This is a genomic window from Cupriavidus sp. (genome assembly GCF_057315035.1).
In genome coordinates, this window is record NZ_DBHKYV010000034.1 from 45721 (window position 1) to 96873 (window position 51153).

The window sequence follows — 51153 nt, forward strand, 5'->3', positions numbered from 1 at the left end:
GGCATGAATGGATACGATTCATGCGTCACATCGATTAGCGATAGTCAGCCGTGCGCCGGTGTCGTTTTTGTGCCGCACTCTTTCCTTGAAAGCTCGTATCGCGCTTGGAAATGCCTCATCCGTCAGTGGGGCAGGCTAGGCGTCGCAGGCACCAGTCGCTACACTTGCAGCACGAAAATCTGAATCCCCCAATATCTTGTCTGTCGTCATGAACCAGGAGATCGCGTACCTCCACCCCGTCAAGACCGCCCGCGCGCTGGTGCTGGTTTATCTCTGCTTTTCCGTGCCGATCGTTGCCATGGGCCTGTTCGTGGCCTTCGTGCGCTACGGCGACCTGCCGGGAATTGCGGTCTTCACGGCCCTGATCCTCAATGCGTTGATCGGCTTCGGCCTGCTCTGGCTGGGCTGCAAGGCATACAACTGGGTGGCGGCACGCTTTGGCGGCATCGAAGTCCACGTGCGTGAACTGACTCCCGAAGACCGCCACTAGGCATCAAGCAGGCCGGCAGCACTAAGCAAGCCGGCCCTCGTGCTGCCCCGCCGCGTCAGTTGGCGATGCCGGGGCGACCCCGGTTGTGTCATCGCCAGCATCGGCAGCATCGCCAGTTCCAGCAGTTTCGGCAACCGGCCCCGCCGACGTTCCCAATAGCTGCTCCGCCAATTCCCCCGGCAGCGCTTCCACGGTGCGCAATTTGCGCTCCATCTGCCGCGTCCGCACTTCCGCCTGCTCGATATTGCGAGCGGCACGCACCAGCGTATCGCGTGTTTTGGCGAGTACCTCACCGAACTTGCCGAACTCGGTCTTTACCGCACCGAGCACCTCCCACACTTCGCTCGAACGTTTCTCCAGCGCCAGCGTGCGGAAGCCCATCTGCAGACTGTTGAGCAATGCCGTCAAGGTAGTCGGCCCCGCCACCGTGACACGGAAATCGCGTTGCAGCAGATCCGTGAGCCCTGGCCGGCGCAGTACTTCAGCGTAGAGTCCTTCGGTCGGCAGGAACAGGATCGCGAAGTCGGTGGTGGCAGGCGGCGCCACGTACTTCTGTGCAATCGTCTGCGCCTCGCGGCGCACGGCCATCTCCAGTTCACGGCTGGCCGTATGCACGCCGTCGACATCGCCACGCTCCTGCGCGTCGATCAAGCGTTCGTACTGTTCCTTCGGAAACTTGGCATCGATCGGCAGCCAGACCGGACCACCGCCGGTATCGCGCCCGGGCAGGCGAATCGCGAATTCCACGCGCGCACCCGAGCTGCGCACGGTCTCGACGTTCTTGCCGTATTGCTCTGGCGTCAGGATCTGTTCGAGCAACATTTCCAGCTGCACTTCACCCCATGTGCCGCGCGACTTCACATTGGTCAGCACGCGCTTGAGATCGCCCACCCCCTGCGCCAGCATCTGCATTTCGCCGAGACCACGATGCACCTGCTCCAGCCGGTCGGACACCAGCTTGAACGACTCACCAAGCCGCTGTTCGAGCGTGGCGTGCAGCTTCTCGTCCACCGTGCGGCGCATCTCTTCGAGCTTGGCCGCATTGTTGGCCTCGATGTCGCGCAGCTTCTGCTCGAGCGTCACCCGGACATCGGCCAGCCGTCGTTCGTTGGCTTCCGACATCTGGGCCAGTTGCTGCTGCTGCACCGTGGCGATGCTTGTCAGTTGCGTCGACAGTTGCTGCTGGAAACGCAGCATGTGTTGTCCGGCTTCCCCGCGATTGGCACGGGAGGTCTCGGCCAGTTCGGTGCGTAGCTCACGCTCGAGCCGTTCCAGGCCACGCGCGGTGTCCTCGCGCACATCGTCACGCAGGTCACCGAGCATCGGCTGCAAATCCGCCGCTGGCTGACGCGGCATGCGCACGATCAGCACCAGCAGCAATATCACCGCCACCACGGCGGCGGCAAGTGTCAGCAAGGGTATCAACGTCATGAGAACTTCAAGGGAACTTCACGGGGACTGAGAGCCCGGAATGGTCAGCGGCGACGCGTCATCACTTCGGGGTTGATCACGGTCGGCGGCTTGCCGGCTTGTGGACCGGCATCGAGTGCGGCGATCAGGTTGTCCGCGGCCAGGTTGGCCATTGCGCGTCGCGTCTTTTCTGATGCACTGGCGATATGCGGGGTCAGCACGACATTGGACACGGTCAGCAGATCGGGATGCACGGCAGGCTCGCCTTCAAAGACATCGAGTCCAGCGGCAAAGATCTTGCGATCGCGTAGTGCTTCCGCCAGCGCTGCATCGTCGACGATGCCGCCGCGCGCCAGGTTGATCAGCGTCGCGGTCGGCTTCATCTGCGCCAGCTCTGCCGCGCCGATCGAGTGGTGGCTTGCCGCGCTGTAGGGCAGCACCAGGATCAGATGGTCCGACTGCTGCAGCAATTCCGCCTTGCTGACATAGCGCGCATTGAGCGACTGCTCGACATCGGCCGGCAACTGGCTGCGGTTGTGATAGAGCACCTGCATGCCGAAGCCTCCCGCACGCCGTGCCAGCGCCTGGCCAATGCGGCCCATGCCCAGGATACCAAGCGTGCTGCCATGGATGTCCATGCCGACCAGCATGTCGTAGCTCCAACGCTCCCACTTGCCCGCGCGCAGGTAGTGCTCGCTCTCCGTCACGCGGCGCGCGGTAGCCATCAGCAATGCCCAGCCAAAATCCGCCGTGGTCTCGGTCAGCACATCGGGCGTATTGGTCGCCACCACGCCGGCCGCGGTCAGCGCAGGCACATCGAGGTTGTTGTAGCCCACGGCCATATTGCAGACCGCGCGCAACTGGGGCAATGCGCCCACCAGTTCGCCATCGATCCGGTCGGCTGCGTTGGCCAGCACGCCGGCCTTGCCCGCCAGGCGCGCGCGCAATGCGGCGGCGCCGAGCACCAGGTCTTCCTGGTTGGCGTCGACGTCGAAATACTGTGCAAGGCGATCGATCACATCGGGGTAGATCGCTCGGGTAACCAGGACGGAAGGCTTCATCATGCAGTCACACGTGGAAGAAAAGGAACGTCATCACCAGGAACAGCGGCACCAGCACGGCGCAGGACCACGCCATGTAGCCAAAGAAACTTGGCATGCGCACGCCACGGCTTTCGGCAATCGCCTTGACCATCAGGTTCGGGGCGTTGCCGATGTAGGTGTTGGCACCCATGAACACGGCCCCGGCGGAGATCGCCGCCAGCGTCGAGGCATCGCGTGTCATGAGCGTGGCCGCGTCGCCGCCGGCCGTATTGAAGAACACAAGGTAGGTAGGCGCATTGTCGAGGAATGACGACAGGATGCCCGTGGCCCAGAAGTACATGCTGTCGATCGGCTGGCCGTTGCCGTCGCTGACCGTGCGGATCACGGCCGCGAACGCCCCGTCCGTGCCAGCCTTGAGCATGGCGATGACCGGGATGATCGTCAGGAAGATGCCGGCGAACAGCTTGCCTACCTCAAGGATCGGCTCCCAGTTGAACTCGTTGCCGCTGCGTGCCGCATGCGGCGTCGCGAACAGCGACACCACGGTGACCACCACCAGCAGCACGTCGCGCACCAGCGCGGGCAGCGGTACCTCGGTGCCCATCACATCGAACGCGATGCCTGGCTTCCACAGCCCGCTCATCAGCACCAGTGCGATCACGGCCAGCAGCAGTACGAAATTGATCCGGCCCTCGATGCGGATTCCCGCCGAATCGGGCGTCGGATCATGCGCCGGCGGCAAGGCCTCCTCGCGATGCAGGAAGTAGTGCCGGTCAATGACATAGAACAGCGCCAGCAGCACCACCCAGATAAACAACGTCTCAGGCAGGATGTTCAACAGCGTCCAGGAAAACTCCACGCCCTTGAGGAAGCCAAGGAACAGTGGCGGATCGCCAAGCGGCGTCAGCGCGCCGCCCGCATTGGCAACCAGGAAGATGAAGAACACCACGACGTGCGCCACATGGCGACGGTTGTCGTTGGCGCGCAGCAATGGGCGAATCAGCAGCATCGCCGCACCGGTGGTGCCCATCAGGCTGGCCAGCACGGTACCCAGCGCAAGGATGCCCGTATTCAGGCGCGGCGAACCATGCAGGTTGCCACGCACACAGATGCCCCCCGCCACGACATAGAGCGCGGTCAGCAGGACGATGAAGGGGATGTACTCGGCCAGCAGCGCATGCACGGTATTGGCGGCTGCCGCGTGCAGGCCGAACTGCAGGCCGAACGGCACCAGGAACAGCGCAGCCCACGCCGCGGCGATCTTGCCGTAGTGGTGATGCCAGAACTTCGGCGCGAACAACGGGAACAAGGCAATCGACAGCAGGATGCCGGCAAACGGCACGCCCCAGGCAGGCGACAGCGTGGCGCCGTCGAGATCGGCCGCCCGCGTCCAGGCAGGCGACATCAGCATCGCGGCAAACAGAAACTGGAAAGGCAGCGTAACGACACGACGCATCGAGCGGGATTCTCCTTTATCGCAACACACGCCACGCGGTGTAAGGCAGGCGGTGAAACAGACAAAAAGGCGCACGCGTCCGGGGTTACCAGGGCGTCGGGACGTCAGCACGCAGCGAAGGGCCAAGTGTAAAGCAAAGCCCTCTGAGAAAGGTCTCAAAATGCGCGGAGGACTGCACCGGATGTGCCTCGGAATGCGGTACGCGGTGCCGCTCGCCGCGTCACCCCTGGTCGACCAGGATCACATGCACGCGATACGGACCATGCGCGCCCAGCACAATGGTCTGCTCGATATCGCCGGTGCGCGATGGACCGCTGATGATGTTGGTGGCGCGCGGCAACTGCCCATGTTCGGCGCGCATGCGTGCGAACGCGGCCTCCAGATTGGCGACGATGCGCGAAACAGGTACCACCGCGATATGGGTTTCAGGTAGCAGCGCGGCCGAGGCAAAGGTATCCGGCCCCGACAGCAGCATCAGCGAGCCCGTCTCGGCAATCGCCACGAAGCAGCCCGTAATGCCAACCAGGTCGCCATGATCGTGATCGCCCTGCGGATCGCGCACCGGAGGGCGGCATTCCACATCGAGCCCTTGCTCGGCCCATGGCAGTTCACCGAGGCTGGTCCAGGCCACCGCGCGACGCGCGAGCTTCAGGGCGTCGACATAACGCGCCACGGCACCGGGCACGTCGGCGAGCGTGGCCACGCGATCCACCGTCGATGCCATCTTCTGCGCCTGCACGGTGAAAGCTTCGACGCTATCCTCCGCAATGGCCGGCTGCGGACCTTGCGGATGGCGGGCCAGGTAGTCGGCGACCGCCTCGCGCTCACCGTCGGTGACCTTCGCTCCCCTGCCCTGCGCGGCGCGAATGCGGGCGAAGATGCGGTCACGGGCGGCGTTGGTTTCCATGGCGTTGTCCTGAGGGGCTGAGCTGCCCGATTATAAGAAGGCCGCGCCTGCGCGCGTGAATCCGGTGCATCCGGTCAAGCAGGCACCTGAACATCAAACACCTGCCGCAGATAGGCAAGATAGCCCGGATCGTCGCACATGGTCTTTTCGGGGGTATCCGACAGCTTTGCCACCGGCTGGCCATTGCAGCGCACCATCTTGATCACGATTTGCAATGGCGTGTAGCCGAGATCGTTCGTCAGGTTGGTGCCCACGCCGAAGGCCAGCTTGCAGCGGCCGCGAAAGCGCTCGTAGAGTTCGATCACTTTCGGGATGTTGAGCGCATCGCTGAAAATCAGCGTCTTGCCACGCGGGTCCACGCGATTGGCGGCATAGTGCGCAATCATCCGTTCACCCCATTCGAACGGATCACCGGAGTCATGGCGCACGCCGTCGAACAGCTTGCAGAAATACAGGTCGAAATCGCGCAGGAAGGCATCGAATCCATAGGTATCGGACAACGCGATGCCCAGGTCTCCGCGATATTCGCGCGCCCAGTTGTCGAGTGCATAGACCTGCGAATCGCGCAGGCGCGGCCCTAGCGCCTGGCATGCCTGCAGATACTCGTGGGCCATCGTGCCAAGCGGGGTCATGTCGTGCAGCCGCGCGAAATGGACATTGCTGGTACCCGCCAGTTGCGGCCCAAGAATATCGCGCATCGACAGCAGGACTTCTTCCTGCCAGTCGCACGAGAAACGCCTGCGCGTACCGTAGTCGGCGATCACACAATCGGTGTATTGCGGATTCTTCAACAGCGCCAGCTTGGCCTTGAGCCGGCGGCGACCTTCGTCCAGATCCGGTTGCGGCTGCGTGCGGCGGAAATACACCTCGTTGACGATTGCCAGCAGCGGAATCTCGAACAGGATCGTATGGAGCCACGGACCACGGATCGTGATCTCGATCTCGCCATTGCCCTGGGCCGACGGCTGTACCACGACATACTTCTCGTTGAGGTGGAACAGCGCGAGGAATTCGACGAAATCGCTCTTGATAAAGCGCATGTCGCGCAGATAGTCGAGTTCTTCCGTGCTGAAGCGCAACTGGCATAGCTGCGTGATCTCTGCGCGGATCTCGTCGATGTAAGGCGTCAGGTCCACGCCGGCATTGCGGCATTTGAAACGGTATTCGACATGGGCCTGCGGAAAATGGTGCAGCACCACCTGCATCATCGTGAACTTGTACAGGTCGGTGTCGAGCAGGGAGCGAATGATCATAACGAAGCCAGGCGCGGGGCGTGCCGATGTCAGGCCACCATGCTAACCGAAAGTCACGCCGGTGTTGGCGCTCATGTCGGCGTACATGGCGGCGTACATAGCGGGGCCATTTCCTTCACCCGCCGTCGAGGTTGCGCAACGCGGGCGACTCCAGCGCCCGTGCCCGCCGCGACTGCAGGCACCAGAATCGCTGGCCCTGACCGTCATGGCAGGTCACCAGCGTGGCCTGTGCGCGCGGCACGGATGCCGGCAGCGGTTCGGCGAAGTTGGCGGATGCCACCATGATGCGCTCCTGATAAACGGCCTGCCCGGCCCGATCGAAGCGCAAGACCTGGATCAGCGCATCGGGCGGCGGTTGCAAGTCCTTGTCGCAAGGCAGGAAACCTTCGCGATTGCAATTCGCCATGGCCATGCCCGCGGGTGTGCGTATGACGCTGAAGCTGTCCCATTCGAACGCGGTCAATGCGGATAGCGTCACGGGCTGGTCCGTGCGCGCGCGCCACGCCACCAGGCGCGACACCACGCTGTCAGCCATCTCGCCCTGTTGCGGCAGCGATGGCTGGGCCCACGCACCCGGTGCCGTTACCCCCAGGCAGGCGCCGAACGCGATGGCGCAGCAGATCAGACGGACACTTGGACGAGCTGGCATGGCGGCATCTCTCGTACGAAACAGTTGGAATAGTAGTTCGTTGACCTGCGGCAAGATACCGGCCGTCGCTCCGAAAGCGGCCTTGCAGGCCGATTCTTACGCCGAACGAAGCAAAAAGTACATAAAGAAATAAGAAAACTATCTGACCCGGCTATATAGACTGGCTATCCTTGCGGAATGGCTCGGCTACAATATCGATCTCTGAAAGGCCTCGGCCCCCGCTCGCCCCAAGTTACCCCGATTGCGGTCGCTGACGGTAATACCCGTTGACGCGCAATCCGTAACCAGCAAGAGCGGCCGGTAAGAAACAGGCCTTGGACAATATCCCCATCGAAGACCGATCCGTTTTTCTGGAACCGAAATGACTCACGTTGTCACCGAATCCTGCATCCGTTGCCGCTACACCGACTGCGTTGATGTGTGTCCGGTCGATTGTTTCCGCGAAGGCCCGAACTTCCTGGCCATCGATCCCGACGAATGCATCGACTGCGCCGTGTGCGTGGCCGAGTGCCCGGTGAATGCGATCTACGCCGAGGAAGATGTGCCGGGCGACCAGCAACAGTTCATCGAACTGAACGCCGACCTGGCCCGTAGCTGGCCGTCCATCACCAAGACCAAGGCCCCGCTGGCCGAGGCCGAGGAATGGAAGGACGCCACCGACAAGCTGCAGTACCTGCAACGATAAGAAAGACCGGCGCTCTCGGAGAAACGGTCCGGTAGCCGCGCCAGCGGCACCGGAACCGGCCTGCGGGCGCCACAGAAAGCCGTCCCCGCGCTTTCCCGCAATACCGGGCCCCCGCGTGCCCGTAACGTATCAGGACGAATATGGACTTGAGCATCCCAAACACCGTGGCCGACACGACCCTGCAGGTCAGCGGCAGCAACGGCGGCCAGCCGCTGGAAATCGACGCGCTGATCGTGGGCGCGGGCCCGGTTGGCCTGTTTCAGGTGTTCGAACTCGGTCTGCTTGAAATCAAGGCGCACGTGATCGACTCGCTCAAGGTGGTGGGCGGCCAGTGCGTGGAACTGTATCCGGACAAGCCGATCTACGACATCCCGGCCGTGCCGATCTGCACGGGCCAGGAACTGACCGACAACCTGCTCAAGCAGATCGAGCCGTTCTCGCCCACATTCCACCTGGGCCAGGAAGTCAGTGTCGTGGAACGCCGCGAAGACGGACGTTTCTTCGTAGAAACCTCGCTCGGCACCCGCTTCATCACCAAGACCATCTTCATTGCCGCCGGCGTGGGCTCGTTCCAGCCGCGCCTGGTCAAGGTGGAAGGCATCGACAAGTTCGACGGCAAGCAACTGTTCTATCGCGTCAAGGATCCGAGCCGCTTCCACGGCCGTAACCTCGTGATCGTGGGCGGCGGCGACTCGGCGCTGGACTGGACGCTCGACCTCGTCGGCAAGGCCGAGTCGGTCGTGCTGATTCACCGTCGCGACGGCTTCCGGGCCGCGCCGGCCTCGGTGGCCAAGATGCGCGAGTTGTGCGAGCAGATGGAGATGCAGTTCATGGTCGGCCAGATTGGCGGCTATGAAGAGAAGGACGGCGTGCTTACCGATATCAAGGTAACCGGCGGCGACGGCGTAACCCGCCGCATGCCGGTGGATGACCTGCTGGTGTTCTTTGGCCTGTCGCCGAAGCTCGGGCCGATTGCCGAGTGGGGCCTCGACCTGGAGCGCAAGCAGATCAAGGTGGATACCGAGAAGTTCGAGACGAACGTTCCCGGCATCTTCGCGGTGGGTGACATCAATACCTACCCGGGCAAGAAGAAGCTGATCCTGTCGGGCTTCCACGAAGCCGCGCTGGCAGCGTTTGGCGCCGCGCCATATATCTTCCCGGACAAGAAGATCCACATGCAATACACCACGACTTCGCCGAAGCTGCACAAGGTTCTGGGCGTCGAATCGCCGGTGTTCGACTGACGAAATCGGACCCAATGCAAAAAAACCGCCGCATGGCGGTTTTTTTGTTTGCACAAATCAAAAAGCTGGCTATAATGCGGCCTCGCTGTTGAACACGGCAACGCAGCAAAAGGCGGAAACGCCCGCTGCAAGCCAGTTCCAAGGCGAACCAGAGTTATGGCAACAACTTCTGACGAAAACAAAACGTTAAAAAGTTGTTGACGAAACGAAGAGAGGCTGGTTATAATTTCTTTCTCAGTTGTTCCCCGATAGCTCAGTTGGTAGAGCGCCGGACTGTTAATCCGTAGGTCCCTGGTTCGAGCCCAGGTCGGGGAGCCAAAAAATTCAAGGAAAGGCCGATGCGAAAGCATCGGCTTTTTTCTTTTCCGCAGCCGATTCGCACTACCCCCGGAAGAACGCCGGTTGAAGCTCGATCGTTGCCGGACATCCCAACTACCACCCTTCTTCTGGCTCACGCTGTTGCAGTGGCCCCACGACACCGATTGCCAACTTCCGGGCACATTTTTCGGTGTATGATCTTGGATTGCCCTGACTTACTTGACTCTCGTTCGGTATACCTGTAAAAGCTTACCGGCGTATTTCTTGCGCAAGATCCACGGAAACAGGTAGTAGTCGCCAAGTTTTTACCTACGTAGGAAAATTTGGCCTGTCACCCCTGACACAGGCAGTACGGATTTCGGTCCATGCAGGTTTGAGGGGGCGCACCGCGGCGTTCGCCACCAGGTGCAATACCACCGTCACTGAAGGCTCCGGAGCCCCACCGTGACGACGTTTCCCCCCTATGAACCCACCGCCTCCCGGCGGTTATTCCTGAAGGACTGAATTGACTAAGATCGTTCTGAAACCGGGCGAGCCCGTTGAAGTTGCAATGCGTCGTTTCCGTCGCGCCATTCTGCAGACTGGCCTGATCGTGGAACTGAAGAGCCGCACCTCGTATGAAAAGCCGACGACCGAGCGCAAGCGCAAGAAGAAGGCTGCCGAGGCTCGCCTGCGCAAGCGTCTGCGCATGCAAATGCTGCCGAAGAAGCTCTACTGATTCGCGCATTGCCATAAAAAACCGCCAGCTAGCTGGCGGTTTTTTTTCGTCCTGCCATCGGGCTCGGCGCGCCCTGCGCCGCTCAACTGCGCGAGGCGATCAGTGCCCCTGCCCCGATCAGCGTAATGCCGCCAGCGCGCTGCACATTCGTCTGCGCACGCTGCGAAGTCAGCCGGGTAGCCAGCGAGCGCGCCAGCATGGCGTAGAGCATTGCGTTGGCACTGGCAAGCACCACGAACGTCGGGATCAACACCACGGCCTGCGGCCAGAACGCGAGCTTGGCATCAATGAACTGCGGCACAAAGGCCACGAAGAACACGATGCTCTTCGGATTCAGCGCCGTCACGAGCCACGCCTTGGCGAAACGCTGGCGGCCGCCTCCCGCTTGCGACGACATATCGAGCGGTTTGGCCCGCTTGGCCGTGCGTAGCGCCTGCACCCCCAGGTACACCAGATAAGCGGCTCCTGCCCACTTCAGGCCCGTAAAGAGCGTGGCAGAGGCTGCCAGCACCGCCCCCAGGCCCACCATCGACAGCGTGAAGGCCGTCAGGTCTCCGGCCGCGACGCCCGCCACCGTGGCATACGCGCTGCGCCCGCGATGCGCCAGTGCATCGCCAATCACCAGCAGGATCGTCGGCCCCGGAATGATCAGCAGAACCACGCTGGTCAGTACGAACGTGATCCAGTGTTCCAAAGACATGCTCGCCCCTCCCTTGCTTTCGGATTGTTATTGGATGGCTTTCGCCCTGAATCGCCAAGATTACGCCTGACGCGCGTGCCTCGCCAGCCCGGCGATATCCCTGCCGGTGGAATTGTCTTGCTGCGATGCGCCAACAATGCGCCACGCGATGGCCGGCATAATGCGGGATATCGCTTCATGGGGCCCATGCCTTGACTGCCATCCTCCAGATGCGCAATGTGCGCAAACTCTATGGCGACCAGGTCGTCGTCGACAACCTTGACCTGGAAGTCCAGCCCGGCCAATGTTTTGGCCTGCTCGGCCCGAACGGGGCGGGCAAGACCACCACGCTACGCATGCTGCTGGGCTTGACCACGCCCGCATCGGGCACGTTGACGTTGTGCGGTGAACCGATCCCGCAGCGCGCCCCCCAGGCGCGCATGCGCGTGGGCGTGGTGCCGCAGTTCGACAACCTTGACCCCGATTTCTCGGTGATCCAGAACCTGCGGATCTTCGGCCGCTACTTTGGCCTGTCGTCGGCGCAGATCGCTGAGCGGGTGCCGAAGCTGCTCGAATTCGCGCGGCTGGAGAACCGGGCCGAGGCACAGGTGCGCGACCTCTCGGGCGGCATGCGCCGGCGCCTGACCGTGGCACGCGCGCTGATCAACGATCCCGACCTGCTGGTCATGGACGAGCCCACTACAGGGCTGGACCCGCAGGCACGCCACCTGATCTGGGAGCGGCTCAAGTCGCTGCTGGCCGCCGGCAAGACCATCCTGCTGACGACCCATTTCATGGAGGAAGCGGAACGGCTTTGCAACCACCTGTGCGTGATCGACGCCGGCCGCAAGATCGCCGAGGGCAAGCCGCATGAACTGATCGACCGCGAGATTGGCTGCGACGTAGTGGAAGTCTACGGCGATGAACTCGAACCGTTGCGTGCCACGCTGACACCGCTGGCCGAGCGCTGCGAGATGCGCGGCGAGACGCTGTTCTGCTATGTGCGGCAGCCCGATGCGCTGCTGGCCGCGCTGCATGGCAGGGGCGGCATCCGTTACCTGCACCGGCCCGCCAATCTCGAGGACGTATTCCTCAAGCTGACCGGCCGCGAGATGAGAGACTGAGATGAGCGAACAGGACCCACGCAACCCCGACGTCGCCATGCCCGCCACCCGAGCCGCGGCGCCCCCGCACCAGCACTATCCCCAGCCGCTGTTGCCGCGCAACGCGCGGAACTGGATGATGGTCTGGTACCGCAACTTCATGGTCTGGAAGAAACTGGCGATCCCGTCGATGATCGGCAATCTGGCCGACCCGATGATCTACCTGTTCGGCCTGGGCCTCGGCCTGGGCCTGCTGGTGGGCCAGGTGCATGGCGTGTCGTATATCGCCTTCCTGGCGGCCGGCACCACCGCATCGAGCGTGATGATGTCGGCCAGCTTCGAATCGATGTATTCGGCGTTCTCGCGCATGCATGTGCAACGCACCTGGGAAGCCATCATGCACGCGCCCCTGACGCTCGGCGACGTGGTGCTGGGTGAGGTGCTGTGGGCCGCCAGCAAGGCGGTATTGTCAGGCTCGGCGATCATGCTGGTAGCGGGCCTGCTCGGCTACGCACAGTTCCCTGGCGCGCTGGCCGCACTACCGGTGATCGTGCTGGCCGGCATCGCGTTTGCAAGCCTGGCCATGATCGTCACGGCCCTGGCGCCGAACTACGACTTCTTCATGTTCTACCAGACCCTGGTGATCACACCGATGCTGCTGCTGTCGGGCGTGTTCTTTCCGCTGGAACAGTTGCCGGAAGGCGCGCAAAAAGCCACGCAGGTGCTCCCGCTGGCGCACGCAGTGGCATTGATTCGTCCGTTGATGCTGGGCAGGCCGGTAGAGAACGTTACGCTGCATGTGGCCGTGCTGGCCGGTTATGCGGCGGTGGCTTTGGTGGCGGCGCTGGTGTTGCTGCGCAGGCGGTTGCTGCGCTGAGGGAAGGACTTGGAGGAAGTTGGCCCCCCTCTCCCATGGAATGGGAGAGGGGTTGGGGGAGAGGGCAACGCGGTTCAAACAGCGATATCGCGTATTGAAAGCCCCGCCCTCTCCCCCACCCCTCTCCCGCGCGCGGGAGAGGGGAGAAAAACGTCGCTACTGACCTAGACCCCGCAGCAAATCGGTCTTCAAATCTTCCACCGACTCCAGGCCCACGGCCAGGCGGATCAGGCCTTCGGTGATGCCGGCGGCAGCCTTTACGTCCGGCGCTACACGACCATGGGTGGTCGTGTACGGATGGGTGATCGTGGTGCGCGTGTCACCGAGATTGCCGGTGATCGAGCACAGCTTGGTACTGTCGATCACGCGCCAGGCATTGGCACGCATCTGCTCCGGTGTTGCGCCCTTCAGTTCGAACGACACGATCGCACCGCCGCCGCTTTGCTGGCGCTGCGCAATCTCGTACTGCGGATGCGATGTCAGCGCCGGATGGAACACGCGGTTCGCGGCCGGATGCGATTCCAGGAACCCGGCAAGCGCCAGCGCGCTTTGCGAATGGCGCTCCATGCGAATCGCCAGCGTCTCCATGCCCTTGAGCAATACCCACGCATTGAACGCCGACAGCGTCGGGCCCGCGGTGCGCACGAATGGAAACACCTTGCCCATGATGTAGTCGTGCTTGCCCAGCACGGCGCCGCCAAGGACGCGACCTTGCCCGTCGATATGCTTGGTGGCCGAATGCACCACCACATCGGCGCCAAACCTGATTGGTTGTTGGAGCGCCGGCGAGCAGAAGCAGTTGTCGACCACGAACAGCGCGCCCGCGTTGTGCGCAATGTCGGCAACCGCCGCGATGTCCGATACCTCGGTCAGCGGGTTCGACGGCGTTTCCAGGAAAAACAGCTTGGTATTCGGCTTCACCGCGGCACGCCACGCCGACAGGTCGCCGCTGTCGACATAGGTAGTCTCGACGCCGAACTTGGCCAGGATCGTATTGAACAGCGTCATCGTCGACCCGAAGATCGAGCGAGAACTGACCAGGTGATCGCCAGCCTGCAGCGATGCCAGTGCCACCGACAGGATCGCGCTCATGCCCGACGCCGTGGCCATGCAGGCCTCGGCGCCCTCCAGCGCGGCCAGGCGCGACTGGAACATCGATACGGTTGGATTGGTAAAACGCGAGTACGTGTAACCCTCTTCCGAGTTGGCAAAGCGCTCGGCAGCTTCGGCGGCGCTGTTGAAGCAGAAGCTCGAGGTCAGGTACATGGCCTCGGAATGCTCCATGAACTCGCCGGAACGCAGCGTTCCGGCGCGTACGCCAAGGGTATCGATACCGTAGGAATCAGGGTTGAACGGTTCGCTCATGCTGCTCCCTACCCAATGATGGTCGTCGGTCGTTACTCGTTACCGCCCGAGCGCTGCAGGTGCAGCTGCGAACGTTCGGTTTCGCCAGCGTTGCCGCCCTCACGGTCCGCCTGGCTGCGCGCAGCCTCCAGACGATCCAGGTAAGCGTCGTCGATATCGCCGGTGATGTACTTGCCGTCGAAGCAGGACGCATCAAAGTCGCGCAGGTTCGGGTTGATGTCGCGCACCGCCTGCTTCATCGCTTCCACGTCCTGGTACACGAGCTGGTCCGCACCGATCATGCGCGCCACTTCTTCGTCGGTACGGCCGTGTGCCACCAGTTCGCCGCGCGTCGGCATGTCGATGCCGTACACGTTAGGGAACTTCACCGGCGGCGCGGCCGACGCGAAGATCACCTTCTTGGCGCCGGCGTCGCGGGCCATCTGCACGATCTCGAACGAGGTGGTACCACGCACGATCGAATCGTCGACGATCAGCACGTTCTTGTCCTTGAACTCCACGCCCATGGCGTTGAGCTTCTGGCGCACCGACTTTTTGCGCACTGCCTGGCCTGGCATGATGAAAGTACGGCCCACATAGCGGTTCTTGAAGAAACCCTCGCGATACGGCACACCCAGCGCATTGGCCACCTGCATGGCAGCCGGGCGGCTCGAATCGGGAATCGGCATGACCACGTCGATCTCGCCAGCCGGCACTTCGCGGCGGATCTTCTCGGCCAGGTAGTCGCCCATGCGCAGACGCGCGTCATAGACCGGCACACCGTCGATGCACGAGTCCGGACGGGCCAGATACACGTATTCGAAGATGCAGGGCGTCAGTTGCGGATTTTCAGCGCACTGCTTGCTGTGGAGCTTGCCGTCCAGGTCGACGAAGATGGCCTCGCCCGGCGCCACGTCGCGGTCCATGGTGTAGCCCATGCCTTCCAGCGCCACCGACTCCGAGGCAATCAGGTATTCCTTGCCGGTCGGCGTATCCACACTGCCGATGCACAGCGGACGAATGCCGAACGGATCGCGCACGGCCAGCAGGCCATAGCCGGAGATCTGCGCGGTAATGGCGTAGGCGCCCTTCACGCGGCGATGCATGCCGGACACGGCCTTGAAGATGATCTCGGGGTCCAGAGCGTTGCCACCGCTGGCACGTTGCAGTTCGTCGGCCAGCACGTTCAGCAGCACTTCGGAGTCCGAATGCGTATTGATGTGGCGACGGTCGCGGCGGAACATTTCCTCGCGCAACTGTTCCGAGTTGGTCAGGTTGCCGTTGTGGGCCAGCATGATGCCGTACGGCGCGTTCACATAGAACGGCTGGGCTTCCTCCTCGCTCGACGAGCCGGCGGTCGGGTAGCGCACCTGGCCAATGCCCGAGGTACCGGGCAGGCTGCGCATGTTGCGCGTGCGGAACACATCGCGCACCAGGCCATTGGCCTTGTGCATGTGGAAGGTGCTGCCGTTGGCCGTGGCGATGCCGGCTGCATCCTGTCCGCGGTGTTGCAACAGCAGCAGGCTGTCATAAATGAGTTGGTTGACAGGGCTGGTGGAAACCACGCCGACGATACCGCACATGCCGAACTCCCAGGAAAGGCAATTAATTCAGGGGCGCGATCCCGTCATGGGCGAGACGGGATCTGCGTTGATACTGCGCCACGGGCACGCGTGATTCAAGTGCCCGCGTCTTCAATCATGTCTTTACATACTTCGCCAGGTCGGGCGGCAGCCACTGCCGCAACTCGCCCATCGCCTGCACCACATACGGACGCGACACCGCGTCACGCCAGAACTGTTCTTCGGGCAGCTTCGTGAGCCCCGCCAGCACGACGACCAGCATCACGATCAGCACCCCGCGCGCCAGCCCGAATACCAGGCCCAGGCCGCGATCCGCAGGCTTGAGGCCAGTGGTTTCAAGCAACTGGCCCAATACCGCCCCGGCCAGTGCCGACACGATCCACGTGCCGAAAAACACGGTCAGGAAGCCCAGTGCGCTGCGGGTCAGTTCGCCGCCGGGCAGCGAGCCGGGCATCCACTGCGCGGCCATGCCGCCGAAGTGATAGGCCAGCACAAACGCCACGACCCATCCCACCAGCGCCAGTACCTCGCGCACCAGGCCCCGCAGCACGCCAATCAATGCCGACGCCACCAGGATGAAGGCAACGCCGTAGTCAAAAAAAGTAAAAGCCATGCGTGCGACGTGGGTCCCTGTCAGATGGGGGCGATCTGCCGCCCTGCAATTGCCGGGTAACTGGCGTGATTACTGCTCGACCACCTTCGAGGTCAGGCCGATGGCCCGTACCTTCTTGTCGGCCGCATCGGCCGCATCGCGACTGGTAAACGGCCCGGCACGCAGCAGAAGCCGGTCACCATCGGCCAGCGTCTTCTTTTCCACATAGGCCGGTACCTTGCTCTCCTTGAGCTTGGCCAGCCAGTTCTTCGCGCGCTCCTCTGAAGAGAACGCGCCAATCAGGATCAGGTATTTGGTGTTCGCGGCGGCCGGCTTGTCGGCATGTTTATCGGCAGGCTTGGCATCTGCCACCTTGGCGTCGGGCTTGGCATCGCCCTTGGGCTTGTCCGCCGCCGTCGTGCTGACGATTTCCTCGCCGGCGTCGAGTGCCGCGTCATTGCGGCTGGCATTGGCCGAAGGCGGCAGCGGATCGGCCTTGCGGGGCTCGACCTTGGGCTTCTGTGTGCCCTGCCCGTTGGCCACGCTCACGGCCACGTCGTCCGAGACCGGGCGCGGCTTGTGTTCGAAGACGATCGGCAGCACGATGACCGCGGCAGCCAGCATTACCACGGCACCGATCAGGCGGCGCCGCGCGCGTTGCTTCTGGGGAAAGTCTGGATCGAGGGTATCGTCGGCATATTCCTCGGCCGACCGGCGCGACGCGCCAATGCCGGCGCTCGACTCTGCGCGCGTGCGGCGACCGCGTTCGGGTGCCGGATCAGTGCCCTTGCGGGACGAGAACAGCGAAAGCAGGCCCATAAATGCCCAAAGAGTGGTGTTCGGTGCGATCAGTACGATCAGTTGAATCGGTGCGATCGGTGCGATGTCGTTCCAGCCCGACCGATGACCTCTCAGTTGGCCTGGGTTGCACGGTATGCCAGCACGCCGGCCACGGTGTAGAACGACCCGAAGACCAGGATTCTATCATTCTCGGTGGCTCTCTCGATGGCATCGCGATACGCCAGTTCCGGACTTGAAAAGCATGCGGCGGTATTGTCCGGGCCTTCGCGGAAGCCCGTTGCATCCAGCTTTTCGCGCAATTCGGCGGCGGTGGCGGCACGTGTCGTGGGCAGGTCGCACAGGCACCAGTGATCGACCTTGTCGGCCACCTGATGCAAGACACCGGCAATGTCCTTGTCCTGCATCGATCCGAACACCGCATAGGTGTAGCGGAAAAATCCCATGTTATCGAGGTTCTGACCCAGCGTGGCGGCTGCATGGGGGTTGTGGGCCACATCGAGGATCACGGCCGGACGCCCGGGCATGACCTGGAAGCGCCCCGGCAACTCCACGAACGCCAGGCCGTTGCGCACTTCCTGCGCACTGACCGGCAGGCGCGGACGCATGGCCTGCAGCGCGGCCAGCGCCGCCGATGCATTCAACAACTGGTTGGCACCACGCAGCGCCGGATAGCCCAGGCCATTGAGCTTGCGCTCACGGCCGGTCCAGTCCCACTGCTGGCGCTCCTGGCCCCCGGCAGCCTGATGGCGGAAATCGCGGCCCACCAGCCACAGGTCGGCGCCAATGGCCTCGGCGTGATCGATCAGCGACTGCGGCGGCACCGGGTCCCCACAGATTGCCGGTACCTGCGGGCGGAAGATACCAGCCTTTTCGTAGCCGATCTTCTCGCGCGTATCGCCGAGGTACTGGGTATGGTCGATATCGACGCTGGTAATCACGGCGCAATCGGTGTCGATCACGTTGACCGCGTCAAGGCGACCGCCCAGTCCGACTTCCAGCACCATGGCATCGAGCCCGGCCGATGCAAACATGTGGATGATCGCCAGCGTCGTGAACTCGAAGTACGTCAGGCTGACCGGATCGGCAAAGCTCGTGCGGGCGCGCTCCACGGCCTCGAAATGCGGCAGCAGTTGCGCATCGGTCGCCTGCTCGCCATTCAGGCGTGCGCGCTCGTTGAACGTGATCAGGTGCGGCGAAGTGTGCAGGCCCACCTTGTAGCCCGCTTCCAGCAGGATGCGTTCGAGCATCGCGCAGGTCGACCCCTTGCCGTTGGTGCCACCCACGGTAAAGACCACGGCGTCGATGCGCAGGCCCAGCGCTTCCTTGACGCGCGTGATGCGCGTCAAACCCATGTCGATGCCCACGGGATGGGCGGTTTCCAGGTGCTGGAGCCAGTCGGGAAGATTATGAAAAATAGGCATGCTGTTCGACGACACTACAAAAACAAAAATGGCGCGGGGGTTGGCCCCGCGCCATTGTCCTGCAAATCATACGATCGCGTCAGGCCACCGCATCGGCCGGCTGCTTCTGCAGCAGCGCGAGCAACTGGGCCAGTTCCGCGCGCAGCTTGCGGCGGTCGACGATCATGTCGATGGCGCCCTTCTGCAGCAGGAACTCGGCGCGCTGGAAGCCTTCCGGCAGTTTCTCGCGCACGGTCTGCTCGATCACGCGCGGGCCGGCAAAGCCGATCAGCGCCTTCGGTTCCGCGATCACCACATCGCCCAGGAACGCGAACGACGCCGACACACCACCCATGGTCGGGTCGGTCAGCACGCTGATGAACGGCAACTTGGCATTCGACAGCTGGTTCAGCATGGCCGTGGTCTTGGCCATCTGCATCAGCGACAGCAGGCTTTCCTGCATGCGCGCACCGCCCGTGGCGGTAATGCAGATGAACGGCACCTTCTGCTCGAGCGCGGCCTGCGCGCCGCGGGCAAAACGCTCGCCCACTACCGAGCCCATCGAACCGCCCATGAACTCGAACTCGAAGCAGCTCACCACCACGGGAATCGTGTGGATTGCGCCGCCCACGACCACCATCGCATCGGTCTCGCCCGTTTCATCCATGGCGACCTTGATGCGGTCCGGGTACTTTTTCGTGTCCTTGAACTTCAGTGCGTCCACCGGCACGATTTCCTGGCCGATTTCATAGCGGCCTTCGGCATCGAGCAGCTTGTCCAGCCGCTCGCGCGAACGAATGCGCATATGGTGGTCGCACTTCGGGCAGACGTGCAGATTGGCCTCGACATCGGTGCGGTACAACGTGGACTCGCACGACGGGCACTTGACCCACAGCCCTTCCGGAATGCCCTTGCGGGTGGAGGGGTCGGTCTGTTGAATCTTGGGAGGCAGGAGTTTATCCAACCAGCTCATGAAAGCTCCTTTCGGATAGCTGCCGCACGCGCATCAACGCCTCATTCCGAGAGGTCGGACACGGGGACGGCAGGGAATCAGGTCGCGAATTTACCACGCCGGACACCACCAGCCGAAACAAATCGCGCCAATTGTGCTACGTAAAGCACAAATGACGCGAGTTTCTCGGCGGGACGTCACGCCTTGGACACGATTTCAGGCGTCCAGTGCCTGCCGGATATCGGCGATAAAGGCACGCAGCGATGCCACCGCCTGGTCGCGTGGCGCGTCTTCGAGCAATTGCACGAGGCGGCTGCCGATCACCACGGCGTCGGCCACGCTACCGATTGCGCGTGCGGTTTGCGCGTCGCGAATGCCGAAGCCCACACCCACCGGCAGGTTGGCGTGTTGCTTGATCAGCGGCAGGCGCGCGGCCACGCTGTCGAGATCCAGCGTGGCCGAACCGGTCACGCCCTTGAGCGACACATAGTAGAGATAGCCGCTGGCCACCCGCGCCACCGCGGCGATGCGGTCGTCGGTCGAAGTCGGCGCCAGCAGGAAGATCGGATCCATCTGGTTGGCGCGCATCAGCGCGGCAAACGACTCGCATTCCTCGGGCGGATAGTCCACCACCAGCACACCATCCACGCCCGCCGCGGCCGCCGCCTTGGCGAACGTTTCCTCGCCCATGCGTTCGATCGGGTTCGCGTAACCCATCAGCACCACCGGCGTGGTGTCATTGGTCTTGCGGAATTCGGCAACCCATCCCAGCACCTGGGTCAGGGACACGCCTTGTGCCAGGGCGCGCTCGGAAGCACGCTGAATCACCGGGCCATCGGCCATCGGGTCCGAAAACGGCACGCCGAGTTCAATCACATCGGCGCCACCCTCCACGAGCGCCTGCATCAGCGCCACGGTCAGGCCGGGTTCCGGATCGCCGGCGGTGATGAACGGGATCAGGCCTTTCTTCTGCTGCGCGGCCAGTGCCGCGAAAGTCTTCTGGATACGGGACATGTCGTTGGCCATCGGAATCAGATAAGACGCTGCACCGGCGCTGCCTCGTCACTGGCATCGTCGTTGGCAGCCGCCGTGGTCGTTTCGGAAGTATCGGGAGCGTCGGGCTGGATCTGCGCGTACACCGGCTGCGCGGCCGTTACGCGCTCGCGTACCAGCGTCGCATATTGCGGATTCATTTCGTACCCGACAAAGCGCCGGCCATGGCGCACGCAGGCCACCGCCGTGGTGCCGCTGCCCGTGAACGGGTCCAGCACGACGCCACCCGGGGGGCAGCTCGACAGCACCATGCGCTCGACAATTTCCAGCGGCTTCTGCGTCGGATGATCGGCGCGTTCCGGGTCCTGGCGGTGAATGCGCGGCACGCTCCACAGGTCCTTCGGGTTGTAGCCCACCTCGAGCCACTTCTTGCCCTCGAAACGCGGGCGGCTGCGCGCCTTCTTGGTCTCGGCGTCGTACGGAATACGGACCGGATCGAGATCGAAGTAGTAGTCGCGCTGGCGTGCAAAGAAGCCGATATTGTCGTGCACCGACGAGAACTTGCGCGTGGTGCCGCCCATGCTCGGCACGCGGCGGTCCCAGATAATCTCGTTGATCATCGTCAGCCGCTTCTTGAGCATGACAAACAGCTCGGGCGAATATTGCCAGGTGCAGAACAGGTACAGCGTGCCACGCGGCGCCAGCTTCGGAATGATGGCGTCCATCCAGCGTTCGGACCATTCCAGGTAGGCGTCGCCGGACAGCAGGTCGGAATCGTTGCCGTAATCCTTGCCCAGCCCGTAGGGCGGGTCGGCGATGATCAGGTCCACCGAGCCGTCGGCAATCCGCTGGATGCCTTCGAGTGCATCTTCCTGGTACAGGCGTACGGCATTGGTATCGAGGATGTCGAACGGCGCCGCGGCGCCGCCCTCTTCCGCTTGCGACGATGAAGTGTCAGGGGGCAGCGCGCGCATCAGAGCTTCAACCCCGCACGTTCGGCCACGGTGTGCATGTCCTTGTCGCCACGGCCGGACAGGTTCACCAGCAGCAGCTTGTCGCGGCCCAGCGTCGGCGCAAGCTTGCACGCGTAGGCGATGGCATGGCTCGATTCCAGCGCGGGAATGATGCCCTCGATCCGGCAACAGTCGTGGAATGCCTTCAGCGCTTCGTCATCGGTGATCGGCACATACTGAGCGCGGCCGATGTCCTTGAGCCAGGCGTGTTCCGGGCCCACGCCCGGGTAGTCCAGGCCAGCCGACACCGAATGCGTCTCGATGATCTGGCCATTGGCATCCTGCAGCAGGTAGGTACGGTTGCCATGCAGCACGCCCGGCGAGCCGCCGGTCAGCGACGCCGCGTGACGGCCCGTGTCCAGGCCATCGCCGGCTGCTTCCACGCCAATCAGTTCCACATCCTTGTGCTCGATGTACGGATAGAAGATACCCATCGCATTGGAGCCGCCGCCCACGCAGGCGATCACGGCGTCGGGCTGGCGGCCGGCCAGCTCGGGCATCTGCACCTTGGACTCTTCACCGATCACGCACTGGAAATCGCGCACCATCATCGGATACGGGTGCGGGCCCGCCACGGTACCGATAATGTAGAACGTGGTTTCGACGTTGGTCACCCAGTCGCGCATCGCTTCGTTGAGCGCGTCCTTGAGCGTGCGCGAGCCGCTTTCCACCGGCACCACGGTGGCACCCAGCAGCTTCATGCGATAGACGTTGGCAGCCTGGCGGCGCACGTCCTCGGAACCCATGTAGACCACGCATTCCATGCCGAAGCGCGCGGCGATGGTCGCCGTGGCCACGCCATGCTGGCCGGCGCCGGTTTCGGCAATCACGCGCTTCTTGCCCATGCGCCTGGCCAGCAATGCCTGGCCAATCACGTTGTTGATCTTGTGCGCGCCGGTGTGGTTCAGGTCTTCACGCTTGAAATAGATCTGCGCGCCGCCCAGCGTCTCGCTCCAGCGCTGTGCGTGGTAGATCGGCGACGGACGGCCGACGAAATGCTTCAGCTCGCGCTGGTATTCGGCAACGAACTCCGCATCGTGCTGGAAGTGCGCATAGGCTTCGCGCAGTTCGTCCAGCGCGTGGACCAGGGTTTCGGAAACAAAGGTACCGCCATAGGGGCCAAAGTGGCCACGGGAATCGGGCAGGTCGTACATGTCCAGGCTCTCAGGTAACGTCGCGCGCACACCTGGGCGGCGCAACGCAAAAATTCGGAATCGGGCACGGCCGGAGGCGGCCAGGGATGGTGCCGGCCAGGCTTTCGCCTGTTTGCCGGCTGGCTTACCCTGCGTCCGCCAGGCGCACCGCGCGCACGAATGCGGCAATGCGGGCGTGGTCCTTCACACCCTTGGCCGCCTCCACGCCGCTACTGACATCCACGGCATAGGGGCGCACGCGTTCAATCGCACCAGCGACGTTTTGCGCGTTCAACCCACCACTCAAAACGATGCGAGGAGCGTCGCTTGCGGGCAGGCTGGCAGGATTGGGCGGAAGCCATTGAGCAGGAATCAGGGTCCAGTCGAAAACGTGACCGCCTCCGCCATAGCCTTCCACGAAGGCGTCGAGCAACAGGCCGGCGGCGTCACGGTAGTGATCGGCGAATTCTACCAAATCAAGGCCCGCGCGAACACGGGCCGCGCGCATGAATGGCAGCTGGCAGCGCCGAGCGATTTCCGTGCATTGCTGCGGGGTCTCGTCACCGTGGAACTGAAGCAGCGTCAGCGGCACACGCTCGGCCACATGTGCCACTTCCTCGGCATCGGCATTGACGAACAGGCCCACCACCGAGACAAACGGCGGCACCTGCTCGGCCAACGCGGCCGCCCGCGCCACATCCACATGACGCGGACTCTTGTCATAGAACACGAGGCCAATGGCATCGGCCCCCGCATCCACGGCCGCGCGCACATCTTCCGCGCGCGTGAGACCGCAGATCTTGATACGCGTGCGGGCCGGCACGCGGCTGGAATCAGGCGCCATGATCGACATCGTCGGCAAATACTCCGTGGAAGAAGCTGGCGGAACGGTTTGCCTGGGGCAAACGGTATGGCTCAGGATACTTCACGTCCGCCAGATACAGGCCATCGGGCATGAAGGTCGGGGCGGCCTTGCCGCGATTGCGACCGGCCATGACCTCGGCCAGCCATTCGGCCGGGTAACGCCCGCGCCCTACCGCCACCAGGCAACCCATCAGGTTGCGCACCATGTGATGCAGGAATGCGCTGGCGCGAAAGCGCAGGAATACCCAGTCGCCATCGGCCTTGAGCGTTACGTCGTACATGGTCTTGACCGGCGATTTGGCCTGGCACTCCGCAGCGCGGAAGGCCGAGAAATCGTGCTCGCCCAACAGGCAGGACGCGGCGGCGCGCATGGCCTCGACATCGAGTCGCTGGCCCGGTGGCAGCATCAGGTAGCCGGCGCGGCCATGGATCATCGGCACGCGATGCGGACCGGTATAGAGCGCGTAGTAGTACATGCGCTCGAACGCCAGGAAGCGCGCGTGGAAACCTTCATCGACCGGTTCGGCCCACTGCAGTGCGATCGATGACGGCAGGAACGCATTGACGCCACGTACCCACGAGAACTTGTCGCGATTGAGTTCGGTGTCGAGGTGGATCACCTGCCCCAGCGCGTGCACGCCGGTATCGGTCCGCCCGGCCACCGTGGTCAGCAGGCGCACGCCGGCAAAACGCTCGATGGCGTCTTCCAGATGGTCCTGCACGGTATTGCGGTGCGGCTGCGACTGCCAGCCCGAGAAGGCCGAGCCGTCGTAATGAAGTCCGATGGCGATGCGGTTCATGAATATCGTGATGCGCAAAAACAAAATGCGCCGGAAGGGACGCTTCCGGCGCATCGCTTCGGGCACCGCACGCCGCTGAGCTGGCGTGCCGCAAACCCTGCATCATACCGGCCTTTGGGGCAAGCCCCCAAGGCCGTCAACCCGTCAGGCCACGTCGCGCAGCAACGTGCGGGCCTCGGTCTGCAACGGGTCTTCCGACTGGTCGACCACTTCCTGCAGCAGCTCGCGAGCCCCTTCCTTGTCACCGATCTCGATGTAGGCGCGCGCCAGATCGAGCTTGATCTGCATGTCGCGGCTGCCATCCATGCCAGTGGCCGACAGCGTGCTGGCCGACACGCCATGCGTCGACTCGCCATTGCCTTCCGACGTCACACGGGTCAGGTCGATCGGCTCGACCAGCCTGCCGTTCTGGAGCATCGTCGGCGCCGGCAGCGGCACGGTCGATTCGGTCAGCGACGGTACGTCGAACGAGGCTGCCAGCGGAGCCGGCTCCATCACAGCCTGGGCATCCGCATGCGCGCCGTTCACCGGGTTCAGGTCCAGCGACAGGCTCGACATGTCGAACTCGAGCGGACGCGAGCGGGTCGGCGTATCCAGCGCCGGCACGTCAGCGATTTCCGCCGGCATGTTCAGGCTGTCATCGTGGCGCTCATCGAGCACGTCGTCCAGACGTGCCACCGGCTCCGCCTGGAAGTCGTTGCCGAACACCAGCGAGGCCGACTGCGGTGCCACGATGGGCTCGCCCGGCGCCGGCGCCGGGAAGGCGTCGAGCGGCAAGGCCAGGTCCGGCATGGCGGCGGACGCCTGCGGCGCCTGCTGCAGCGTGTGCGCCGGATCCTGCGTGCGCCACTGGTCGGCCACCGGGGTGGTCGTATCGGCTTCCGCGGTAGCGTCCGGTGCGACGGACAGGTACAACGCATTGCCTGGATCCAGCTTGCGGCCCATTTCGGCCACCTGGAGCCAGTCAGCACTTTGTCCGCCTACCTGGGCGAACATTTCTTCTGCAATCACTCGGAAACCTTCCACATCCTGGCGAGTGTTGTAAATCTCCAGCAGCTTCAGGCGAATGGCCTGGCGCTCCGGATTCTGTTGCAACGCTTCACGCAGGATTTCCTCGGCCTGCACGTCGCGCCCGTAGGCGATATACACCTCGGCCTCGGCGATCGGATCCACTTCCGTCGCTTCGGGCGAATTGTTGCCGATGCGGAAGTCAGCGCCGAACACACTGTGCTGCGACGTGTCGACACTCTGGCCACCGGCCGTGCCGAACAGCGAGTGTCCGCCGGCCATGACCGTGCTTTCCTGCGACAGGATGCTGTCACCGAAACCGGTGTTCTCGCTACCCTTCTGCTTCTGGCGGCGGCGATAGTACGCATATCCACCAAGCAATGCAACCAGCACACCGCCGCCGGGCAGCAGCATCGGGTTGCCGAGCAGTTCGTCGACGAACGAGGTTTCGACCGGTACCGGCTGGATGACGGGCGGCTTCTTCTTTGCTACCGCTGGTGCGGAGGCCGGTGCGGCGGCCGCAGGCGTGGAAGCAGCGGCGACTTGCGCGGCCGAAGCAGCAGTTCCCTCGGGGGCCGAGGCCGCCGCAGTGGCGGCCGGTGCGGGTACCGGCGTGGCGGTGCTGGTGGCCTCCGCGGGCTTGGCCGTCTCGGCCGGCACGACGGTCGGCGCCGGTGCGGCAGCGGTGTCGGCTGCCTTGGCCGCCGTAGCGGCTGCGGTTGCTGCAGCCGGGGCCGCGCCTGCCGCCGGCTTGGCGGCTGCCGCCTGGTTGGCCTGGTTGAGTTTGGTCAGCTCCGCATTTTTCAGCTCCATCAGGCGCTGCATGTCGGAGATGTTCTTCTCCAGGTCCGTGACGCGCGACTCGGCATCCTTCAGCTTGCGCTGGTTGGCCACGTCGGCTTCAGCCTGGGCTTGCGCCTTGGCTTGCGCACCCTTCTCGGCCTTCGACAGCTTCAGTTCGTCACGCGGGCCCGCCGACGGCACCGTGGTGTCCTGCACCCGCGCCGTGACGTTGCCCGATTGCTCGCGGCCCGAACCGGCCTCGACCGACTTGGCTGCCGCCGCGGCCGCCAGGCGGCTGCGATAGCTGTCGAAGCCCTGGGTGCGCGCCACCACTTCGCGGCGCGCCTCGCGCGGGCTCACGGACTGGGCCTGCTGGGCGCTCGGCACCTTCAGCACGGCACCAGAGCGGATCCGGTTGATGTTGCCGCCGATAAAGGCATTGGGGTTGTTGCGATACAGGGCCAGCAACATCTGCTCGAGCGAGACCGAATCCTGTCCCTGCGCGGCTTCGCCGGCAATTGCGTAGAGCGTGTCGCCCTGCTGGACCGTGTAGCTACCGTGTGCGGCAGTGCCATCGGTAACGGCAGGTGCGGGGGCGCGGCGCGGCTGGCGGACCGGGGCCGGCCGGGCTTCCGCCGCAGGGGCGGCAGCAGCCGGAGCCGGGGCCGGCGCCACTGCAACCGGAGCCGGCGCGGTGGGCGCCACGTCCGGCGTGGCGGCCTGTACGACGGTAGTCGGTGCGAACGACTGGTTCGACGGCTTGGCGCCAGCCGGATCCAGCAGGAATGTATAGGCACGCGTGACCTTGCCGCTGGACCAGCTCATGTCGACCAGAATGTCGACAAACGGCTCGCTGAGCGGCTGGTTGGAGCGCACGGTGGCCACGTAGCTGCCGTTGGGACGCTTCTGCACGTCGAGCTTCACGCCCGAGATCGCCGGCAGATACGTCAGGCCGGCACGCGAGTAGGCAGACGCCGGGGCCAGCTTGACAGCCAGGCTATCGGCTTCCTCGGCCGAAACACCGGTGATATCGATTTCGGCCTGGAGCGGCTGCCCCAGATTGGACTGTACCCTTAATTGTCCGAACCCCGCGGCGTACGCAGCCGGCTGGGCTAGCAGCAGACCAAGAGCCGTGACGGCCAGCGTTGACCAGCGCTGACGGACAGTAGGCGCATCTTTCCGGCGATGTAGGCTCACACTCACCTTGTGCTCCATTATTTTTTAGTAGCGAAAAAGTTACCCGACCCCAATGGCTGGCTGGCGGACGGACGGCTGGTGCAGACCGGTGATCCCGGTCGTGCCCGCCTCTCGCCCTTTTCGCCTCCCGGTGCACCGGAAACTTCCCGGACGCAGGGTGACGACGACCCCGTGGCCAAGCGCATGCCGGCTGTATTGTGACCCAAGCCCGGGAAAAATAGGAACCCGGATGCAACAACGCCGCGCTGGGGCGCGGCGTTGCAGGTAAAGCGGTGATTTCTGTTGCCTCCCCGCAACGAAGCAGGAAGGCAAGGCGGGCCGGTCAGGCCTCGATCAGAATGCGCAGCATACGGCGCAGCGGTTCGGCGGCACCCCACAGCAATTGATCGCCAACCGTAAAGGCCGACAGGTACTCGCCACCCATCTGCATCTTGCGCAGGCGACCGACCGGAATCGTCAGCGTGCCGGTCACGGCAGCCGGCGTCAGGTCCTTCATGCTGGCCTCGCGCGTATTCGGCACCACCTTGGCCCACTGGTTGTTGGCTGCCAGCATGCCCTCGATCTCGTCCAGCGGCACGTCGCGGCGCAGCTTGATGGTCAGTGCCTGCGAATGGCAACGCATTGCGCCAATCCGCACGCAGAGGCCGTCCACGGCGATCGGGCTGGCGCCCGTGGCACCTACGAAGCCTTCGCCGCGACCCAGGATCTTGTTGGTCTCGGCGCCGCCCTTCCATTCTTCCTTCGACACGCCGTTGCCCAGGTCCTTGTCGATCCAGGGAATCAGGTTGCCGGCCAGCGGCACGCCAAACTGCTTGGTTTCGTCGGCGGACAAGCCGTGCTGGGTCGACAGGATCTGACGGTCGATTTCCAGGATGGCCGAGGCCGGGTTGTCCAGCAGCGGCTTGACCGCGGCATTCAGCGTACCGAACTGCGTCAGCAGCTCGCGCATGTGCTGGGCACCGCCGCCAGAAGCGGCCTGGTAGGTCATCGAGGTCATCCACTCGATCAGGTCATGCTGGAACAGGCCACCCAGGCCCATCATCATGCAGCTGACCGTGCAGTTGCCGCCGATGAAATTCTTGACGCCCTTGGACAGCGCGTCCTTGATCACACCGAGGTTGACCGGATCGAGCACGATGATCGCGTCGTCCTTCATGCGCAGCGACGAAGCGGCATCGATCCAGTAGCCGTTCCAGCCAGCGGCGCGCAGGCGCGGGAACACATCGTTGGTGTAGTCGCCGCCCTGGGCGGTCAGCACCACATCGCACTTCTTCAGTGCCTCGATGTCGTTCGCATCTTTCAGCGTGGATTCATTCTTCGCCATGGCCGGGGCCTTGCCACCAGCGTTGGACGTGCTGAAGAAAACGGGCTCGATATGGTCGAAATCACCTTCTTCCTGCATGCGCTGCATCAGGACGCTGCCGACCATTCCTCGCCAACCGACGAGACCTACAATCATGACTTACCTCGGATGTGATGTGAACTTCCCCGCCATTTTCCTCGCCCGGCGTGGCTGCGCGGGGAAGACGGGCAGGCACGACGAACGATCTAGCGGATCGTTTTTTTGGTAATGGTTTTAATCGTCGTTGCGGTCAGGCCGGACGAATCCATGCCAATCGCGCCGCAGGTAGCGGTACGAGCAGCAAAAGCAGTCAGGAGGGACTGGTGGATACGGGCCATGACGGGAGAGTCTACACGAATTTGCGGCAATGCCGCAGCGGAAATACTGGTGTTTTCTTGCTTTTGAGGGGGAATCTGCGCGCTCTCATGCGTAAGAGCGGGGACGGGAGGCCGGGAAAGCGGCATCAAATTGCGTTGTCGCATCTTGACGCGCCTTACCCTCTCCCCCGGCCCCTCTCCCGCTCCGCGGGAGAGGGGAGACCACATTTGGCAAAGCGATCGCTTACAGCGCGGCCAGCACTGCTTCGCCCATCTCGCGCGTGCCGACCTGCTTGCAGCCCGGCGTCAGGATGTCGCCGGTGCGGTAGCCCTGGGCCAGCACCTTCTTGACGGCGGCCTCGATGCGGTCGGCCTGCTCGGCGCGATTCAGCGAGTAGCGCAGCATCATCGCGGCCGACAGAATCGTGGCCAGCGGGTTGGCCACGCCCTTGCCGGCGATGTCGGGTGCGGAACCGTGCGACGGTTCGTACAGGCCCTTGTTGTTGGCGTCGAGCGATGCCGACGGCAGCATGCCGATCGAGCCGGTCAGCATGGCTGCCTCGTCCGACAGGATGTCGCCGAACATGTTGCCGGTGACGATCACGTCGAAGCTCTTCGGCGCCTTCACGAGCTGCATTGCGGCGTTGTCCACGTACATGTGCGACAGCTCGACGTCCGGATATTCCTTGCTGACATCGATCATGATGTCCTTCCAGAACTGGAACGTCTCGAGCACATTGGCCTTGTCCACGCTGCACAGCTTCTTGCCGCGCTTGGCCGCGGCCTGGAACGCCACGTGAGCGATCCGGCGGATTTCCGGTTCGCTGTAGCGCATCGTGTCGAAGCCTTCGCGGGCACCCTTGAACAGGCCGTCCGGCGCCTCGCGCACACCGCGCGGCTGGCCGAAGTAGATGTCGCCGTTCAGCTCGCGCACGATCAGGATATCGAGGCCAGCCACCAACTCAGGCTTCAGGCTCGATGCACCGGTCAGTTCCGGGTAGCAGATCGCCGGACGGAAGTTGGCGAACAGCTGCAGATGCTTGCGCAGGCCCAGGATGGCCTGCTCCGGACGCAGCGGGCGTTCCAGGCTGTCGTACTTCCAGTCACCCACGGCGCCGAACAGGATCGCGTCGGCTTCCTTGGCCAGCTTCAGCGTGTTCTCGGGCAGCGGGTGGCCTTCGGCCTCGTAGCCGGCACCGCCCACCGGAGCGGTTTCCATTTCGAACTTTTCGTCGAGTGCGTTGAGCACCTTGACGGCTTCGGCAATGATCTCGGGACCAATGCCGTCGCCCGGCAGGACTGCAATCTTCATTTGTCTTCCTAAAGGTTTGTTATCCAACCAGACGATTGGCGAGCCACGGCATCTTCGTCAGGCGCTCGGCCTCGTAGCTCTTGATCTTGTCCTTCTGGCGCAGCGTCAGGCCAATATCGTCGAAGCCGTTCAGCATGCAGTACTTGCGGAACGGGGCGATATCGAAAGAATAGCTGTCGCCGCCCGGCGTGACCACGACCTGGCGGTCGAGGTCGATCGTCAGCTTGTAGCCCGGGAACGCATTGGTCTCGTTGAACAGGTGGTCGACCTGGAGTTCGGTCAGCACCACCGGCAGCAGGCCGTTCTTGTAGCAGTTGTTGAAGAAGATGTCGGCGAAGCTCGGCGCGATCACGGCGCGGAAGCCGTATTGCGTGAGCGCCCACGGTGCGTGCTCGCGCGAGCTGCCGCAGCCGAAATTGTTGCGCGCCAACAGGATCGAGGCGCCCTGATAGCGCGACTGGTTCAGCACGAAGTCCGGGTTCAGCGGACGCTTGCTGTTGTCCTGGCCCGGCTCGCCCACATCCTTGTAGCGCCATTCATCGAACAGGTTCGGACCGAAGCCCGTGCGCTTGATCGACTTCAGGAACTGCTTCGGGATGATCGCGTCGGTGTCGACGTTTTCACGATCGAGCGGCGCTACGAGGCCGCTGTGTACGGTGAACTTTTCCATGATGATGTCCTTACTTCCGGGCCGCGTTTTCGAGCGAGCGTCCGGCAGCCTGCGTGTCCTTGCCCAAACCGGCCATCGTGTTGCAGCCAGCCAGTTGCAGCATGCCCAGGCATGCCAGCAGCGTGATCACGATCTTTTTCATGTTCTCTCTATTCGAAAGTCGTGGTTGACCAATGGTTGACCGGTTGACCGGTTGACCCTTGCCAGCTCAGCCGAGCTTGCGGATATCGACGAAATGGCCTTCGATGGCAGCCGCGGCAGCCATGGCCGGGCTCACCAGGTGCGTACGGCCACCGGCGCCCTGACGGCCTTCGAAGTTGCGGTTCGACGTCGACGCGCAACGCTCACCCGGCTCCAGGCGGTCGGCATTCATCGCCAGGCACATCGAGCAACCCGGCTCGCGCCATTCGAAGCCGGCGGCCTTGAAGACCTTGTCCAGCCCTTCCTGCTCGGCCTGCGCCTTGACCAGACCCGAACCCGGCACCACCATCGCCAGCTTCACGTTCGATGCCACCTTGCGGCCCAGCTTCTGCACCACCCAGGCTGCCGCGCGCATGTCCTCGATCCGGCTGTTGGTGCAGGAACCAATAAACACCTTGTCGATCGTGATCGATTCCATCGGCACGTTCGGCTGCAGGTTCATGTACTCCAGCGCGCGCTCCATCGCGTTGCGCTTGTTCGGATCCTTTTCGCGGTCGGGATCCGGCACACGGTCTTCGATGCTGACGACCATCTCGGGCGAGGTACCCCAGGTAACCTGCGGACGAATCTCCTCGGCACGCAGTTCCACCACCTTGTCGAAGTGGGCGCCGGCGTCCGAATGCAGCGTGCGCCAGTAGGCCACGGCCTGCTCCCACTCCACGCCCTGGGGCGCGTAGGGGCGGTTCTTCACGTATTCGAGCGTGACATCGTCCACGGCCACCATGCCGGCGCGCGCGCCTGCTTCGATGGCCATGTTGCAAACCGTCATACGGCCTTCCATGGTCAGGTCACGAATTGCCGAACCGGCAAACTCCATCGTGAAGCCCGTGCCGCCGGCCGTGCCGATCTTGCCGATGATGGCCAGCACGATGTCCTTGGCGGTGCAGCCGCGCGGCAGCTTGCCTTCCACCGTGATCAGCATGTTCTTGGCCTTCTTGCCCAGCAGCGTCTGCGTGGCCAGCACGTGTTCCACTTCCGAGGTGCCGATGCCATGCGCCAGCGCGCCGAACGCGCCGTGCGTGCTGGTGTGCGAGTCACCGCAGACCACGGTCATGCCGGGCAGCGTGGCACCCTGCTCCGGCCCGATCACGTGCACGATGCCCTGGCGATGATCGTTCATCTTGAACTGCGTGATGCCGTAGGCGTCGCAGTTGGTGTCCAGCGTGTCGACCTGGAGCTTCGAGATCGGATCGGCAATGCCTTGCGTGCGGTCGGTGGTCGGCACGTTGTGGTCCGACACGGCCAGGTTGGCGCTGATGCGCCATACCGGACGCTCCGCCAGCTTTAGTCCCTCGAAAGCCTGCGGGCTCGTGACTTCATGCAGCAGGTGTCGGTCGATGTAGAGCAGCGTGGTGCCGTCTTCCTCGACGTGGACGGTGTGGTCATCCCAGAGTTTGTCGTAGAGCGTCTTGGCCATGATGCGGGGGGCAGACCGTCCGTTCGTACCCATCGGAGACGAACGGCGCGAATCCGCGCGGTTGTTTGCAGGGGAATTGTTTTCCGGATGCCTTCGCGGGCAAGCAGGTTATTTTGCTGCTTTTCCGGACGCGCCGGTGATTGCTTGACATCGCAAGCGATTATGCCATGTGCGCCAGCCGCCGACGGGCCGGCCAGACCACCCGGGCGGCGGTCATTGGCGAAAGGGGGATTTCGTGGATCGCGAAGGGACTTGAATGACCCTTGGTTTGCTCCCCTCGCCCGCATCGCGGGAGAGAGGAGCCTCAACATCAACCGCCCAGGTACGCAGCCCTGATCCGGTCGTTGGCCAACAGGTTGGCGCCGGTATCGGCCAGCACCACCTTGCCGGTTTCCAGCACGTAGCCGCGATCGGCCACCTGCAGCGCCTTGTTGGCGTTTTGCTCGACCAGGAACACCGTGACGCCTTCCTGGCGGATCGTGCGGATGATGTCGAAGATCTGCGCGATGATCAGGGGCGCCAGGCCAAGCGTGGGCTCGTCCAGCAACAGCAGGCGCGGCTTGCTCATCAGTGCGCGGCCAATGGCCAGCATCTGCTGCTCACCGCCCGACATCGTGCCCGCGCGCTGGCTGGCGCGCTGGTTCAGGCGCGGGAACAGCTTGAACACGTGCTCGACGCCATCCTCGATCTCATGACGGTTGGCGAAGAACGCACCCATCTTGAGGTTCTCGAGCACGGTCAGGCTCGGGAACACACGACGGCCCTCAGGCGAGATGGCCATGCCCATGCGCATGATCTCGTGCGTGTTGCGGCGCGTGATGTCCTGTCCTTCGAACAGCACGCGGCCACTCGACGCCCGCGGCGTACCGCACACGGTCATCATCAATGTCGTCTTGCCGGCGCCATTGCTGCCGATCAGGGTGACGATCTCCCCCTTGTTGACTTCGATCGATACGCCAGACAACGCCTCGACGGCGCCATAGTGGGTATGGACCTGTTCCAGCTTCAGCATCAGTCCTCTCCCAGATAGGCCTTGATCACGCGCGGGTCGTTGCGCACTTCCTCGGGCTTGCCAACCATGATCGGCTTGCCGTGTTCCATCACCAGAATGCGGTCGGACACACCCATTACCAGGCTCATGTCGTGCTCGATCAGCAGCACCGAGATATTGAATTCGCGGCGCAGGCGGTCGATCAATTGCTGCAACTCGATCTTCTCCTGCGGATTCAGGCCCGCGGCAGGTTCATCGAGCATCAGCAGGCGCGGCTTCGTGATCATGCAGCGCGCGATTTCCAGGCGACGCTGATGGCCATACGACAACGTACCGGCCTCGCGGTTGGCCACACCGGTCAGTCCCATCCGTTCGAGCCATTCCGCGGCGCGCCCCAGCGCCTCGCGTTCGGCACGGCGATAGGCCGGCGTGGCCAGCAGGCCGTGCAGCAGCCCCGCCTTCACCTGCTGGTGCTGCGCGACCATCAGGTTTTCCACCACGGTCAACTGCTTGAACAGGCGGATGTTCTGGAACGTCCGCACCAGGCCATGGCGTGCCACCACGTGGCTCGGCTGACGGGCAATCGAATGACCGTCCAGCATGACCTCGCCGGCGGTAGGCTTGTAGAAGCCGCCCACGCAATTGAACACGGTGGTCTTGCCGGCGCCATTTGGGCCGATGATGGCGAAGACCTCGTCGCGACGCACATCGAACTCGATGCCGTCGACGGCCAGCAGACCGCCAAAGCGCATCTGCAGGCCGGATACTTTCAGCATTTCAGCGCTCATCGCGGCAACTCCACGTGGGGACGGCTCGCGGGCAACAGGCCCTGCGGACGCCACATCATCATCAGCACCATCACCAGGCCGAAAATCAGCATGCGGTACTCGGCAAAGTCGCGCGCCACTTCAGGCAGGATCGTCAGCAGGACGGCCGCCAGGATCACGCCCAGTTGCGAACCCATGCCGCCCAGCACCACCACGGCCAGGATCAGCGCCGATTCGATGAACGTGAACGACTCCGGATTGACCAGGCCCTGGCGCGCCGCAAAGAACGCACCGGCCAGGCCCGCAAACGACGCACCCAGCGTGAATGCCGACAGCTTGATGCGCGTGGGATTGAGGCCCAGCGAGCGGCAGGCGATTTCGTCCTCGCGCAAGGCTTCCCAGGCGCGGCCCATCGGCATGCGGATCAGGCGACTGGTGACAAACAGCGTAAAGCCCACCAGCAGCAATGCCAGCAGGTACAGGAAGATCACCATGTGCTGGCCGGCATACGGCAGACCGATCAGTTCGTGGAATGTCTTCACGCCTTCCACGCTGGCACTGCGCGCCATCTCGATGCCGAACACGGTCGGCTTCGGAATGCCCGATACGCCATCCGGGCCGCCTGTCAGGCTGGTCAGATTGTTCAGCAGCAGGCGGATGATTTCGCCAAAGCCCAGCGTCACGATCGCCAGGTAGTCACCGCGCAGGCGCAGCACCGGGAACCCGAGCACGAAGCCGAAGGTGGCCGCCAGGCCCGCCGACAACGGCAGGCATTCCCAGAATGTCAGGCCGAAGTACTGGTTCAGCAGTGCATAGGTATAGCCACCCACCGCGTAGAAGCCCACGTAGCCCAGATCGAGCAGGCCAGCGTAGCCGACCACGATGTTCAGGCCCAGCCCCAGGATCACGTAGATCAGGGCCAGCGTGGCCACGTCCACCGCACCGCGCGAGCCGAAGAACGGGAACACGAGGCCCACGGCCAGCAGTACCCACACCATGCTGCGTTGCTGCCGTGCGCCCATGGCGAGCAGCGTCGGCAGCTTCACGGCGCTGCGCGCGCGCGTGAGCATCGGCTTGAACAACTGGAACAGGAACACCGCGGCCACCGCGATCCATACCGGACGCCAGTGCGGTTCCAGCACAACCTTGTAGCCGTCGAGCTTCAGTTGCAGGCCCAGCACCGGAATGGTCAGGATGGCGGTCAGCACGGCGGCGGTCACCGCGTTCTTGAGTGTGTCGGAGACCGACGTTTGCGGGACCGATGCCCGCGCAATCGAAGTTGCCTGAGTCATGTCGTCTCCCCCTTACACCTTTTCCACATCGGGCTTGCCGAGCAGACCCGTGGGACGGAACAGCAGCACCAGGACCAGCAGGCCAAAGGCCACCACATCCTTGTATTCGGCCGGCATGTAGCCCGTGGCAAACGTCTCGGCCAAACCCAGCAACACGCCGCCGAGCATCGCACCCGGAATGCTGCCGATGCCGCCCAGCACTGCCGCGGTGAACGCCTTGATGCCGGCGATAAAGCCGATGAACGGATTGAGCTTGCCGATGGTCAGGCCGATCAGCACGCCGCCCACCGCGGCCAGCATGGCGCCGAGCACGAACGTGAACGAGATCACGCGGTTGGTGTCGATGCCCAGCAGGTTGGCCATGCGCATGTCTTCGGCGCAGGCACGGCAGGCGCGGCCCATGCGCGAATGGCCGATAAACAGCGTCAGCGCAATCATCAGGAGCAGCGTCACGCCAACGATCAGCAGGCGCGAATACGGCACGGTCACCGTAAAGTCGCTGCCCATCTGGAATTCGATGGCACCCGAGATCAACAGCGGCACGGATACATCGCGCGCGCCCTGCCCGATCTGGACATAGTTCTGCAGGAAAATCGACATGCCGATGGCCGAGATCAGTGGCACCAGCCTGGGGCCGCCGCGCAGCGGCCGGTAGGCCACGCGCTCCACGGCGTAGCCGTAGCAGCCGGTCACGGCGACCGAGACCAGCAACGCCGCGCCCAGTACCAGCGGCAACGGATAGCCGGCTTGCGCACCGATGGCGGTCAGCGTCACGAGACCCACATAGGCGCCGATCATGTAGATCTCGCCGTGGGCAAAGTTGATCATGCCGATAATGCCGTAGACCATCGTGTAGCCGATGGCGATCAGCGCGTAGATCGCACCCAGCGTCAGGCCATTGACCAGTTGCTGGGTGAACTGTGGAAGGAATTCGTTCATGCGGGGGACCTTGTGGATCGGAAAGTCCGATGCGCGATGTCAACCGCCGTTATGTGGCGAATAATCGACATCGAACCGATACCAAAACGCCCCGCATGCCGGATCGGCAGCGGGGCGTTTCGCCAGGATGGCGCCGGGTTTAGTTGGCGGCGGTCTTGGTGGCGTCCTTGTGCCACGTGTACACGACGAACTTGAACGACTTCAGGTCGCCCTTGGCGTCGTACTCGACCTTGCCGATCGGCGTGGTGAACGCGTTCTTGTGCATGTAAGCGGCCACCTTGGTCGGATCCGTGCTCTTGGCGCCAGCAATGGCGTCGCCAATGATCTTCACGGCGGCGTATGCAGGCATCTGGAATGGACCGTTGGCGTCACGCTTCTTGTCGGCGAAAGCCTTCACCAGCGCGGCGTTGGCCGGATCGGCCGAGAAGTCCGCCGGCAGCGTCACGAGCATGCCTTCCGAGGCCGGGCCGGCAATCGCCGTCACGTCCTTGTTGCCCACGCCTTCCGGACCCATGAAGGCCGCTTTCACGCCCTGCTCGCGCGCCTGGCGCAGCAGCAGGCCCATTTCCGGGTGGTAGCCACCGAAGTAGACGAAGTCCACGCCTTGCGACTTCAGCTTGGTGATCACGGCCGAGTAGTCGGAATCGCCGGCATTGATGCCTTCGAACACGGCCACGGGAATCTTGGCCGCTTCGAGGTCCTTCTTCACCGAGCTGGCAATGCCCTGGCCGTACGATTGCTTGTCGTGCAGGATCGCAACCTTCTTGGGCTTGATCTTGCCAATGATGTATTGGGCGGCTGCCGGACCCTGCTGGTCATCGCGGCCGATCGTGCGGAAGATGAAGTTGCGCTTCTTGGTTTCGGTCAGCTGCGGCGCGGTGGCCGACGGCGTGACCATCACGATGCCTTCGTTCTCGTAGATGTCCGAAGCCGGAATCGTCGAACCCGAGCACACATGGCCGATCACGTAGTGGATGCCCTGGCTGACGACCTTGTTGGCCACGGCCACGGCCTGCTTCGGTTCGCAGGCATCGTCCATCAACACGGCTTCGAACTTGTTGCCGTTGGCACCGCCTGCCGCATTGATCTGTTCGATCGCGGTCAGCGCACCGGCCTTGACCATGTCGCCGTACTGGGCAACCGAGCCGCTCATCGGGCCGGCAATCGCGATCTTGATGGTTTCGGCGTTGGCCGAGGTGAAGGCGGCGAGACCGGCAGTGGCAAGCACGGCGGCCATGGCAGTGGACGTGAGACGGGACAGCGTCATCAGGGAGCTCCTCGATTATGTTTGGGTCGTTCCGGGCAGAGTTGGCATGACCGGCGCAATCGAACAACACCCGCGGGAGGAAGCGCCGCCTGACGTGGCGAACGGTGAGGCCCAAAGCGGAAGACGGGCCTGCGGTGAAGACAGTAAAGCGATGCGGGGCCCGGCATGTGTCGGCGCGTGCTCATTCGATGAATGTGGCGCACACCAAAAGTTCGGAAAGACAACGTTGATGCGTTCTCTATTGCGCAAGCGCTTCGCCTGCCCCGCTTCGCCAACGCGGCTGGCCGGAAGGGTGGCCCGGCTGCCGGTGGTAAAGCAGCCCGCATTATAGGGGGAAAGTTGCACCCCGATGAAGTGAAGTTGTTCGGTTTTAGGGAAAACCAGACAATTTATGAAGCCTGTTGCAACCGTGAAAAGGCAGGAAGCGTCGCCAAAATGTGGTTTCACAACAGTTGTGCATGAGGAAAGTCCGACCGGGTTGCTCCGGCGGGGTTGCTCCCTCGGACCGCCCCTGATCCGCAAAAAAAACGCCCCGGCATGCCGGGGCGTTTCTTACTGCGGTCGGACCAGACAGCGGTCCAGACAGCGGACCAATCAGCGCGTGGCCATGTCCGGCACGTCGCGGGCGGAGTTGCCGTTGAACAGCTGGCGCGGACGACCGATCTTGTATTCCGGATCGGTAATCATCTCTTCCCACTGCGAGATCCAGCCCGGCGTACGTGCCAGGGCGAAGATGCAGGTGAACAGCGAGGTCGGGATGCCCAGCGCGCGCTGCACGATACCCGAGTAGAAGTCCACGTTCGGGTACAGCTTGCGGCTCACGAAGTACTCGTCTTCCAGCGCGATCTTTTCCAGTTCCATGGCCAGCTTGAACAGCGGGTCGTTGTGCAGGCCCAGTTCGTTCAGCACTTCATGGCAGGTTTCGCGCATCAGCTTGGCGCGCGGATCGTAGTTCTTGTACACGCGGTGGCCAAAGCCCATCAGGCGCACGCCCGAGTTCTTGTCCTTGACCTGCTTGATGAACTCGTTGATGTTGTCGACGCTGCCGATTTCTTCCAGCATCTTCAGTGCGGCTTCGTTCGCACCGCCGTGAGCCGGACCCCACAGGCAGGCCACGCCGGCGGCGATGGCTGCGAACGGGTTCGTGCCCGACGAACCGGCCAGGCGCACGGTCGAGGTCGACGCGTTCTGCTCGTGGTCGGCGTGCAGGATGAAGATGCGGTCCAGTGCGCGCTCCAGCACCGGGTTCACGGTGTACGGTGCGCACGGCGTGCCGAACAGCATGCGCAGGAAGTTGCCCGAGTAGGACAGGTCGTTCTGCGGATAGATGTACGGCTGGCCGATGTTGTACTTGTACGCCATGGCGACCATGGTCGGCATCTTGGCGATCAGGCGGATGGCCGAGATCTCACGCTGGTGAGGATCATCGATGTCCATCGCGTCGTGGTAGAACGCGCTCATGGCACCCACCAGGCCGGTCAGTACCGCCATCGGGTGCGCATCGCGGCGGAAACCGCGCATGAAGAATTGCAGCTGCTCATGAACCATGGTGTGGTTCATCACGTGGCCGGTGAACTCTGCCTTCTGCTTGGCGTTCGGCAGTTCGCCCTTCAGCAGCAGGTAGCAGGTTTCGAGGTGATCGCACTTCTGCGCGAGTTGCTCGATCGGGTAGCCGCGATACAGCAGTTCACCCTTGTCACCATCGATGTAGGTGATCTTGGAGTTGCACGAAGCGGTCGACATGAACCCCGGGTCATAGGTGAACTTGCCGGTTTGTCCGTACAGCTTGCGAATGTCGATCACATCCGGGCCAACCGTGCCCTGGTAGATCGGCAGCTCAACGCTGGGGGAACCATCGGAAAACGATAGCGTGGCTTTCACATCGGACGGCGTCATGTCGATTCCTTCAAATACTGTGAATAATATTGTTGACCAAACTCAGACCGAACGCAGCAGGCTGAGTACCCGTTGCATCGGGGGCGTGTCGAGCTCACCGTCCAGTTCCTTGCGGACCAGCAGCAGGTCCATCAACTCGTAGTCGCTAAGCTCGAACAGCTCGCTCAGCGAAGCCACGTCCTCATCGGACAGGCTCTCCTCGTAACGGTTGAAGAAACGTTCGACGATGATGTCGTTCTCCAGGAGGCCGCGGCGGGCGCGCCAGCGCAGACGGGCACGCTTGTGCGGATCGGCCTGATGGGAGAATGTGGTGGAAAGACTCATGGTCAGCCTTCTTGCGACCGGTGCGCCGGCCCGATTGAACCGCATCGGACTGACACACCGCTTACATCAACTTCTGCAGACTGCCTGTCTGCGCAACATCCGCGAAATCCGCGACTGGCGCAGAAGGCAGTTTATACCGGGCAATTAAACAGCGCGGCGAACCATCAATTCCTTGATCTTGCCAATCGCCTTCGTCGGGTTGAGGCCCTTCGGGCACACGTCGACGCAGTTCATGATGCTGTGGCAACGGAACAGGCGATACGGGTCGTTCAGGTTGTCCAGACGCTCGCCAGTGGCCTGGTCGCGGCTGTCCGCGATAAAGCGGTAAGCCTGCAGCAGGCCGGCCGGGCCGACGAACTTGTCCGGGTTCCACCAGAACGACGGGCACGACGTGGAGCAGCTTGCGCAAAGAATGCACTCGTACAGGCCGTCCAGCTCGTCACGCTCCTGCGGCGACTGCAGACGCTCTTTCTCGGGCGGCGGCTCGTCGTTGATCAGGAACGGCTTGATCGAGTTGTACTGCTTGAAGAAGTTCGTCATGTCGACGATCAGGTCGCGCACGACGGGCAGGCCGGGCAGCGGACGCAGCACGATGCGGTCCGGCAGCTCGCGCATGTTCGTCAGGCAGGCCAGGCCGTTCTTGCCGTTGATGTTCATCGCGTCCGAACCACACACGCCTTCACGGCACGAGCGGCGGAACGAGATGGTTTCGTCCAGCTTCTTCAACTTGACCAGTGCGTCCAGCAGCATGCGCTCGTGACCGTCGAGCTCGACCTCGTAGGTCTGCATGCGGGGTGCGGCGTCCTTGTCCGGATCGTAGCGGTAGACTTCGAAAATACGCTTCATTTCTGTGGGTCCTGTTTTCTCTACGAGGCGTCGCTTAGAACGTACGGGCCTTGGGCGGAACCGATTCCACCGTCAGCGGTTGCATCTTCACGGGCTTGTAGTCAAGGCGATTGCCTTCGCTGTAGAACAGCGTGTGCTTGAGCCAGTTGTCGTCGTCGCGATTCGGGAAGTCGCTGTGGGCATGCGCGCCACGCGATTCCTTGCGGGCCGCGGCCGAGATCATCGTGGCCTTGGCCACTTCCACCAGGTTGGCCACTTCCAGGGCTTCCACCAGCGCGGTGTTGAAGACCTTGGACTTGTCCTTCAGGTGGATGTTGTCGGCACGCTCCGCCACTTCCAGAATGCGCTCGACGCCTTCGTCCATCAGCTTCTGCGTACGGAACACGCCGGCATGCGACTGCATGTTGCGACGGATGTCGTTGGCCACGTCCTGGGTGTATTCGCCCGAGGTCGTTGCCTGCAGCTTGGCCAGACGGGCCATGGCGCGGTCGGCGGCATCGGCCGGCAGCGGCTTGTGTTCCTTCTGCTTGCTGGCGTTGGCAACGATATGGTTGCCGGCCGCACGGCCGAACACCACGAGGTCCAGCAGCGAGTTGGTGCCCAGGCGGTTGGCGCCGTGCACCGAAACGCACGAGCATTCGCCGATTGCGTAGAAACCGTTGACCACGTCGTTCGGGTTGCCGTTCTTCGGCGCCACGACCTGGCCGTGAACGTTCGTCGGGATACCGCCCATCTGGTAATGGATGGTCGGCACGACCGGGATCGGTTCCTTGATCGCATCGACGTTGGCGAACTTCACGCCGATTTCGCGGATCGACGGCAGGCGCTTCATGATGGTCTCGGCACCGACGTGAGTCAGGTCGAGCAGCACGTAGTCGCCGTTCGGGCCGCAACCACGGCCTTCCTTGATTTCCTGGTCCATCGAGCGCGACACGAAGTCACGCGGCGCCAGATCCTTCAGCGTCGGGGCATAGCGTTCCATGAAACGCTCGCCATCCTTGTTACGCAGGATACCGCCCTCGCCACGCACGCCTTCCGTGATCAGCACGCCCGCGCCGGCCACGCCGGTCGGGTGGAACTGCCAGAATTCCATGTCTTCCAGCGGGACACCGGCACGTGCCGCCATGCCCAGGCCGTCACCGGTGTTGATGAAGGCATTGGTCGACGCAGCGTAGATACGGCCGGCACCGCCGGTCGCGAACAGCGTGGTCTTGGCTTCGAGGATATAGACTTCGCCGGTTTCCATTTCCAGCGCGGTCACGCCCAGCACATCGCCTTCTTCGTCACGAATCAGGTCCAGTGCCATCCACTCCACGAAGAAGTGGGTCTTGGCGCGCACGTTGCGCTGGTACAGCGTGTGCAGCAGCGCGTGACCGGTACGGTCAGCAGCGGCGCAAGCGCGTTGCACCGGCTTTTCGCCGTAGTTGGCGGTGTGGCCGCCGAACGGACGCTGGTAGATCGTGCCATCGGCGTTACGGTCGAACGGCATGCCGAAGTGTTCGAGCTCGTACACGACCTTCGGGGCTTCACGGCACATGAACTCGATGGCGTCCTGGTCGCCGAGCCAGTCCGAGCCCTTGATGGTGTCGTAGAAGTGATAGTGCCAGTTGTCTTCGCTCATGTTGCCCAGCGAAGCACCGATACCGCCCTGCGCCGCAACGGTGTGCGAGCGGGTCGGGAAAACCTTGGACAGCACGGCCACGTTCAGGCCGGCTTCCGCGAGCTGGAGGGATGCGCGCATCCCGGCGCCGCCCGCCCCGACGATGACCACGTCAAATTTGCGACGCGGCAATCCAGTCTTGACTGCGACCATTTATTACACCCTCCAGAGAATCTGAGCAGCGTAGCCCGCACAACCGACGAGCCACAGAATCGTAAGAACTTGCAGCACGAGGCGCACGGCCATCGGCTTCACATAGTCCATCCAGATGTCGCGAATGCCGATCCACGCGTGGAACAGCAGGGACAGGATGGTCAGGAACGTCAGGAGCTTCATCCATTGATTGGCGAAGAGACCCGACCAGCCTTCGTACGAAGGATTGCCGAAGGCGAGATACACCACGGCGAGCACCACGGTGAACACCACCATGATGACAGCGGTAACACGTTGCGCGAGCCAGTCTTTCAGACCGTAATGCGCACCGACGACAAGACGCTTGGGACCGATATTATTGTTTGCCACCTTGATTCTCCTCAGAACAGGCCGAAAAGCTTCAGCCCGAAAATCAGGGTGAGCAGCAGGCTGATGACCAGCACCAGCTTGGCCGACGTGGCCGATGCGGGCTTGGTGACGCCGACGTGCACATCGAGCAGCAGGAAGCGGATACCGGCGCAGAAATGATGCAGATACCCCCAGATCAGGGCCAGGATCACCAGCTTGACGAAGCCGTTGGACAGCAGGGCCGAGAACTTCGCGAAGCTCAGTTCGGAGGTGACGCTCTGTTCGAACAGGTACAGAACGAAAGGAAGGAGGAGAAACATCAATGCGCCGCTTACGCGATGCAGGATGGATACCTTGCCGGCCCAGGGCAACCGGTAGCGCGAGATTTGCGCGATACCGATGTTCCGGAACTCCGGCCTGGCTTGTTTGGCGGCTTCAGCCATGCGAGACCCCATTTGCGATGAAAAGAAAACTGCAAAAGAACGACACTGCCGTTGCACCCGATTGCATCGGGGCCTCACAGCGGGTACCGTGAATGCACCGCGCTGAATGCACCGGATTGCATCCGGTGTCGTGGGTAACACTGGATGCAAATGAATGCAGCGGAGCAAATCGACGTGATTTTAGCGCCTTTGTTGCGCAGCGCACCAATAATTTTCGACTATCGCGCACCAATGCGGCGTGCCCGACAATCGCACGCGACAACGCGCGCACCATTGCAAATCTGAAAAATCCGACGATTCCATTCACGACCGACAATGGTTGGCGCCAGTCCCATATACGCGCCGCAATAGTTGGCCGCCAGGACTGCGCTTGCATCGCCATCGCGCATCAGCTCAAGTCGTTTTGATAATAGTGCCGCGTCGTGACATACAGGCCACGGCGGACTTCCACCGGGCGGTCACCATAGGTGAACGACACACGTTCCACCGACAGCAGCGGCGCACCAACCTCCACGGACAACAGCTCGGCAGCCGTGTTATCGGCAGCCACCGCGCGAATCTTTTCCGTGGCGCGGATCATGCGCGTACCGAACTCGGCTTCGAAGAGCGCGTACATCGGGCCCTTCCACTCGTTGAGCTTCTCGGCCGTCAGGCCCTTGAAGTTGGTGCCCAGCAGCCAGATCTCGTCCAGCACCGTGGCTTCATTCGAAAACGTCAGCACGCGCCGGATCTGCACCACGCTGTCGCCGGTGCGGATGTCGAGCAGGCGGGCAATCTCGGCCGGCGCGCGCAGGCGCTTGCACTCGAGTACGCGGCTGGCGCCATAATGCGGCTCGCCCTCGTCGGGCACCAGGCGGAGGAAGCGGAACTTGACCACATCCTCGTAATGGGTTGTCACGAACGTACCCTTGCCCTGGCGGCGCGCCACCAGGTTGTCCGCGGCAAGTTCGTCGATGGCCTTGCGCACGGTACCCTGGCTGACCTTGTAGCGGGCAGCAAGGTCCATCTCGCTCGGGATCATGTCGCCCGGCTTCCACTCGCCCGTCTGCAGGCTCTGCATGATCAGGGCCTTGATCTGCTGGTAGAGCGGGCTGAAAGTAGGCGACGGCGTGGCCGGTGCGACAGAGGCGGCGGGCGTGGCGGATGCGCCCGGAGCGTTCGCGGACGACTGCGTCCCGGCGCCGCTCTGTGGGGCGCCCGACTCCGGCGAGCCATTGGTGGCAGCGGCGGACGGGGACGTGGGCAGGGATGACATAGGCCGGATTCAACCACAAAAGCCAGAATGGCGTCCAGCACGCTATGAAATGTCTTATGTCTTATATGAGACATATGAATTGACATCAATCAGGGCGCACCCTAAACTCGCGCAGTCCGCGCCGCCGCCCCCGGCTGGTCTCTCTCCCGGGCTACCCTGCCCTGTCTTTTGAAACCTTCCGGATGCGGCGCACCACTCAGCAGTAGTAGACTTACGCCTTGTCGCCCTCGACGCCTGCCCACGGCCCGCGCGCTCCTCGTTGCCGGCCAGACGCAGTGCCGCGGGCTCCCGGCGGATGCCCGCCTGCCCCGTGGCGACACGCGAACCAGCACCCGGTGACGCGCAGGCCTGCTCCATACCCTGGATGGCCAGTCGCCACCGACCGGTTACCCCCTCTTTTCGTTTGGAGACTTACTCATGGCTAAAGCCCCAATGCGCGTCGCAGTCACCGGCGCCGCTGGCCAGATCGGCTATTCCCTGCTGTTCCGCATCGCCAACGGCGACATGCTCGGCAAAGACCAGCCGGTCATCCTCCAACTGCTAGACCTGCCGCAGGCCCAGACCGCCGTCAAGGGCGTGGTGATGGAACTGGAAGACTGCGCGTTCCCGCTGCTGGCCGGCGTGGTCATTACCGACGACCCCAAGGTTGCGTTCAAGGACGCCGACGTGGCCCTGCTGGTTGGCGCCCGTCCGCGTAGCAAGGGCATGGAGCGCAAGGACCTGCTCGAAGCCAATGCACAGATCTTCACGGTGCAGGGCAAGGCGCTGGACGAAGTGGCCAGCCGCGACGTCAAGGTGCTGGTGGTGGGCAACCCGGCCAACACCAACGCCTACATCGCCATGAAGTCGGCGCCGAACCTGAAGCGCGAGAACTTCACCGCCATGCTGCGCCTGGACCACAACCGCGCACTGTCGCAGGTTGCCGCCAAGACCGGCAAGCCGGTGTCGTCGATCGAAAAGCTGTTCGTGTGGGGCAACCACAGCCCGACGATGTACGCCGACTACCGCTACGCAACCGTTGACGGCAAGAGCGTCAAGGACCTGATCAACGATCAGGTGTGGAACAACGACGTGTTCCTGCCGACCGTTGGCAAGCGCGGCGCCGCGATCATCGAAGCGCGTGGCCTGTCGTCGGCTGCTTCGGCCGCCAACGCAGCCATCGACCACGTGCACGACTGGGTGCTGGGCTCGAACGGCAAGGTCGTCACGATGGGCATCCCGTCGAACGGTGAATACGGCATTCCGAAGGATGTCATGTTCGGCTACCCGGTGACCACGGCCAACGGCAAGTACGAAATCGTGCAAGGCCTGGAAATCGACGCCTACAGCCAGGAAAAGATCAACATCACGCTCAAGGAACTGGAAGAAGAGCGTGCCGGCGTGCAACACCTGCTGGGCTGATCGCCAGAGCTTCCCGCTCATGAAACCGGGGTCCGCATCGATTGAAGAATCGGCGCGGACCCCGGTTTTTTCTTTGGGCGAGCGCTTTGTCTTCACAATAACCCCCTGATCCATACGTATATAACGTGCATCCATCCGAGGTCTTGTTCCAGGGCGAAGCCATTCCCGTGCAACTGCCGGTCTGCGACCACTATGCCGGCAGCGAAAAGCTCATGCGCAAATCGCTGGCCCTGCAGCAGGCGCTTGGGCCCGTGTTCGACATCACGTTCGACTGCGAGGACGGCGCCGCCGTCGGGCTCGAACGCGAACACGCACAGCTCTGCGCCCAATTGATCAACAGCGCCGACAACGCACACAACCGCGTGGGCGTGCGGATCCACGATCCGATCCATCCGAGCTGGCGCGACGATATCGATACGCTGGTGACCGCCGCCGGCGCCAAGCTGGCCTATATCGTGATTCCGAAGGTCACCGATGTCGTCGAAGTGGCCCGCGTCACCGATCACGTCAACCAGGTTGCCCGCAGTGCCGGCATTGCACGGCATATCCCGATCCATGTGCTCATAGAGACACACTCAGCACTGGAACAGGTGTTTGATATCGCCGCGCTGGTGCAGGTGGAATGCCTGAGTTTCGGCCTGATGGACTTTGTATCGGCCCACCATGGCGCAATCCCCGGTGAGGCGATGCGTTCCCCGGAGCAGTTCCAGCATCCGCTGATCCGCCGCGCCATGCTCGAGATCTCCGCGGCCTGCCATCGCCATGGCAAGGTGCCGTCGCACAATGTGAGCACCGACGTGCAGAACCCGGAGCGCGCCGGCGATGACGCAGGCCGTGCCCGTGCGGAATTCGGCTATCTGCGCAAATGGAGCATTCATCCGGGCCAGATCGAACCAATCGTGAAGGCATTCCGCCCGAGCGACAGCGAAATCGGCGCAGCCAGCCAGATCCTGCTGGCCGCCCATGAAAACAACTGGGCACCGATCCGCCACGATGGCCAACTGCACGATCGCGCCAGCTACCGCTATTACTGGTCATTGCTGCAGCGCGCACATGCCACCGGTACCGGCCTGCCGACTCCGGTAGAGGAGCTGTTCTTTGACTGAGCACCACTGATAAATGCGGTGAAGCGCGAGTGCTGCTCATTTTTTCGGCCAAGTGGCCGATGACAAACCGTTCCCGCGCGATTATGTAACCAATCCCTGACGGGCTTCGCCCGGTCAGGCAAATCGTAGAGAATAGCGGCGGAAAGTTGCCGGGGCGTCCCCGTAACACCATTGCGGATCGCCTCCCGGACTGTTCACCACAACAAGCCCCATTGACTACTTAGCAATCCGGAAGGAAACCCACATGAAACAACTCGTGCTGGCAGCCTGCATTGGCGCCCTGACCCTGACCTCTGCCGGCGCCGCGCTGGCCCAGGAACCCGCCAAGAAGCCGGCCGCCACCAAGAAGTCGACCAAGAAATCCACCAAGACGGCCGCCGCTGCGCCCGCCGCGGTGGAGCCCTCGGGCGAAAAATGGCAGTGCGAACTGGGCCATGCGATCTGGATCAGCGGCAACATGCAGCGTGACGAAGTGCTGACCGTGCACTGGGAAGGCAAGGACTACCGCCTGCCGCGCCAGAGCACCGTGACCGGCGCCGACCGCTACTTCGACGCACGCTCGGGCCTGGATCTGGTCGTGATTCCGAGCAAGGCCATGCTGTTCAACAAGAACCTGGGCCAGCGCCTGGCCGACGAATGCCAGAGCGCCGACATGCAGGCCGGTGGTTCGGCGCCGACGCAAGCCGGCGCCCTGCGCGCTCCGGTGACCACGCCGCTGCTGATGGCACCGGCGCAACCGGCTGCCCAGCCGGCCGACGCTGCACAAGCCGCACCGAAGCAGTAAAGTCTTACCTTGCCTTACCCCGCGCGCCGCTGCGATAGGCGCCGCGCGGGTCCAAGCTGCACCGAATCGTTGTAACGGTGCGCGTCCGGGGTCTGCCGGCCGCGCCGCTGCATGGCGGCGGAACCCTTTCGCGCACCGGGGTCTGAAGAAGAAGAGCATCGAGTCCCGCGTCATCCTTCGATTGGAGTCAGGCAATGCCCCACAATCTCAATAAAACCCTGAAAGAATTCAAGCTCGGCACCGGCGGCCGCGGCCAGTACTATTCCCTGCCGCAACTCGGCAAGGCCCTGGGCGTGAAGATCGAACGCCTGCCTGTATCGATTCGACTGGTCCTCGAATCGGTACTGCGCAACTGCGATGGCAAGAAGGTGACCGAGGAACACGTGCGGCAACTGGCCAACTGGCAGCCCAATGCCGACCGCGTGGACGAGATCCCGTTCGTGGTGGCACGCGTGGTGCTGCAGGATTTCACGGGCGTGCCGCTGCTGGCCGACCTGGCCGCAATGCGCAACGTGGCCGAGAAGATGGGCAAGAACCCCAAGAAGATCGAACCGCTGGTGCCTGTGGACCTGGTGGTGGACCACTCGGTGCAGGTCGACCACTTCCGCGAGAAGAAAGCGCTGGACCTGAACATGCAACTGGAATTCCAGCGCAACAACGAGCGCTACCAGTTCATGAAGTGGGGCATGCAGGCATTCGACACGTTTGGCGTGGTGCAACCCGGCTTCGGCATCGTGCACCAGGTGAACCTGGAATACCTGGCGCGCGGCGTACACAAGAAGGATGGCGTCTACTATCCGGACACGCTGGTTGGCACCGATTCGCACACGACCATGATCAATGGCATCGGCGTGGTGGGCTGGGGCGTGGGTGGCATCGAGGCTGAAGCCGGCATGCTGGGCCAGCCCGTGTACTTCCTGACGCCGGACGTGGTGGGCGTGGAACTGAAGGGTCGGCTGCGTGAAGGCGTGACCGCCACCGACCTGGTGCTGACGATTACCGAAATGCTGCGCCGCGAGAAGGTGGTGGGCAAATTCGTCGAATTCTTTGGCGAAGGTACCGCCAGCCTGGCGCTGCCGGACCGTGCCACGATCGGCAATATGGCTCCCGAATACGGCGCCACGATGGGCTTCTTCCCGGTTGATGAGAAAACCATCGACTACTTCCAGGGCACGGGCCGCACCGACGAGGAAATCGCCGCGTTCGAAGGTTACTTCCGCGCGCAGGAAATGTTCGGGGTGCCGCGTGCTGGCGAGATCGACTACAGCAAGACGGTGACGCTGGACCTGGGCACGGTGGCCCCATCGCTGGCCGGCCCGAAGCGTCCGCAGGACCGTATCGAGATCGGTCACGTGAAGAGCACGTTCGCGTCGCTGTTCGAAAAGCCGGTGGCCGAGAATGGTTTCAACAAGGATCCGGCCGACCTGGGCAAGGAATACGTCAACGCCGACGGCGTGAAGGTCCACAACGGCGACGTGCTGATTGCCGCGATCACGTCGTGCACCAATACCTCGAACCCGAGCGTACTGCTGGCCGCCGGCCTGCTGGCCAAGAAGGCCGTGGAAGCTGGCCTGAACGTGGCGCCGCATATCAAGACTTCGCTGGCTCCGGGCAGCCGCGTGGTAACCGAGTACCTGAAGGCCACCGGCCTGCTGCCGTACCTGGAAAAACTTGGTTTTGGCGTGACGGCTTATGGCTGCACGACCTGCATCGGCAATGCCGGCGACCTGACCCCGGCACTGAACGAAGCCATCGTGCAGAACGATATCGTGGCTGCGGCCGTGCTGTCGGGCAACCGCAACTTCGAAGCTCGTATCCATCCGAACATTCGCGCCAACTTCCTGGCCTCGCCGCCGCTGGTGGTGGCGTATGCCATCGCGGGTACCGTTACGCGCGACCTGATGACCGAGCCGGTTGCCAAGGGCAAGGGTGGCAAGGACATCTGGCTTGGCGACATCTGGCCGACGTCGGAAGAAATCCACGCGCTGCTGAAGTACGCGATGGATGCCAAGACCTTCAAGGGCAACTACGAGCAGGTCAAGAAGCCGAGCAAGCTGTGGGCCAACATCAAGGGCACGAAGGGCCAGGTCTACGACTGGCCGACCTCGACCTATATCGCCGAGCCGCCGTTCTTCCAGGACTTCACGATCGAACCCAGCACCGAGACCGTCAGTATTCGCGGCGCCCGCGCGCTGGGCGTATTTGGCGATTCCGTGACGACCGACCATATCTCGCCGGCCGGTTCGATCAAGGACACCTCGCCCGCGGGCAAGTACCTGCTGGAACACGGCGTGCTCAAGGCCGACTTCAACAGCTACGGTTCGCGCCGCGGCAACCATGAGGTCATGATGCGCGGCACGTTTGCCAATGTGCGCATCAAGAACCTGATGATTCCGCCCAAGGCCGACGGTTCGCGCGTGGAAGGCGGCATTACGCAGCATCAGCCCACTGGCGACGAGATGTCGATCTACGACGCCGCCATGAAGTACATCGCCGAGGGTACCGCTACCGTGGTGTTTGGCGGCGAAGAATACGGCACGGGATCGTCGCGCGACTGGGCCGCCAAGGGCACGCAGTTGCTGGGCGTCAAGGCCGTTATCGCGCGCAGCTTCGAACGTATCCACCGCTCGAACCTGGTGGGCATGGGTGTGCTGCCGCTGCAGTTCAAGGGCAGCGACAGCGTGCAGTCGCTGGGCATCATCGGTAACGAGACGTTCGACGTGGAAGGTATCGAGGGCGAACTGAAGCCACAGCAGGATGTGGTGCTGGTGATCCACCGCGCCAATGGCGACACGCAACGCGTGCCGGTGCTGCTGCGCATCGACACGCCGATCGAGGTCGACTACTACAACCACGGCGGCATCCTGCCGTTCGTGCTGCGCCAGCTGCTGGTGGCGTAATCTTTGGGGCGGCGCGGTTCAGGCGCCAGCCCTGCCCCCCCGCCCCCTCTCCCGCGCCGCGGGCCGGGGGGCGCCAGCCTCAGCCTGCGCCCGTTTCCGGGTAATCCCCACCCCGCCACGGAAGTTTTGCGCAAGCCTGCGCAGCCCGACGCCGCGGCACGCAAACAGCGCTACAAAATATTGGTGACCTCACAAGATCAATAACCTGATCGCAATCGTCGTGATCG

At 63.2% G+C, this 51153-nt stretch carries 49 protein-coding genes and 1 tRNA gene; 13 read left to right on the top strand and 37 right to left on the bottom strand.

The features are described from left to right. The first annotated feature begins 208 nt into the window (after positions 1–208). A complete protein-coding gene (locus tag ACO550_RS29710; RefSeq protein WP_315596954.1) occupies positions 209–490 on the top strand; it encodes a hypothetical protein in 282 nt (93 codons plus the stop codon). A gap of 21 nt (positions 491–511) precedes the next feature. On the opposite strand, the gene ACO550_RS29715 is transcribed toward ACO550_RS29710, so the two are convergent. The 6 genes from ACO550_RS29715 to ACO550_RS29740 form a co-directional block, all read right to left on the bottom strand. Continuing rightward, positions 512–1921 carry a DNA recombination protein RmuC gene (locus ACO550_RS29715; RefSeq protein WP_485995055.1) on the bottom strand — a complete coding sequence of 470 codons (1410 nt, stop codon included), beginning with the start codon at positions 1919–1921 and terminating at the stop codon, positions 512–514. A 44-nt stretch (positions 1922–1965) separates the two neighbouring features. Continuing rightward, complete coding sequence (locus tag ACO550_RS29720) at positions 1966–2961, bottom strand: D-glycerate dehydrogenase (RefSeq protein WP_315596997.1); 996 nt, start codon at positions 2959–2961, stop codon at positions 1966–1968. 7 nt (positions 2962–2968) lie between these two features. Continuing rightward, the gene (locus ACO550_RS29725; RefSeq protein WP_315596955.1) at positions 2969–4399 is read right to left on the bottom strand and encodes a sodium:proton antiporter; all 1431 of its coding nucleotides are present in this window, start codon (positions 4397–4399) and stop codon (positions 2969–2971) included. A 220-nt stretch (positions 4400–4619) separates the two neighbouring features. Then, positions 4620–5306 (bottom strand): LUD domain-containing protein, encoded by a 687-nt coding sequence (locus ACO550_RS29730; RefSeq protein ID WP_315596956.1) that lies wholly within the window; start codon positions 5304–5306, stop codon positions 4620–4622. A gap of 74 nt (positions 5307–5380) precedes the next feature. Further along, complete coding sequence (pncB, locus tag ACO550_RS29735) at positions 5381–6559, bottom strand: nicotinate phosphoribosyltransferase (RefSeq protein WP_315596957.1); 1179 nt, start codon at positions 6557–6559, stop codon at positions 5381–5383. Between the two features lie 115 nt (positions 6560–6674). Beyond that, positions 6675–7208, bottom strand: coding sequence for a hypothetical protein (locus ACO550_RS29740; protein ID WP_315596958.1), 534 nt, complete (start codon positions 7206–7208; stop codon positions 6675–6677). A gap of 361 nt (positions 7209–7569) precedes the next feature. Here ACO550_RS29740 and fdxA point away from each other — a divergent pair, with 361 nt between their 5' ends. From fdxA to rpsU, 4 genes are all read left to right on the top strand, one after another. Then, entirely contained in the window at positions 7570–7893 is a 324-nt protein-coding gene (gene fdxA / locus ACO550_RS29745; RefSeq protein ID WP_315596959.1) for a ferredoxin FdxA, read from the top strand. 140 nt (positions 7894–8033) lie between these two features. Beyond that, the gene (locus ACO550_RS29750; protein ID WP_315596960.1) at positions 8034–9137 is read left to right on the top strand and encodes an FAD-dependent oxidoreductase; all 1104 of its coding nucleotides are present in this window, start codon (positions 8034–8036) and stop codon (positions 9135–9137) included. A gap of 242 nt (positions 9138–9379) precedes the next feature. Then, a tRNA-Asn gene (locus ACO550_RS29755) sits at positions 9380–9455 on the top strand. Between the two features lie 505 nt (positions 9456–9960). Next, a complete protein-coding gene (gene rpsU / locus ACO550_RS29760; protein ID WP_315596961.1) occupies positions 9961–10173 on the top strand; it encodes a 30S ribosomal protein S21 in 213 nt (70 codons plus the stop codon). Between the two features lie 82 nt (positions 10174–10255). Here the strand turns inward: rpsU and ACO550_RS29765 are convergent, their stop codons facing one another. Further along, positions 10256–10873: a LysE family translocator gene (locus ACO550_RS29765; protein WP_315596962.1), complete on the bottom strand. Its 618-nt coding sequence runs from the start codon at positions 10871–10873 to the stop codon at positions 10256–10258. Positions 10874–11082: 209 nt separating this feature from the next. Here ACO550_RS29765 and nodI point away from each other — a divergent pair, with 209 nt between their 5' ends. Together nodI and ACO550_RS29775 are read left to right on the top strand one after the other, a co-directional pair. After that, the gene (gene nodI / locus ACO550_RS29770) at positions 11083–11976 is read left to right on the top strand and encodes a nodulation factor ABC transporter ATP-binding protein NodI (RefSeq protein ID WP_315596998.1); all 894 of its coding nucleotides are present in this window, start codon (positions 11083–11085) and stop codon (positions 11974–11976) included. A 1-nt stretch (position 11977) separates the two neighbouring features. After that, positions 11978–12832, top strand: a complete 855-nt coding sequence (locus ACO550_RS29775) for an ABC transporter permease (RefSeq protein WP_315596963.1) — start codon at positions 11978–11980, stop codon at positions 12830–12832. Positions 12833–12988: 156 nt separating this feature from the next. On the opposite strand, the gene ACO550_RS29780 is transcribed toward ACO550_RS29775, so the two are convergent. The 23 genes from ACO550_RS29780 to ACO550_RS29890 form a co-directional block, all read right to left on the bottom strand. After that, positions 12989–14197 (bottom strand): O-succinylhomoserine sulfhydrylase, encoded by a 1209-nt coding sequence (locus tag ACO550_RS29780; RefSeq protein WP_315596964.1) that lies wholly within the window; start codon positions 14195–14197, stop codon positions 12989–12991. Positions 14198–14229: 32 nt separating this feature from the next. After that, positions 14230–15759, bottom strand: a complete 1530-nt coding sequence (purF, locus tag ACO550_RS29785) for an amidophosphoribosyltransferase (protein ID WP_315596965.1) — start codon at positions 15757–15759, stop codon at positions 14230–14232. A gap of 115 nt (positions 15760–15874) precedes the next feature. Further along, positions 15875–16372, bottom strand: coding sequence for a CvpA family protein (locus ACO550_RS29790; protein WP_315596966.1), 498 nt, complete (start codon positions 16370–16372; stop codon positions 15875–15877). Between the two features lie 69 nt (positions 16373–16441). After that, positions 16442–17170 carry an SPOR domain-containing protein gene (locus ACO550_RS29795; protein WP_315596967.1) on the bottom strand — a complete coding sequence of 243 codons (729 nt, stop codon included), beginning with the start codon at positions 17168–17170 and terminating at the stop codon, positions 16442–16444. A 92-nt stretch (positions 17171–17262) separates the two neighbouring features. Beyond that, positions 17263–18573, bottom strand: coding sequence for a bifunctional tetrahydrofolate synthase/dihydrofolate synthase (gene folC / locus ACO550_RS29800; protein WP_315596968.1), 1311 nt, complete (start codon positions 18571–18573; stop codon positions 17263–17265). A gap of 79 nt (positions 18574–18652) precedes the next feature. Next, entirely contained in the window at positions 18653–19525 is an 873-nt protein-coding gene (gene accD / locus ACO550_RS29805; protein WP_315596969.1) for an acetyl-CoA carboxylase, carboxyltransferase subunit beta, read from the bottom strand. 195 nt (positions 19526–19720) lie between these two features. After that, a complete protein-coding gene (gene trpA / locus ACO550_RS29810) occupies positions 19721–20518 on the bottom strand; it encodes a tryptophan synthase subunit alpha (protein WP_315596970.1) in 798 nt (265 codons plus the stop codon). 17 nt (positions 20519–20535) lie between these two features. After that, positions 20536–21471 carry a site-specific DNA-methyltransferase gene (locus ACO550_RS29815; protein ID WP_315596971.1) on the bottom strand — a complete coding sequence of 312 codons (936 nt, stop codon included), beginning with the start codon at positions 21469–21471 and terminating at the stop codon, positions 20536–20538. Beyond that, positions 21471–22664 (bottom strand): tryptophan synthase subunit beta, encoded by a 1194-nt coding sequence (gene trpB, locus ACO550_RS29820; RefSeq protein WP_315596972.1) that lies wholly within the window; start codon positions 22662–22664, stop codon positions 21471–21473. The genes ACO550_RS29815 and trpB overlap by 1 nt, the downstream gene beginning before the upstream one ends. A 124-nt stretch (positions 22665–22788) precedes the next feature. Beyond that, entirely contained in the window at positions 22789–23487 is a 699-nt protein-coding gene (locus tag ACO550_RS29825) for a phosphoribosylanthranilate isomerase (RefSeq protein WP_315596973.1), read from the bottom strand. Next, a complete protein-coding gene (truA, locus tag ACO550_RS29830) occupies positions 23477–24307 on the bottom strand; it encodes a tRNA pseudouridine(38-40) synthase TruA (RefSeq protein ID WP_315596974.1) in 831 nt (276 codons plus the stop codon). Before truA ends, ACO550_RS29825 begins: the two co-directional genes overlap by 11 nt. Positions 24308–24451: 144 nt before the next feature. Beyond that, positions 24452–27301, bottom strand: coding sequence for a FimV/HubP family polar landmark protein (locus ACO550_RS29835; protein WP_315596975.1), 2850 nt, complete (start codon positions 27299–27301; stop codon positions 24452–24454). Positions 27302–27617: 316 nt separating this feature from the next. After that, positions 27618–28754, bottom strand: coding sequence for an aspartate-semialdehyde dehydrogenase (gene asd, locus ACO550_RS29840; RefSeq protein ID WP_315596976.1), 1137 nt, complete (start codon positions 28752–28754; stop codon positions 27618–27620). Between the two features lie 89 nt (positions 28755–28843). Next, positions 28844–29119: a hypothetical protein gene (locus ACO550_RS29845; RefSeq protein ID WP_315596977.1), complete on the bottom strand. Its 276-nt coding sequence runs from the start codon at positions 29117–29119 to the stop codon at positions 28844–28846. 79 nt (positions 29120–29198) lie between these two features. Next, positions 29199–30266 (bottom strand): 3-isopropylmalate dehydrogenase, encoded by a 1068-nt coding sequence (gene leuB, locus ACO550_RS29850; RefSeq protein WP_315596978.1) that lies wholly within the window; start codon positions 30264–30266, stop codon positions 29199–29201. A 19-nt stretch (positions 30267–30285) separates the two neighbouring features. After that, positions 30286–30936, bottom strand: a complete 651-nt coding sequence (leuD, locus tag ACO550_RS29855) for a 3-isopropylmalate dehydratase small subunit (RefSeq protein ID WP_315596979.1) — start codon at positions 30934–30936, stop codon at positions 30286–30288. A 10-nt stretch (positions 30937–30946) separates the two neighbouring features. After that, positions 30947–31078, bottom strand: a complete 132-nt coding sequence (locus tag ACO550_RS29860; RefSeq protein WP_315596980.1) for an entericidin A/B family lipoprotein — start codon at positions 31076–31078, stop codon at positions 30947–30949. Between the two features lie 66 nt (positions 31079–31144). Further along, complete coding sequence (gene leuC / locus ACO550_RS29865; protein WP_315596981.1) at positions 31145–32554, bottom strand: 3-isopropylmalate dehydratase large subunit; 1410 nt, start codon at positions 32552–32554, stop codon at positions 31145–31147. A gap of 310 nt (positions 32555–32864) precedes the next feature. Then, the gene (locus ACO550_RS29870) at positions 32865–33566 is read right to left on the bottom strand and encodes an ABC transporter ATP-binding protein (protein WP_315596982.1); all 702 of its coding nucleotides are present in this window, start codon (positions 33564–33566) and stop codon (positions 32865–32867) included. Further along, the gene (gene livG, locus ACO550_RS29875) at positions 33566–34333 is read right to left on the bottom strand and encodes a high-affinity branched-chain amino acid ABC transporter ATP-binding protein LivG (RefSeq protein WP_315596983.1); all 768 of its coding nucleotides are present in this window, start codon (positions 34331–34333) and stop codon (positions 33566–33568) included. The genes ACO550_RS29870 and livG overlap by 1 nt, the downstream gene beginning before the upstream one ends. Beyond that, a complete protein-coding gene (locus ACO550_RS29880; protein WP_315596984.1) occupies positions 34330–35604 on the bottom strand; it encodes a high-affinity branched-chain amino acid ABC transporter permease LivM in 1275 nt (424 codons plus the stop codon). The genes livG and ACO550_RS29880 overlap by 4 nt, the downstream gene beginning before the upstream one ends. 12 nt (positions 35605–35616) lie before the next feature. After that, positions 35617–36543, bottom strand: coding sequence for a high-affinity branched-chain amino acid ABC transporter permease LivH (livH, locus tag ACO550_RS29885; RefSeq protein ID WP_315596985.1), 927 nt, complete (start codon positions 36541–36543; stop codon positions 35617–35619). A gap of 139 nt (positions 36544–36682) precedes the next feature. After that, entirely contained in the window at positions 36683–37810 is a 1128-nt protein-coding gene (locus ACO550_RS29890; protein ID WP_315596986.1) for a branched-chain amino acid ABC transporter substrate-binding protein, read from the bottom strand. 192 nt (positions 37811–38002) lie between these two features. Between ACO550_RS29890 and ACO550_RS29895 the strand changes: the two genes are divergently transcribed. Continuing rightward, a complete protein-coding gene (locus tag ACO550_RS29895; protein WP_315596987.1) occupies positions 38003–38272 on the top strand; it encodes a hypothetical protein in 270 nt (89 codons plus the stop codon). 132 nt (positions 38273–38404) lie between these two features. Here the strand turns inward: ACO550_RS29895 and gltA are convergent, their stop codons facing one another. The 6 genes from gltA to sdhC all read right to left on the bottom strand — a co-directional run bounded on the left by gltA (position 38405) and on the right by sdhC (position 43480). Next, entirely contained in the window at positions 38405–39706 is a 1302-nt protein-coding gene (gene gltA, locus ACO550_RS29900) for a citrate synthase (RefSeq protein ID WP_315596988.1), read from the bottom strand. Between the two features lie 42 nt (positions 39707–39748). Then, on the bottom strand, positions 39749–40030 hold the full coding sequence (locus ACO550_RS29905) for an FAD assembly factor SdhE (RefSeq protein ID WP_485995056.1): 282 nt from the start codon (positions 40028–40030) through the stop codon (positions 39749–39751). A gap of 144 nt (positions 40031–40174) precedes the next feature. Further along, positions 40175–40876, bottom strand: a complete 702-nt coding sequence (locus ACO550_RS29910; RefSeq protein WP_137923147.1) for a succinate dehydrogenase iron-sulfur subunit — start codon at positions 40874–40876, stop codon at positions 40175–40177. Between the two features lie 34 nt (positions 40877–40910). Next, positions 40911–42689 carry a succinate dehydrogenase flavoprotein subunit gene (gene sdhA, locus ACO550_RS29915; RefSeq protein WP_315596989.1) on the bottom strand — a complete coding sequence of 593 codons (1779 nt, stop codon included), beginning with the start codon at positions 42687–42689 and terminating at the stop codon, positions 40911–40913. 3 nt (positions 42690–42692) lie between these two features. After that, positions 42693–43058 carry a succinate dehydrogenase, hydrophobic membrane anchor protein gene (gene sdhD, locus ACO550_RS29920; protein ID WP_066733321.1) on the bottom strand — a complete coding sequence of 122 codons (366 nt, stop codon included), beginning with the start codon at positions 43056–43058 and terminating at the stop codon, positions 42693–42695. Between the two features lie 11 nt (positions 43059–43069). Then, positions 43070–43480 carry a succinate dehydrogenase, cytochrome b556 subunit gene (sdhC, locus tag ACO550_RS29925; protein WP_315596990.1) on the bottom strand — a complete coding sequence of 137 codons (411 nt, stop codon included), beginning with the start codon at positions 43478–43480 and terminating at the stop codon, positions 43070–43072. A 92-nt stretch (positions 43481–43572) separates the two neighbouring features. Between sdhC and ACO550_RS29930 the strand changes: the two genes are divergently transcribed. Beyond that, positions 43573–43887 (top strand): hypothetical protein, encoded by a 315-nt coding sequence (locus ACO550_RS29930; protein WP_315596991.1) that lies wholly within the window; start codon positions 43573–43575, stop codon positions 43885–43887. Here ACO550_RS29930 and ACO550_RS29935 read toward each other — a convergent pair. Beyond that, the gene (locus ACO550_RS29935) at positions 43869–44735 is read right to left on the bottom strand and encodes a UTRA domain-containing protein (protein ID WP_315596992.1); all 867 of its coding nucleotides are present in this window, start codon (positions 44733–44735) and stop codon (positions 43869–43871) included. The two genes, ACO550_RS29930 and ACO550_RS29935, sit on opposite strands and share 19 nt — an antisense overlap. Positions 44736–45152: 417 nt before the next feature. Here ACO550_RS29935 and ACO550_RS29940 point away from each other — a divergent pair, with 417 nt between their 5' ends. The 4 genes from ACO550_RS29940 (at position 45153) to acnA (ending at position 50926) form a co-directional block, all read left to right on the top strand. Beyond that, entirely contained in the window at positions 45153–46136 is a 984-nt protein-coding gene (locus tag ACO550_RS29940; protein ID WP_315596993.1) for a malate dehydrogenase, read from the top strand. 125 nt (positions 46137–46261) lie between these two features. Further along, the gene (locus ACO550_RS29945; RefSeq protein WP_315596994.1) at positions 46262–47242 is read left to right on the top strand and encodes an aldolase/citrate lyase family protein; all 981 of its coding nucleotides are present in this window, start codon (positions 46262–46264) and stop codon (positions 47240–47242) included. 244 nt (positions 47243–47486) lie between these two features. Further along, the gene (locus ACO550_RS29950) at positions 47487–48026 is read left to right on the top strand and encodes a hypothetical protein (RefSeq protein ID WP_315596995.1); all 540 of its coding nucleotides are present in this window, start codon (positions 47487–47489) and stop codon (positions 48024–48026) included. Between the two features lie 194 nt (positions 48027–48220). Further along, positions 48221–50926 (top strand): aconitate hydratase AcnA, encoded by a 2706-nt coding sequence (acnA, locus tag ACO550_RS29955; RefSeq protein ID WP_315596996.1) that lies wholly within the window; start codon positions 48221–48223, stop codon positions 50924–50926. Positions 50927–51153 lie beyond the last annotated feature (227 nt).

Coding starts and splice junctions, on each gene's coding strand:
- ACO550_RS29845 (WP_315596977.1), bottom strand. CDS start 29,119: ATGCGACAACGCAATTTGATGCCGCTTTCCCGGCCTCCCGTCCCCGCT.
- sdhC (WP_315596990.1), bottom strand. CDS start 43,480: ATGGCTGAAGCCGCCAAACAAGCCAGGCCGGAGTTCCGGAACATCGGT.
- ACO550_RS29825 (WP_315596973.1), bottom strand. CDS start 23,487: ATGGCGCCTGATTCCAGCCGCGTGCCGGCCCGCACGCGTATCAAGATC.
- leuD (WP_315596979.1), bottom strand. CDS start 30,936: ATGGAAAAGTTCACCGTACACAGCGGCCTCGTAGCGCCGCTCGATCGT.
- nodI (WP_315596998.1), top strand. CDS start 11,083: ATGCGCAATGTGCGCAAACTCTATGGCGACCAGGTCGTCGTCGACAAC.
- ACO550_RS29740 (WP_315596958.1), bottom strand. CDS start 7,208: ATGCCAGCTCGTCCAAGTGTCCGTCTGATCTGCTGCGCCATCGCGTTC.
- pncB (WP_315596957.1), bottom strand. CDS start 6,559: ATGATCATTCGCTCCCTGCTCGACACCGACCTGTACAAGTTCACGATG.
- ACO550_RS29880 (WP_315596984.1), bottom strand. CDS start 35,604: ATGACTCAGGCAACTTCGATTGCGCGGGCATCGGTCCCGCAAACGTCG.
- ACO550_RS29895 (WP_315596987.1), top strand. CDS start 38,003: ATGTGGCGCACACCAAAAGTTCGGAAAGACAACGTTGATGCGTTCTCT.
- truA (WP_315596974.1), bottom strand. CDS start 24,307: ATGAACCGCATCGCCATCGGACTTCATTACGACGGCTCGGCCTTCTCG.
- accD (WP_315596969.1), bottom strand. CDS start 19,525: ATGAGCTGGTTGGATAAACTCCTGCCTCCCAAGATTCAACAGACCGAC.
- ACO550_RS29950 (WP_315596995.1), top strand. CDS start 47,487: ATGAAACAACTCGTGCTGGCAGCCTGCATTGGCGCCCTGACCCTGACC.
- ACO550_RS29710 (WP_315596954.1), top strand. CDS start 209: ATGAACCAGGAGATCGCGTACCTCCACCCCGTCAAGACCGCCCGCGCG.
- ACO550_RS29730 (WP_315596956.1), bottom strand. CDS start 5,306: ATGGAAACCAACGCCGCCCGTGACCGCATCTTCGCCCGCATTCGCGCC.
- ACO550_RS29890 (WP_315596986.1), bottom strand. CDS start 37,810: ATGACGCTGTCCCGTCTCACGTCCACTGCCATGGCCGCCGTGCTTGCC.
- ACO550_RS29780 (WP_315596964.1), bottom strand. CDS start 14,197: ATGAGCGAACCGTTCAACCCTGATTCCTACGGTATCGATACCCTTGGC.
- asd (WP_315596976.1), bottom strand. CDS start 28,754: ATGATTGTAGGTCTCGTCGGTTGGCGAGGAATGGTCGGCAGCGTCCTG.
- ACO550_RS29790 (WP_315596966.1), bottom strand. CDS start 16,372: ATGGCTTTTACTTTTTTTGACTACGGCGTTGCCTTCATCCTGGTGGCG.
- ACO550_RS29720 (WP_315596997.1), bottom strand. CDS start 2,961: ATGAAGCCTTCCGTCCTGGTTACCCGAGCGATCTACCCCGATGTGATC.
- ACO550_RS29775 (WP_315596963.1), top strand. CDS start 11,978: ATGAGCGAACAGGACCCACGCAACCCCGACGTCGCCATGCCCGCCACC.
- ACO550_RS29725 (WP_315596955.1), bottom strand. CDS start 4,399: ATGCGTCGTGTCGTTACGCTGCCTTTCCAGTTTCTGTTTGCCGCGATG.
- ACO550_RS29935 (WP_315596992.1), bottom strand. CDS start 44,735: ATGTCATCCCTGCCCACGTCCCCGTCCGCCGCTGCCACCAATGGCTCG.
- trpA (WP_315596970.1), bottom strand. CDS start 20,518: ATGTCCCGTATCCAGAAGACTTTCGCGGCACTGGCCGCGCAGCAGAAG.
- sdhA (WP_315596989.1), bottom strand. CDS start 42,689: ATGGTCGCAGTCAAGACTGGATTGCCGCGTCGCAAATTTGACGTGGTC.
- folC (WP_315596968.1), bottom strand. CDS start 18,573: ATGCCTATTTTTCATAATCTTCCCGACTGGCTCCAGCACCTGGAAACC.
- ACO550_RS29870 (WP_315596982.1), bottom strand. CDS start 33,566: ATGCTGAAGCTGGAACAGGTCCATACCCACTATGGCGCCGTCGAGGCG.
- trpB (WP_315596972.1), bottom strand. CDS start 22,664: ATGTACGACCTGCCCGATTCCCGTGGCCACTTTGGCCCCTATGGCGGT.
- ACO550_RS29940 (WP_315596993.1), top strand. CDS start 45,153: ATGGCTAAAGCCCCAATGCGCGTCGCAGTCACCGGCGCCGCTGGCCAG.
- gltA (WP_315596988.1), bottom strand. CDS start 39,706: ATGACGCCGTCCGATGTGAAAGCCACGCTATCGTTTTCCGATGGTTCC.
- fdxA (WP_315596959.1), top strand. CDS start 7,570: ATGACTCACGTTGTCACCGAATCCTGCATCCGTTGCCGCTACACCGAC.
- acnA (WP_315596996.1), top strand. CDS start 48,221: ATGCCCCACAATCTCAATAAAACCCTGAAAGAATTCAAGCTCGGCACC.
- purF (WP_315596965.1), bottom strand. CDS start 15,759: ATGTGCGGTATCGTCGGCGTGGTTTCCACCAGCCCTGTCAACCAACTC.
- ACO550_RS29715 (WP_485995055.1), bottom strand. CDS start 1,921: ATGACGTTGATACCCTTGCTGACACTTGCCGCCGCCGTGGTGGCGGTG.
- leuB (WP_315596978.1), bottom strand. CDS start 30,266: ATGAAGATTGCAGTCCTGCCGGGCGACGGCATTGGTCCCGAGATCATT.
- ACO550_RS29750 (WP_315596960.1), top strand. CDS start 8,034: ATGGACTTGAGCATCCCAAACACCGTGGCCGACACGACCCTGCAGGTC.
- ACO550_RS29905 (WP_485995056.1), bottom strand. CDS start 40,030: ATGAGTCTTTCCACCACATTCTCCCATCAGGCCGATCCGCACAAGCGT.
- livH (WP_315596985.1), bottom strand. CDS start 36,543: ATGAACGAATTCCTTCCACAGTTCACCCAGCAACTGGTCAATGGCCTG.
- ACO550_RS29795 (WP_315596967.1), bottom strand. CDS start 17,170: ATGGGCCTGCTTTCGCTGTTCTCGTCCCGCAAGGGCACTGATCCGGCA.
- livG (WP_315596983.1), bottom strand. CDS start 34,333: ATGAGCGCTGAAATGCTGAAAGTATCCGGCCTGCAGATGCGCTTTGGC.
- ACO550_RS29860 (WP_315596980.1), bottom strand. CDS start 31,078: ATGAAAAAGATCGTGATCACGCTGCTGGCATGCCTGGGCATGCTGCAA.
- ACO550_RS29930 (WP_315596991.1), top strand. CDS start 43,573: ATGCACCGCGCTGAATGCACCGGATTGCATCCGGTGTCGTGGGTAACA.
- ACO550_RS29815 (WP_315596971.1), bottom strand. CDS start 21,471: ATGCGCGCGCTGCCCCCTGACACTTCATCGTCGCAAGCGGAAGAGGGC.
- ACO550_RS29765 (WP_315596962.1), bottom strand. CDS start 10,873: ATGTCTTTGGAACACTGGATCACGTTCGTACTGACCAGCGTGGTTCTG.
- leuC (WP_315596981.1), bottom strand. CDS start 32,554: ATGGCCAAGACGCTCTACGACAAACTCTGGGATGACCACACCGTCCAC.
- ACO550_RS29910 (WP_137923147.1), bottom strand. CDS start 40,876: ATGAAGCGTATTTTCGAAGTCTACCGCTACGATCCGGACAAGGACGCC.